Source organism: Pyxidicoccus caerfyrddinensis (assembly GCF_010894405.1).
In the GTDB taxonomy this organism is placed as follows: domain Bacteria; phylum Myxococcota; class Myxococcia; order Myxococcales; family Myxococcaceae; genus Myxococcus; species Myxococcus caerfyrddinensis.
Map to the genome: position 1 here is coordinate 1 of NZ_JAAIYA010000029.1, position 57,671 is coordinate 57,671.

At 71.0% G+C, this 57,671-nt stretch carries 14 protein-coding genes and 2 tRNA genes (1 of these 16 running past the window's edge); 10 read left to right on the forward strand and 6 right to left on the reverse strand.

Translation table 11 applies throughout. The annotated features are described in order from the left end of the window. Positions 1-111 precede the first annotated feature (111 nt). A complete protein-coding gene (locus G4D86_RS43495) occupies positions 112-402 on the forward strand; it encodes a VOC family protein (protein WP_164000754.1) in 291 nt (96 codons plus the stop codon). Between the two features lie 66 nt (positions 403-468). Further along, positions 469-882, forward strand: a complete 414-nt coding sequence (locus G4D86_RS43500) for an MAPEG family protein (RefSeq protein ID WP_164000756.1) — start codon at positions 469-471, stop codon at positions 880-882. Positions 883-903: 21 nt separating this feature from the next. Here G4D86_RS43500 and G4D86_RS43505 read toward each other — a convergent pair. Both G4D86_RS43505 and G4D86_RS43510 read right to left on the reverse strand, forming a co-directional pair. After that, a tRNA-Sec gene (locus tag G4D86_RS43505) sits at positions 904-986 on the reverse strand. Between the two features lie 189 nt (positions 987-1,175). Then, the gene (locus tag G4D86_RS43510; RefSeq protein WP_164000759.1) at positions 1,176-2,159 is read right to left on the reverse strand and encodes a peptidylprolyl isomerase; all 984 of its coding nucleotides are present in this window, start codon (positions 2,157-2,159) and stop codon (positions 1,176-1,178) included. 192 nt (positions 2,160-2,351) lie between these two features. Here G4D86_RS43510 and G4D86_RS43515 point away from each other — a divergent pair, with 192 nt between their 5' ends. Genes G4D86_RS43515 through G4D86_RS43535 form a run of 5 tightly spaced genes read left to right on the forward strand, consistent with a single transcriptional unit; the run spans position 2,352 to position 51,970 of the window. Beyond that, positions 2,352-3,260, forward strand: a complete 909-nt coding sequence (locus tag G4D86_RS43515) for a peptidylprolyl isomerase (protein WP_164000761.1) — start codon at positions 2,352-2,354, stop codon at positions 3,258-3,260. A gap of 35 nt (positions 3,261-3,295) precedes the next feature. Beyond that, positions 3,296-35,398: an Ig-like domain-containing protein gene (locus G4D86_RS43520; protein ID WP_164000763.1), complete on the forward strand. Its 32,103-nt coding sequence runs from the start codon at positions 3,296-3,298 to the stop codon at positions 35,396-35,398. Beyond that, the gene (locus G4D86_RS43525; protein WP_164000765.1) at positions 35,395-36,348 is read left to right on the forward strand and encodes a peptidylprolyl isomerase; all 954 of its coding nucleotides are present in this window, start codon (positions 35,395-35,397) and stop codon (positions 36,346-36,348) included. The genes G4D86_RS43520 and G4D86_RS43525 overlap by 4 nt, the downstream gene beginning before the upstream one ends. Next, entirely contained in the window at positions 36,345-51,473 is a 15,129-nt protein-coding gene (locus G4D86_RS54035; RefSeq protein ID WP_164000767.1) for an RHS repeat-associated core domain-containing protein, read from the forward strand. The genes G4D86_RS43525 and G4D86_RS54035 overlap by 4 nt, the downstream gene beginning before the upstream one ends. Beyond that, positions 51,470-51,970 carry an SUKH-3 domain-containing protein gene (locus G4D86_RS43535; RefSeq protein ID WP_164000769.1) on the forward strand — a complete coding sequence of 167 codons (501 nt, stop codon included), beginning with the start codon at positions 51,470-51,472 and terminating at the stop codon, positions 51,968-51,970. The genes G4D86_RS54035 and G4D86_RS43535 overlap by 4 nt, the downstream gene beginning before the upstream one ends. A gap of 329 nt (positions 51,971-52,299) precedes the next feature. Here G4D86_RS43535 and G4D86_RS43540 read toward each other — a convergent pair whose 3' ends face one another. From G4D86_RS43540 to G4D86_RS43550, 3 genes are all read right to left on the reverse strand, one after another. Further along, a complete protein-coding gene (locus tag G4D86_RS43540; protein WP_164000771.1) occupies positions 52,300-53,757 on the reverse strand; it encodes a Kelch repeat-containing protein in 1,458 nt (485 codons plus the stop codon). A 190-nt stretch (positions 53,758-53,947) separates the two neighbouring features. After that, positions 53,948-54,046, reverse strand: a tRNA-Sec gene (locus G4D86_RS43545). Positions 54,047-54,100: 54 nt separating this feature from the next. Then, a complete protein-coding gene (locus tag G4D86_RS43550; protein ID WP_164000773.1) occupies positions 54,101-54,739 on the reverse strand; it encodes a TetR/AcrR family transcriptional regulator in 639 nt (212 codons plus the stop codon). A 106-nt stretch (positions 54,740-54,845) separates the two neighbouring features. Between G4D86_RS43550 and G4D86_RS43555 the strand changes: the two genes are divergently transcribed. Continuing rightward, positions 54,846-55,838, forward strand: coding sequence for an NAD-dependent epimerase/dehydratase family protein (locus G4D86_RS43555; protein WP_164000774.1), 993 nt, complete (start codon positions 54,846-54,848; stop codon positions 55,836-55,838). Here the strand turns inward: G4D86_RS43555 and G4D86_RS43560 are convergent. Further along, on the reverse strand, positions 55,792-56,865 hold the full coding sequence (locus G4D86_RS43560; RefSeq protein ID WP_240360814.1) for a metallopeptidase family protein: 1,074 nt from the start codon (positions 56,863-56,865) through the stop codon (positions 55,792-55,794). The two genes, G4D86_RS43555 and G4D86_RS43560, sit on opposite strands and share 47 nt — an antisense overlap. 91 nt (positions 56,866-56,956) lie before the next feature. Between G4D86_RS43560 and G4D86_RS43565 the strand changes: the two genes are divergently transcribed. Both G4D86_RS43565 and groL read left to right on the forward strand, forming a co-directional pair. Continuing rightward, positions 56,957-57,313: a response regulator gene (locus G4D86_RS43565; RefSeq protein WP_164000776.1), complete on the forward strand. Its 357-nt coding sequence runs from the start codon at positions 56,957-56,959 to the stop codon at positions 57,311-57,313. Between the two features lie 180 nt (positions 57,314-57,493). After that, positions 57,494-57,671, forward strand: the start of a protein-coding gene (groL, locus tag G4D86_RS43570; protein ID WP_164000778.1) for a chaperonin GroEL. The gene runs 1,472 nt beyond the window's last position; 178 of the gene's 1,650 nt are visible here — the first part of the coding sequence; the start codon lies at positions 57,494-57,496; its stop codon lies beyond the right edge, outside the window.

Sequence of the window (57,671 nt, forward strand, 5' to 3'; positions counted from 1 at the left end):
CTCATGGCCGAGGTGGATGCCTACCTGGAAGCTCGCAACGCGCAGCAGACCGCGAGCCCGCTGCTGCGCGCCGGCCCCGCTCGACGCGCAGCATGAGACCGTTCGAGAATCGTGATCGGTCGTTTAGGCTTCACGGTGAACTGGGAAGGGCAGGGGCTCGCGGAGCTCCAGCTCGGTGCGGCGGTCTTCCTCCTCCAGGACTTCCACAACCCCACCGTGCAGGAGAACTTGATGATGTTCGTCCGGGTGGATGACCTGGATGCGTGGTGGCGACACCTTCAGGAATGCGGCGTGCTGGAGCGCTACCCGGGCGTCCGCGCCAAGGCGCCGACGCTGTATCCGTGGGGCATGCGCGAGGTGCACCTGATCGACCCAGCCGGGGTGTGCTGGCACTTCGCCTAGAAATCCGTGGGCGGACTGCGGTCTGGCGGATACGGTCCCCGGCCTCTCGCAGCTGGAGGAACACCCTTGACCGACACCTTGCTCGGGACGACGTTGCTCGCGGTCCCCGTGACGGCACTCTACGCAGCGCTCAACGCATTCCTCACGGTAGGGCTCGGCGTCAACGTCAGCCGAGTGCGCGGCAAGCACAACGTGTTCCGGGGCGACGGAGGACACGCCGACCTGATTGCCGCCATCCGCGCGCACGGGAACAACGCGGAGCACGTTCCGCTGGCGCTCATCCTGCTGCTGGTGGCCGAGCTGTGCGGCGGAAGCTCGATGGCGCTCCATGCCTTCGGTGGCGCGCTGCTCGTGGCGCGGCTGGCCCATGCGTTCGGGCTGATCAAGGCCAGTCGCGTGCAGGTGGTGGGCGCACTGCTGACCCTGGCCGTGCAGCTGGGGCTCGCCGGGTACCTGCTCTGGCTGCGGCCCTGGGGCTGAGCGTCTCCCGTTGAGGGCAGGTGGCGGTATGGCACGGGAATCGAACTCGCCAGGGACGTCTCTCAGCGCCCCTCACCGGTTTTGAAGCCCCGCCACCCCGATCCGCGAGGTGCCCGGCGGGACAGAAGGTCTGGGGCGGTCCCCACATCCACATCCAGAATTGAGTGGAAGGTCGGGGCCGGTTGCGTCCGTGAACTTCGCGCCGGTGATGCCGGCGCGCTCATGGCCTCCTTCATCTCGTCGGACACGCGTCCCGGAGCCGTCCCGGGACTGGCGCGCCGCGCACGAGGGCGCTACGGCTGCCGCGCGTCAGAGGTGGGAGGCAGGGCAGGCGCACCCTCGGCGTCCACCTTGACCTGGGCCAGCACGTCGTCGCGCACCTCGATCTTCGCCTTGGACTTCAATCCGGCGATGAAGTCGTCGAGCGCGCGCGCCCGGCGCTCGGAGAGGAGGCGGCTCTCGATGCGCGCCTTCACGGAGTCGAAGTCCTGATTGGTGCCGAGCTGCCGCCCCAGCAGCTTCACCAGGTGGAAGCCCTTGCTCGTCTCCACCACCGGGCCCACGCCCGAGTCCGCCGTGATGGCGAAGGCCGCAGCCGCCAGCGGAGCTTCCCAGGCCTGGGTCAGCTCCTCGCGGGAGAGGAAGCCCAGGTCCCCACCGGCGGACTTCGTGGCTTTGTCCCAGGAGTGCTCCGCCGCCGCCAGCTCGAAGGCGCTCGTATTGGCCCCCGCGGACTTCGCCTTCACGTCCGCCAGCAACTTCGTGGCCGCCGCGCGGGCCTGGTTGCGCTTCGCGGTGTCACCCTCGACGGCGGGCAGGAAGATGTGGCTGACGCGCACGCGCTCCGGACGGACGAACTCGGACAGGTGCTCGTCGTAGTACTTGCGCAGCTCGGTCTCCGACAGCGTGCCGGTGGCCTCCTGCTGCTGGCGAAGCAGCTTCTGCACCATCACCTTCTGGAGAGTGGCCTGGATCTCCGGATCCTTGTCCAGCCCTGCCCGTTGCGCCTCCTGCGCCAGCAGCTCGAAACGGATGAGGTTGTCCAGGAACTCCTTCTTCTTCTCGGGCGTGGCGTAGCGAGCGCGGATGAACGCCGGCTGCTCCCGCAGCTTCGCCTCCACCTCCTCCGCCGTCACGGGTTGGCCATTCACCAGCGCCACCACAGGGCCCTGCTTGCCGTTGGCAGCCTCCGAACCGGAGCTCTTGTCGCCCGAGCATCCCAGGAGGACGAGCGAGGCCAGAAGGGGGAGTCGAAGGGAAGGGGAAAGCATACGCATGACAGGGATTCCGAGCGGTTGGGCAGGCTCGCAGCCCCCAGACCTGATGCGTCGGGGCCGGGAAGACGTGCGGCGAGTTGAAAGAGATTCTTGCATAATAGCCCCGGAATCGTGGATCGTGCGCTCGCGAACAGCAGCCATCGGGACGGGGCCGACCCGGTGAACATCCACCCAAGCAGTGAGCGCCCCTCCATGAGGCCGTTCCATTTCATTACAGGGCTGACCCTTGCCTTTTTTGCCGTGGCCTGTACGCCGCCGGCCCGGGAGCCGTCCGCCCAGGGCCAGGCGAGCCTGCCGGATGGCGGCAGGGTGGTAGGGCGCTACGACGGGGGCGTCGTCACGGAGGAGGAGCTGCTCGCAGAGTCCTCCCGGCTCCCCTCGCCGCTGCGCGAGCAGTTCGAAGGGCCCAACGGACGGCACGAGTTTGTAAGGTCGATGATCGACAAGCGTCTACTGGCCCAGGAAGCCAGCGCGCGTGGGCTGCACGAAAAGCCTGAAATCCAGAAGCAGGTCCGGGCACTGGAAGAGCGCCTGATGCTCCAGGCGTTGTTGGCCGAGGAGGAGCGCGCGGCAGGGGCGCCCTCGGAGGCGGAGCTGCACGCCTGGTACGAGGGGCACCTCTCGGAGCTGACACAGCCAGAGCGGGTGCGGGTGGTGCGCATCTTCGCGGCCATGCCGGCCGGGGCGTCGGCGACCCAGCGGACCCAGGCGCGGCAGCGCGCGGAGCGCTTCGCGCAGCAACTCCAGGCGGGCCAGCCGAGGGCGAAGGTGGCTGCGGGCGGGGATGGGCCGGAGAGGGCACAGGGCGGTGAGCTGGGATTGCTCGCGCGCGGGGACTGGCGTGGGGATGCGGCGGTGGAGAAGGCGGCCTTTGCCCTGAAGAAGGTGGGCGAGGTGAGCCCGGTGGTGACGGAAATGGGAGGCTTCTTGGTGCTCCAGCTCCTGGAGCGCCGCGAGGCGCGAGTCCCGCCGTTCGAGGAGGTCCGCGCGGAGGTGGAGGCGCGGATGCTCCCGCAGCGCAAGCGCAAGGTATTCGAAGACCTGCTCGAGCGGCTGCGGCGGGCGGGAGCGATTGAGATCGACGTGGCAGGGCGTCCCTAGTCTCAGCGGGAATGGGACCGTATGGAGGGGGCTTTGTGAATCGGTTCGTTACGAACGGTGGGCGCGCCGTGCTGGCGATTCTCTGCCTGGGTCTTGCCCTGTCCGCGAGCGCGCAGCAGCCGCCTCCGGAGCCTGTCGTCACCGCCGCCTACCCGCTGGCCCCGCTGCGCCCGGGCGCGACGAGCGCGGAGATTGGCTTCGACATCGCGGAGCAGCCGTCGCGGCTGCGGGTGTCCGTGACGAGCGACTCCGCGACGAAGGGCAGCTTCGTCACCCTGAACGACCTGCTCGTGGAGCGTGACTTCGCGGGCGCGGTGCCCTTCCACCTGCTCATCCCCCTGAAGGCCCCCTTCCCGGATGACGGTGTGCTCACCGTCATCGCCACGCCGCTGGCCGCCGATGGCACCTCGGGCGACCCGCTCCCCGTGACGTTCAGCGCGAAGTCGAGCCCCCCGGCTTTCGGGGCCACGCCCATCGCCGTGCGCGCGAACGAGGCCCGGAGCCACATCACCCTGGAGGTGAACTACACGGGAGACGTGTCCTCCGCGGAGGTGTCCGTCCTGGGCGCCTCGGCGATCGCGCTGAACCTGGTGCACGGTGACCTGGGTGAGGTGGAGCCACGGGCCTTCATGGTGGCCCGCGGGCTGGTAGGCCGTCCCCGTGCCAGCGCCCCCGGCCGCATCAGCTTCACCATTCCCACCCTGGAGGGGATTTCCATTCCTCCGGATGGCGTGGTCATCGCGGACGTCGCGCTGCGCGATGCGTTCGGCCGCACGGTGCACACCTCGGCCGTCGAGTTCGCCAGCTCCACCACCTTTGATCCGCTGGTGGACCTGGTGGTGTCTCCCTCGTCCCTGCTGTTGGAGCAGATTGGCCAGGCAGTGCGGCTGCAGGTCACCGGCCGCTTCGCGGTGGCGGGGGACGTGGACCTGTCGGGCGCACGGCACGGGGTGACCTATGCGTCCGGGAACCCCGACGTCGTCTCCGTCGCGCAGGACGGCATGGCCGTGGCGCTGCTCCCGGGCGAGACGACGCTCCAGGTGACGTATGCGAACCGGACGGTGGATGTGCCCGTCCTCGTCACCCAGCAGGCGCAGTTCGAGCGGGTGGAGATCCACCGGGACCTGGACCCCCGGACGCTGATCGAACCGCTGGAGTTCGTCATCGACCGCGTGGGGGGCACCCTGCCTCTCAAGCTCGTGGGCGTCCTGAGGGTGGATGGGGCCGAGCGGTACGTGGACCTCACCTCCTTCACGTCGAAGGTCCAGTGGACCTCCTCCGACACCAGCGTGGAGGTGTCGGCCCAGGGCCGGCTGACCGCGAAGCGTCCGGGCTTCGCCTCCATCCAGGCCACCTACCGGGTGAACGACAGCACCACGCTCACCGCCTCCGCGCGCCAGGTGGAGGCGAAGAACGCCGCGCCGGAGATCCGCCTGGCCTCGCCCACCACCGTGACGGCCGGCACCTCCTTCGAGGTGAAGGCGCTCGCCACGGACGACATGGGCATCAAGGAGGTCCGGTTCTTCCTGGGCAAGGCCCGGGTCCCCGTGGCCGTGGACACCCAGGCGCCCTACGTGCTCCAGGTGCAGGCCCCGACGCAGTCGGGGGCGACGCTGGAGGTGGCCGCGGAGGTCGAGGATATCGGCGGGGCCATGACTCCCGCCGCGGCGGTGAAGGTGAAGGTCACCCCCGTTCCCGGTCCGAGCGCGAAGCAGATCGTCTACGAGGTGCCCTCGCCGGGCGCCCACCTCATCGAGGGGCTGCCGCAGGTCATCCGGGTGACGAGCGGCAACTGGATGTCGGGCAACCTGTCCCCCTCGGACTTCCAGACGGTGCGGTTCACCGTGGATGGGGCTCCGCTGGGCGCCTCGCAGACGCCACGCATGGAGATCCGCGCGCTCCCGAACACGGACCCGGAAGAGCTCGTGGCCGTGCCCCTGTGGGAGATCACCTACGTTCCCCCGCCGGGCAGCGCGGGCACCACCGCGATGGTGCGGGCGGTGGGCGTGGACCGGGGAGGCGCCAGCGCCGAGGGCGCGGCGATGCTCGTGCGCATCGTGCGGAACGAGCCGCCGCTGGTCTCCATCCGCCAGCCGATGGGCTCGTCGGTGGAGGCCCGGGCCGGGCTGCCGCTCACCGTCAGCGGAACCATCGGTGACGACGCGCTGTCCTTCGGCGTGCGGGTGGCGCTGCTGGTGGACGGCAACGCCGTGGCCACCCAGCAGCTCTCCGCCGAGGGACTGGCGGGCACGTCCACCGCTTCCAAGGACTTCTCCTTCACCTGGACGCCCCCGTCCGGGAGCGTGGGCCGGCGGCACCAGGTGGAGGTGCAGGCCATCGACAACGCCGGGCAGGAGCGGCGGGCGCGCTTCGAACTGGTCGTCCAGGCGGACGCGGCGCCCACCATCGCCATCTCCACCCCCACGGACGGGGCCAACGTGGTGGCCGGCACCACGCTGCGCCTCACGGCGAACGTCGTGGACGACAAGGCCGACACCGTCAACGTCGCCTGGTACGTCAACGACGCGGGCGTGGGCCAGTCCAGCGCGCCGCCGTACCTGGTGCGCTTCGCGACGCCCGGCCAGGCCGGGGACCTGTCGGTGACGGCCGTGGCCCGGGATGCCCGTGGCCAGACGGGCACGCCCCTGCACGGGGTGACGGTGCACGTGGAGCCGGATACGACCGCCCCCACCGTTGCCTTCCAGGCGCCGAGACCCGGCATCAAGGTTCCCGTGTCCCAGCCCCTGCTCGTCACCGTGACGGGCGGCGACAACGTGGACACCGTCAAGGTGCGCCTCTTCACCCAGCGCCCGGGCGGCGAGCGCGTGCTGCTCGTCCAGGACGCCTCTCCGCTGGAGGACGAGGGACGCCTGGGCTCCTTCATCACCCATGCCGTCGTGCCGAAGGCGCAGCTCGTCGAGGGGCTGAAGCTCATCGCCGAGGCCGAGGATGCGGCGGGCAGGGTGGGCGTCCAGGAGCGCGTGCTCGCTCTGAACACGCAGGATGCGCTTCCCACCGTGGCGTTCGTCACCCCGTCCGCGGAGGACACCGTCCCCGTGGGGACGGTGCTGACGGTGCTGTTGAGCGCGGAGGACGACGTCGCCATCGCGAGCGTGGAGCTGTACCAGGGCGCGACGCGCGTCGGCGACCCGCTGGCCGCTCCTCCGTACCGGTTCCTCGTGAGCCTGCCCGACTCGCCCCAGGCCGTGCAGCTCCGGGCTCGCGCGACGGACTCCGCCGGGCAGCAGTCCGGCGACACGCTCCTCACCATCCATGTCGTCCCGGACGACGAGAAGCCGATGGTGGCCTTCCGCACGCCCGTCGAGGGTGGCCGGCTCTTCACCGGTGATTCCGTCCCCATCGAGGTGGTGTCGGCGGACAACGTGGGCGTCACGAAGGCCACCCTCTTCGTGAACGACGTGGAGGCCGGCACGTCGACCAGCGGCACTCAGGAGAACCTGTACCAGGTCTTCCGGTTCAACGGCGTTAGGGCCACCCCGGCGGCGCCGGACAAGCCCATGTCGCTGCTGGCCCGGGTGGAGGACGCCGCGGGCAACAAGGCCGAGCGGCGCATCGAGCTGCAGGTGGGAGCGAACACCCGTCCCGAGGTGACGCTCTACACGCCCGCGCCGCGCACCCCGGTGAAGGAGGGCGAGGACGTCGACATCACCTTCACCGTGGCCAATGACGACGGCAACGTGACCTGGGCGGGCCGCTCCGGCGGCGTGCTGCAGGACGGTGGCTTCCCGCCCATTCCCACGAACGGAAAGCAGGACCTGTCCAAGCTCCAGCGCCTCGTGGTCCGCGCGCCCCTGGTCCAGGACGGCGGCCCTCCGCCCACCGTGGGCGTGGCGGCCGTCGACCTGCACGATGCGGGGACCTACACCGACGTGGTGCTGGACGTGGCGGAGGACACGGAGAGCCCCACGGTGGTGCTGGTCTCGCCGCAGCCCGCCCGCGAGGGCGTGCTGGAGGTGCCCCAGAACGGCAGCCTGAGCATGCGCGTGGACGTCTCCGACGACGTGCGCGTCACCCGCGTGGGCGTGGTCGTGGACGCCGACTACGAGCTGGCCGAGAGCTCCTCGGGGGCTCGCATCCGCGAGGCGGAGTGGAGGTTCGAGGAGGAGCGCACGCCCAACCCGCTCGGGCCGGGGGACATCCTCCTCAGCCGGCGCTATGCGGGCTCGTGGGCTGGCGCGGTCGGCTTCCCCGCCAGTGACATGAGCCTGGCGCCCGGCCTCCACACGCTCCGGGCGAAGGTGTACGACGCCGCGGGCAACTTCGAGCTGAGCTCGTCCGTCCAGTTCCGCATCGTCGCGCGCGAGGACAAGCTGCCTCCCGTGGTGCGCATCTCCCTGGACGGCACGCCCGATGCGCGCACGTGCGTGGCGGGCTCGACGCCCGTCCTGCGCGTCCACGCGACGGACGATGGCGAGCTGTCGTCGCTGTCCGTGCTGTTCGATGGGGACCCCGTGGAGCCGGGGGGCGGGCTCGAGCTCACGAGCAGCCCCAGCAACATCACACTGTCCGGTCCCTTCCCGCTGCTCCCGCTGGATGCGGATGGCCCCCGCACGGTGGTCTTCGAGGCGCGGGCCGTCGACGCGGCCAACCGGGCCACCGTCACCAGCTTCTCCTGCCAGCTCGTGGCGGACACCGCGCCGGTCGTGGTCTGGACCATGCCGGACCCCGGGAGCCGGCTCACCGAGGAGCAGCTCACGCCCGCGACGCTGGAGCTCCAGGACGACGTGAAGCTGCGCTCGGCGTGGCTCGTCGCGCCCTCCGTGAGCCTGTCCGCCGTGGGAGAGAGCTCCTTCCAGCTCAGCTTCCCCTCCGAAATCTCCCCGGGTGATCGCCCCGTCTCCAGCGCGACGCTCTCCTTCGGCCGGGAGAGGACCACGGCCCTGCCAGCGCGCTTCACCGCCACCGTGGGGAGCAAGGGCGTCACCGTGTCGCCCCAGGCGCTCCTTGCCGATGACAATGCCCCCGGCGCGCTGGTGCTGGAGCTTCCCCGCTGGGAGTCCACGAATGCCGCCGTGGCGAACGTCACCTACGTCTACCGCCCGCATGCGAACGCCACGAGCCCCTTCTTCGCGGCGCACCCGCCCTCGCAGGCGCGCGCCCTCACGCTGACTCCGGACGGCACCGGCACGCTCCTCACCGCCGATCTCGGCTTCCCGGCGAGCCTCGTGGACATGGAGGAGGTCGTCGTCACCTTCTCCGCCGGCGCCAGCAACGAGGCGCCGCTCGTCTCCCGCCTGTCCATCCGCTACCTCGGCCACACGGCACCCCAGGTGCGCGTGGTCGCGGAGGGGATGAAGGCGGCGGTGGAGGCCATCAACCCGGCGCTCGCGGGCGCCGGCCGGCCCACCGCGCGTCCGGTGTCGCTGCGCATCCCCGAAGCGTGGGGCGCGGCCCAGGTGCTGTACACCGCCCTCGTCGTGGACTCGCGTGGCGCGACTGCGCGCGCGGAGCGGACCTTCTCCGTCCAGGCGGACGGGCAGCCTCCGGCCGTCTCGGTGACGAGCGCCGGCAACCAGGGCGTGGTGGTGGAGGGGCGGGACTTCAAGGCGACGGTGCGCGTCACCGACAACGCGAGCACCGCGAGGGTGCGGCTCTACGCGCGGGGCACGCAGGTGGGCGAGGAGCTCCTGGTGGGCCCTCGCCAGGACGTGGAGTTCACCATCCCGGGCGCCCTGGCCACCGCCGGCACCCTGGAGCTGTCCGCCACGGCGTGGGACCGCGCGGGCAACACCGCGACGTCGAGCCCGCTCTTCGCGCAGGTCCGCGCGGACACGGCCCCCGTCGTGGAGTGGGTGAGCTTGACGTCGGCGGGAGAGCAGGTCACCCAGCGGGAGCTGCAGAGTGGCTTCGTCCGCCTCATCCAGAACACGAACGCGGAGCTGCGCTTCCGCGTCCGCGATGACGTGGTCGTCACGGACTTCCAGGTGGACTACGACGGCGAGGACCCGTCGGGAGGGCCGCTGTCCTGGGTCGCGGTCAACGCGGCGAGCCGGGAGCAGACGCTCTCCTTCAAACCGCCCGTCGGGCTGAACGGCGCGCCCTCGGTGCTCACCATCACCGCGCGCGACGACCAGGGCCACGAGGGCAGGACGCGGCTCATCATCGAGTCGCGGCAGCCCCGCGCGCCGGACCTGGCCATCCTGGAGCCCGCGGTGGACGGGTACCTGGTGGAGGGCAGCATCCAGCTCCAGCTGCGCGCGCTCTCCGGGGACGACCTCGGAGTCAAGCGGGTGGAGCTCTACGTCAACGGCGGCACCACGCCCGCCGTGACGCTGGGGGAGATGGACGGCCGTGCAGTCGAGACGTTCCGCGACGGCGACGGCATCCCCACGCCCTCGGATCCGCTCGTCCGCATGGCCCTGGCCGCGATGCGCGTGCCCACCGAGGAGATGGGCCGGTTCAAGACGTACCGCACCACGCTGAGCCTGCCGCCGGGCTTCGTGAAGCTGGACCCGAGCCGCACCGAGGCCTTCATCCGCCTGCGCGTGGATGCCGTGGACCGCGAGGACCACCGGGCCTCGTTGGAGCGGCGCGTGCGCATCGTCCAGGACACGAGCCTGCCGGTGGCCAGCATCCTGCGCCCCACGCTCGGCAGCGACATCGTCGAGGGTACGCCGGTGCTCATCCAGGTCCAGGCGCGCGACAACGCGTTCGTGGACCGGATTGAAATCTACGCCGGGCCGAGCGCCGAGGAGATGAAGCCGGTCTACACGGCCGGGGACTTCCCGCCGGTGAACGCGCTGCCCGGCTCCGCCTTCGACGTCTACACGCCCTTCGTCACGTACCAGCACATCGTCCCGAAGCTGGAGTCGCGGGCCGCCCTGGACGTGGTGCCGTACTTCGTGGCCACGCGCGCGCGGGACGTGTCCGGCCAGTGGAGCGAGCTGGAGTACCAGCAGATCGACGTGGTGCGGGACCGGGAGCCGGCGCTGGCCATCGTGTCCCCGGCGGACGGCACCCAGGTGGTCCGTGGCAACCCGGTGACGGTGGTGCTCGCGGCCGAGGACGACGTCGCCGTCACCAGCGTGCAGCTCTTCCGCGTCATGCAGGTCGACGGCGTGATGACGAAGGTGCCGTACGGGCTCGCGCTCGAGCGGCCTCCCTTCACGTTCGCCTACGTGCCTCCGGCGGACCTGCCGAAGGGGACGACCGTCATCCTCGAGGGCAAGGCGGTGGACAGCTTCGGCCACTTCGTCTTCTCGCAGGCGGTGACGCTGATTGCCGAGGAGGACCAGCCGCCCACGGTCGCCATTGCCCAGCCGGGCGACAACGCGACGGTGGTGGAGGGCCGTGACTTCTCCGTGCTGGTGGCCGCCCAGGACGACGTCCGCGTGGAGGCGGTGGAGGTCACGGTGGAGGGCGGTGTGGATGGGCCGCTGCACTTCGTGGGCACGTCGCGCCCGTATACCTTCCGGGTGCCGCTGCCGTATGGCTCCGACGGTCGGACGCTGACGGTGCGCGCGAAGGCGCGTGACTCGGCGGGGAAGACGGTGACGGCGCCGGAGCGGCGCGTGCGCGCCATCCGCGACACCCAGAAGCCCACCGTGGCCTTCGCCTCGCCCGCCCACAACTCCCGCATGGTGGAGGGGCTGCGCCTGGACGTGGAGGCACGCGCCGAGGACAACGTCGGCGTGGCCGCCGTCACCGTGCACGTGAAGGTGGGGAGTGCCGCGCCGAAGGAGGTGGCCCGCTTCGCCGCGCCGCCGTTCCGCTTCTCGTACCCCATCGCCAAGGACCTGGTGGCCGAGAACGGGACGCCGGTGCCCCTGGAGTTCACCGCGGAGGCGCTCGACACGAGCGGCAACTCCGCCACGACCCTGGTGCGCGTGGAGGCCATTGGCGACGCGAAGCCGACCGTCACGGTGAGCACGGCCTCGCAAGCGGTGGCCGGACGGCCCACCACGTTCTTCGCCAACGCCAGTGACGACGTGTCGGTCGCCCATGTCACCTTCCTGGTGGGACCGAGCGAGGACTTGGTCTCCGAGGTGGGCCGGCACTTCCTGCTGCCCTTCGAGCACCGCTACGTGGCGGACCCCGCCCAGGTGGGACAGACGCTGTGGCTGCGGGCCCGGGTGGTGGACTCGGCGGGCCAGGAGAGCCTGTCGCGGGCGGTGTCCTTCAAGGTGGTGGAGGACCGTCCGCCGCGCGTGGTGCTGGTGCGGCCCTCGGACGGGGCCACCCTCCTGGAGGGCGGCCGCGTACGCATGGAGGCCGAGGTGGAGGATGCTGAGGGCGCGGTGTCCTCGGTGACGTTCTTCGTGGACGGGCGCAAGGTGGCCACCGCCACCGCTCCAGCGGGAATTCCCGGCCGGCCCACGGCCTACGTGGCCAGCTACGTGGTGCCCGTCAACAACCCCCGGGCCTACCTGGACTTCCAGGCCGTGGCCGTCGACTCCGCGGGCCACGAGGTGGCGTCGCAGACGCAGAGCGTCCTCATCATTCGCGACGAGGTCCCCCCGAACGTGGAGCTGGTGGACCCGCCGGACCTGGACGTCGTCACCGAGGCGGAGCCGCTCGTGCTGGCGGCCGCCGCCGAGGACAACGGCATCGTGGACGCCGTCTCGTTCTACGTGGATGGCACCCGGGTGGGCACGTCCATGGTGCCCGTGCTGGGGTCCGCGGGCCGTCCGCTGTACCCCTTCACCTGGCTGGTGCCCAACTCCGCGGCCAGCGCGGAGGAGCTGCTCGTCATCAAGGCGGACGCGAAGGACCTGTCCGGCAAGGTGGGCCAGTCCGCGAACGTCAGCGTGGAGGTCGGCATGCGGCCGGCCCGGACGCCCGCGTACTTCTTCGGCATGAGCGGCCCGGGTGACTACCGGCTGGGCGCGCTCGCGCTGGACGCGAAGACCCGCAAGGGCATCGTAGGCGGCTGGGACCTGCCCGAGGGCGTGCCCGTGCGGCCCCAGGGTGCCCACGTCTTCACCCTCACGGCGGAAGGGGTGCAGCCGGGCGGCACCGTGAAGCTGCCGGGCATTCCGGTGGCGGCCACCTTCCACGGCAACCTGGCGCTGGTGGCGGTGCAGGGGCTGAACGAAGAGCCGAGCGAGCTGGTGGTCATCGACACCACCACCTTGTCGATGCCGGTGCTGCGGGGCTCCATCGACCTGCCCGGCCCGGAGGTGTACGCGGTCAAGGCCGAGGGGAACCTGGCCTTCGTGGCCAATGGCGAGGCCGGCGTGGTGGTGGTGGACCTGAAGCCGGTGGGCCTGGAGGTGCCGGGGCTGCCGCAGCGGCTGAACGTCGTCCCCGTGGTGGGGGATGCGCGGGACGTGGCCGTGGTGGGCAACGACCTGCTGGTGGCCGCGGGCTCGGCTGGCCTGCGCGTGCATGACCTGTTGGACCCGGAGATGGGAGAGCGCGGCTTCACGCCGGTGCCGGGCGGGGCGGAAGAGGTGGAGGTGTCGGGGACCCGCGCGCTCGTGGGCTGCCAGGGTGCCTCGTCGGCGCTCGCGGTGGTGGACCTGGGCTCCAGCCCGCCGCTGGTGGAGGCGCTGCTGTCGCACTCGCCCCGCCGCCGCGACCTGGTGGCCACCGGCCAGCGCTCGTTGGCCATGTCGGGCGGCCTCGCCGTGTCCACCGTGCAGCTGGTGGACCAGGAGTCCCGGCCGGTGAAGGGCCTGCTGTCCGCCTCCGTCGTCCCGCCGGAGGGCTTCCCGAAGACGTTCGTGCGCGCCAACGTCCCGCAGGCGCAGGACGTGAGCATCTTCGAGGGCCAGCCCTTCACCCTGTTCGGCCACCAGGGCCTGGTGGACTTCAACCTGCCTCAGTTCCTGGTGACGGACGTGGTGCCGGCGAACGGCGCGGACCAGGTGGCGCTGTCGGGAACGGCCCCGTCGGTGACGGTGACATTCTCACAGCCCATCGACGCGGCGTTCCTCTCCGCCCATCCCACCCTCGCCGTGCTGCGCGTGGGCACGCCCTTCTCCTCGACGGTGGTGCCCGCGACGGCCTCCGTGGGCGAGAGCCCGCGCCAGCTCGTCTTCACGCTGACGGGCACCGAGCCGAAGCTGCCGCGAAACGCGGACATCTACGTCGTCATCACGGGAGGCGAGAGCGGGCTGAGGAGCGAGGCCGGGACGCTGCAGGCCACCTTCACGTCACGCTTCCGCACCCGCGCGGCCGAGGGTGAGCCTCCGACCGTCGTCCGGGTGGAGCCGCCGGCGGGCCCCGAGGATGGTGGCACGCGCGTGAAGATTCACGGCGTGGGGCTGGTGTCGGGCGCCCGCGTGTTCTTCTCGACCGAGGAGGCCACCGAGGTGGGGCTCGACCCGTCGGGCGCGTTCCTCACGGCCGTGACGCCGCCCCAGGTGAAGGGGCCGGTGCGCGTCACCGTCATCAACCCGGACGGGCTGCAGGGCAGCCTGCTGGGTGGCTTCGTCTACCTGCCCATGCTGGAGGTGAACTTCGCGTCACCGGCCGCGGGCCGCACGCAGGGCGATGACTTGGTAGAGCTGTCCGGCGCGGGCTTCCAGGTGGGCGCGACAGTGACGTTCCGCGGCGTCTCGCGGAGCCGCCCGGCGACGCGCGTCGAGGTGTTGTCGCCCGGACGCGTCCGCCTGAGGACGCCGGAGGGTGACTTCGGCCCGGCGGACATCATCGTGGAGAACCCGGACGGCCAGCGCGTGGAGGCGCTCGGGGCCTTCCTCTATTCGAACCTGCGCACGGCGGACATCGTCAGCCGCTACGACCCGCAGAAGGACGGCTCCGACGGCCGTCCCCAGGAGCGGCTCCCGCAGGGCATGCCCGGACAGCTGGTCCTCTCCGGCAAGCGCGCGTGGGTGCTGTCGGACGGCGCCGTCAGTCAGGGGGCGACGGTGGTGGAGGTGTTGAAGAAGAGCCTCCAGGGCGCGCTGTCGCTGGTGGACGTGAGCGACCCGAAGGACGCCAAGATGATGGGCGGCGTCTCCTTCCCGCCGCCGTACCTGCCGCGCGCCCTGGCGGTGCGTGGCACCACGGCCTACGTCGTCGCGGACGCGCCGGAGCTGCAGGGCGTGGAGCTGGTGGGCGAGGGCGGCCCGTCGCTGCTGGTGGTGGACGCCACCAACCCCACGGCGCCGAAGTTCGCGTACGCGATGCCCTTCGAGGGCAAGGCGCATGGCGTGGACGTGGTGGATGACCTGGCGCTGGTGGCCGCCGGCGAGGGGGGCCTCGCCATCTTCTCGCTGAGGGATCCGCTCAAGCCGATGCTGGTGGGCTCCGTCCGCTCCTTCCTGCAGGGGGGCGCGCTGGGGACTCCGTCCATCACCCGCGTGAAGGCGATGGGGCGCTACGCCGCCGTCACCGCGATGCGCAGCAGCTTCTCCGGCTCCACGCTCGTGGTGGACCTGGCGCGGCCCGGCTTCCCCGTGGTGGGCGAGGTGGCCCCCTCGCTCGGTGACCTGGCGGTGTCCGGCACCCTGGGGCTCGCGGCATCCTCGGATGCGCGGACCGTGTCGCTGGCGCAGCCCACGAAGCCGCGCGTCGTGTCCGCGGTGAAGTCGCTGGTGCCCGTTCAGTTCTTCTCCGCCGACCTCGGTCCCCACCTGGGCGCCACTGCGGGCTCCTCGCTGGTCCAGCTCAACCTCGTGTCGGACCTGGCCGCGCCGCTCTCCGTGGACGCGGTGGACCTGTACCCGGCCACTTCCCTCGCGGACGTGGCCGTCGAGGGCAACCTCGTCGCGGCCACCATCAACGGGGTGGTGCCGCGCTCGGGGGCGACGGACGCGCTGGCGCTCGTCGAGGTGCCGTTCCCCATCGTGGTGGGCAGCACGCCTCGAGCGGGTGCGACGGGCGTACGCGTCTCCGAGCCCATCACGCTGATGCTGAGCGTGCCGCTGCACCACGACAGCAGGGTGCGGGAGCGTTTCTCCGTGCGGCTGCTCAAGCTCAACGGCTCCGCCGACGGCGCGCTCGTGGACGCGACCTGGAGCCTGAACGAGGCCCGCACCGCCATCATCCTCGACCCATCGCAGGACCTGGACGAGCGGACCGCCTACCGCGTCGTGGCCCAGGGCCTCGTCTCGGATGGCGACGCGGTGATGCCCGGCCGCTTCGTGGCCGAGTTCGAGACGTCCACCTCGGCCGATCGCGTCCCCGTGACGCTCATCTGCCCGGCGTCGACCCCGGACGGACTCCGGGACTGTGTCGAGCCCCGCCAGGGGCCCGTGGAGGGTGACACCCTCGTCACGCTGCGCGGCGCGGGCTTCGAGCCCGGCCTGGAGGTCCGCTTCGGAGGAACGGCCGCGAAGGTCGTGGAGGTCGCCTCCGACAGGACGTGGGTCCGGGTGAGGACGCCGGCGGGCGCCGCGGGCGCCGCGAGCCTCGAGGTGCGCAACCCCTCGGGCGGCTCGCTCATGCGCCTGGGCGCGTACCTCTACACGGAGGCGCTGTCGCTGGCCTCCATCACCCCCGACAGGGGCCCGACCTCGGGTGGCACGCGGGTGGTGCTGGAGGGCACCGGCTTCGCCACCGACCGGCCCATGGACGTCTTTTTCGGCACCCAGCGCGCGCTGCGCGTGCGCACGCTCGGCATGGGCCGCCTCGAGGCCTATACGCCCAACGGGCTGAGGGGCCCGGTGGCCGTGACGGTGGTGCGCCCGGCGCCGGACGGGGACACCGTCACGCGCGAGGGCTTCTACACCTTCGACCAGCCCACGGACTCCGCGCTGGCCTTCTCGGGAGAGATCCGCGACGTGCTGGTGATTGGCGACGCCATCTACACCGTGGGCGCGCAGGGCCTGCGGGTGGTGGACCTGTCCAACCTCTACACGCGGGGCCCACTGGCGGGCATTCCCATTCCTCCCGAGCGGCGGACCGAGCTCATCGACGAGGACCGCGACCGCGTCGACGACCGCATCATCGGCCAGTGGGACTCCCAGGGTGGGGAGCTGCTGTCCCTGGCGTATCCCGTCGAGGGCGGAGACCGGCTCTTCGTGGGCGCGGGGCGGCGCAACGCGGCGGGGGAGTACGCCGTGGCGACCGTCATGGAGCTGGACATCTCCAACCCGGCCCAGCCCCGGCTGGTGTCCTCGACGCCGGCTGGCGCGGGTGCCGTGTTCGGGCTCGACGCGCGGGGAGACCGCCTGCTCGCCGCGGCGGGGGCGGGGGGACTGCGGGGCTATGACATCTCCCACGCGCCGTTCCTGCTGAACACGCGCGGGACGCCCATTGCCCCGGACACCCGGTCGACGCAGGCCACCGCGCTGGCGGTGGAGGGCGGCCGCGCGGTGCTCGGCACGGGCGTGTGGACGCAGGGGCATCGCTTCACCCAGGGGCGGCTGCACCTGCTGAACGTGGAGCGCCTCACGGAGGACGCCGAGTCGGCTCCGCTGGTGCTCGGCTCCGTCGAGCTCGACGTGCAGCGCGTGCGCATGCACCGGGGCTGGGCGGTGGTGGCCGCCGGTGACGCCGGGCTCGTCCTGGTACGGCTGACGGGCGAGGGCGCTCCGGCCATCTCCGAGCACAAGGTCGGCAAGGCGGTGCTCGGAGGCTTCGCGTCCGACGTGCGGCTGGTGGGCAGCCTCGCGTACGTGGCCGTGGGCGAGGCGGGCGTCGCGGTGGTGGACCTGAGCAACCTGGAGGCGCCGAAGCTGCTGTACCACGTGACGGGCGCCAGGGGCGGCGCGGCGCGCACGGTGGCGGTGGCGGGGGGCCGCGTCATCAGCGTGCGGCAGCGGTCGTCCACCAGCTGGTCGCTGGAGTTCGGCCCGGCGGCCGAGCTGGTGCTGGTATCTTCCAGCGTGGGCCGTGGTGACCGGGTGCCGCGCGAGCTGCCGTCGCTGCTGCTCACCTTCTCCACCACCATCACCCCGGAGAGCGCGCGTCAGGCGGTGTCCTTCCTGGTGAATGGGGAGGAGTGGCTGAAGACGGCGGAGCCCCAGGTGGACCTGGAGGCTGGGAGCGCGGAGCTGCCGGTGAGCACGGTGGTGCTCCGGTTCCGGCCGCAGACGCCGCTGCCCGCGGTCGCGGGGCAGTGCTTCTCGGGGCTGCGCCTCTCGGTGTCCACCGAGCTGGCCACGCCGGATGGCAAGCGCCTGATGGCGCCCTTCGCGGCGGACTTCGAGTCGGCCGGCGGGCTCTTCCCGCGCCCGCGCATCGCCCAGGTGGTGCCGCGCGTGGGGCCCGTGAGCGGCGGCTCCATCCTCCAGATTCTCGGCGAGGGCTTCACGCAGGATGTGAAGGTGCGCATTGGCGGCGCCGACGCCGTCGTCCTGCCCTCGGCCATCCATGACTCCACGCGGCTGACGGTGAAGACGCCCGAGGGCGTCCCCGGGCTGGCGGACGTGGAGGTCATCAACTACGAGCCGGGTTGCCTGTCGGGCCTGTCCGACCGGCGGCCGGGCGGCTTCCTCTACAAGTCGCCCCTCTGGCTCAGCAGCGCCACCCCGCGCTTCCTCAATGCGCGCGGCGGCAGCCGGATGGAAATCACCGGCGACGGCTTCCTGCCCGCCTGGGCCTATGGCGCCATGGGGGCGCCGGTGGTGAAGGTCGGCGGTGTCGACGCCCTGGCGGTGTCGGTGGCGTCCACGGGCCTGCTGAACGTCGAGGCCCCGCCGGGCTCGTTCGGCGCCAACGGCTTCGCGGATGTCACCGTCAGCACCACGCTGCCGGACAACCGCGGCGGCAACACCGCGGACAGCCTGCCCGAGTCCGCCTCCCTGGTGGAAAAGGTGGGCTACGGCCTGGAGCGCAGCCTCCCCCTGGGCGTGAATCGTCCGGGCCCGGCGAATGCGGGCGAGGAGTACGCCGCGGGCATCTTCCCGAAGACGCTCTTCGTGAGCCCCGAGCACCCGAAGCGGATCTACGCGTCCGCGGGCGCGTCCGGGAACGGCAACCGCACGAGCCGTCCGTACACGGGCCCGCTGACGGGCGGTGGCGTGTTCTACGACTCCATGCGCCTGGCCCACTACGACATGAACAAGCCGGGTGAGCCGGAGGCGACCGACGGCACGGCCGCGGAGCCGGCTGACGCCCAGGTGGACCGGCTGTTCGCGGTGCTGAACCGCTACCTGCCAGCGGGCTCTCCGCTGCCGGACATCGCCCTCACGCCGGACTCGATGGACGTGGCGGCGCTTCCCGGACAGGTGCTCGTGGCCAACGGCGAGGCGGGCCTGGCGGTGCTGAACCCGAGCGACCTGAAGGAGCTGGGCGCCGCGAAGTTCGGCGTCTTCGGCGAAGCGGAGTACGCCACGCGGCTGCTGCCCACGCCGATTGGCAGCTGGGTGGCCTTCAACGGAATGGTGCCCAACCCGCCGCCGGGCGATTCGATGTGCAGGGGGACGCAGCCCGCGGCGGGCGCCGGCGGCAAGGTGCGCCTGCTCGACACGCGCTTCCCGGCGGACCCGTTGCTGGTGCGGACGGTGGACGTGGGGGCGGAGCCCTATGGCATGACCGTTCACGGGGGCCTGCTCTTCGTGGCCGCGGGTCAGCACGAGGGCGTCTACTACTGCTCTTCGAACCCGACCGCGCCGCCTCCGCCCGAGTTCTCGGTGAGCGGCGGTGCGCGCGGTGGGCAGCGCACGACGTACCACGCGCGCGAAGGCGTGGTGGAGAAGCCCGAGGGGCTCTTCTCCATCCATGACCCGTCCAGCCGCGAGAAGCCGAACCGCGGAAGCCTGTCCTACGACGTCAACCTCACGGACGTGGTGGTGGTGCGCGACGTGGCCATCGTCGCGGCGGCCGAGCTGGGGCTGCTCTTCATCGACGTCTCCAACCTCGACAAGCCCGTGGAGCTCGTGGGCAAGCGCATCCTCTTCAGCGAGGCGCTGTCCAACGTGCCGGGCCAGCCGCAGCGGCTCCGGCTGGTGGGCGACATGCTCTTCGTCTCCGCCAACGAGGGCGGCGTGGTGCTGGTGGACGTGGCGGATCCGCGAAACCCCCGCCTCGTGGCCGGCGGCAACACCGAGGCCGCCATGGACTCGGCGGCGGTGGGGGACCGGCTGCTGGTGGCGGGCAAGGACCGCGTCACCGAGCTGCTGGTGCCCTTCTCCTTCGTCACCGGCATGACGCCGGAGCGCGACTCCGTGGTGCCTCCGGAGGGCCCGTCCTTCACGGTGCTCTTCAGCCGACCCATCAACCCGGGCAGCGTCCGGACCTCCGTGGGCGCCTTGGGTGAGCCGATCACCCTGGAGCTGCTCGACGAGAACGACCAGCCCGTCATGCAGGGCCCGGCGCGGATGCCGCTGACGTGGACGTCGCTCACGAACCACGAGCTGCTGCGGTACGGCCTGAGCGTGACGGTGGGCGGGACGCTGGCGGCGAACAAGCCCTACACGCTGCGGATCGCCGGCGTCACCGACGACCGGGGGGGCCGCCTGCTCATCCCGTTCAAGGGTCGGTTCCGCACGGGCGGGGCTTCCAGCAAGCTCCCGGTGGTGGCGTCGGTGACGCCGCGGCTCGTGTCGCTCCAGGGCGGGCACATCACCCTGGTGGGCAGCGGCTTCGGCACCAACGCGCTCGTGCGCATTGGCGGCACCGAGGTGGACTGCGTCATCCCCGCCTCCGAATGCTCCGTGACGGACGGGGACACGCGGCTGACGCTGAAGGCCCCGTCGTCGGACCAGCCGGGCCCGGCGGACGTGGTGGTGCGAGATCCAGGGGGCCCGCGCTCGGAGCTCCCCTCGGGCGTGTTCTACCTGGATGACCTGGTGGGCGCTCACGCGACGCTGTCTCCGGACCACGGGCCCGTGGGCGGCAACACGCGCGTGACGCTGACGCTGGACCGCGCTGCGATTGCCCCGGGCACGCGGGTGCGCGTGGGCACGCGGCTGGCGGGTGAGGTGGACGTCATCGACCTGCGCCAGGTGAAGTTCACCCTGCCCGAGGGCACGGCGGGCCTGGTCCCCGTGGCGCTGGAGCGCGACGCGGAGGACCCCGAGGACGAGCCGGAGTCCTTCGTCGTGGGCACCTTCTCGTATGACCTGCCGTTCGGGTCGCACCTGACGCTGCCGGGGTTCCCGCCGCTGGAGGCCTCGGAAATCAAGCTGGATGGCAGCACCCTGTACGTGGGCGTGTCGGCGAACGCCCCCGGGCTGCAGATCTTCGACGTGCTGCTGGAGGAGCGTCCCATCCGCAAGGGCAGCCTGCGGACGACGGCCCCGGTGCTCGGCCTGGACGTGAGCCATCCGCTGGCGCTGCTGGCGGAGGGGCCGGGCATCACCGCGGTGGACGTCTCCGACCCGGCGCGTCCCTTCACGGTGGGCCGGGTGGCCACCTCTGGCACGGCCACGGGCGTGCGCATCGAGGGAACGCGCGCCTACGTCAGCGTCACCGAGCCGAGCTCCGGCAGCGGGCAGATCCAGGTGCTGGACCTGACGAAGCCGACGCTCGATGTCGTGACGAGCGAGGCGCGCCTGCTCTACCCCGAGGACGGCCTGGCGCTGGACCTGGGGCCGGACCGCTTCTACGTGCTGACGTCGAAGGTCAACGGCGAGTCCGGAGACGGACTGCGGCTGAGCATCTACGACCGCGCCGGCGCGAAGAAGGGCTGGGTGACGGTGGATGCGAGCCTCACCTCGACGTCGGTGCTCCTGCGCAGCCGCGTGGCGGTGCGCGCGGGCCGCGCCTACGTCACGGTGGGGCAGCGGGTGTATGTGTTCGACGTGAGCCCCGAGCGCGAGGCGGCGCCCGTGGCGCTCCAGTCCGCGCAGCTCGCCGCCGAGGGCCGGGGCCTCACCTGGGCGGGTGGCAGCCTCTGGGTGGCCACGCGCGATGCCACGCAGTCCGTCGTGGAGGTGCCTCCCGCGGAGCTACTGGCCGTGGGCTCCTCGCCTGTGAATGACGCCCTCGCGCCCGTGGCTGCGCAGGTGAGCGTGGACTTCAACCTCGCCGTCGCGCCGGCCACCGTGGTGGGGGCCGTGCAGGTCAAGGCGACGGGGGCGGACAACGTCGAGCGCACCGTGGCGGGCACCTGGAAGGTCATCCCGCGGGTGCGCGGGTCGTCGCTCCTCTTCGAGCCGGCCTCGATGACGCAGGAGCCGCCCGTGCCGCCGTTCAACGGTGGCGAGAGGGTGCGCGTCACCATTCCGAAGGGCAGCCTGCGGACCGTGGGGGCCAGCCCCATCGCCCTGGCCACGGCGGTGGACCTGCGCTTCACCGTCGCGGAAGAGGGGGCCCTGCAGCCCACCCTCGCGAGCGTCACGCCGTCCAACGGCCTGCGGACCCAGACGACTGCCGTGGTCATCGAGGGCGCCCACTTCCGTCCGCTGACGGACGGGACGGGGACGAAGGTCCTCGTGGGCGGCCAGGTGCTGCTCCCCAAGACGGGCAGCGACAACTCGAAGCTCCTCGTCGACGTGCCCCCCTCGGCGGCGGCCGGTCCGGTGTCCGTGCAGGTGGTGGACCCGAGCGGGCTGTCGGCGCTGCGGCTGGGCGGCTTCGTCTACCGCGATCCGTTGCTCGTCGAGACGCTCACGCCGGACCGCGCGGATCAGCGCGGCGGGACGGACGTGCTGCTGTCGGGCACGGGCTTCCGGCCCGGCCTGCGGGTGATGTTCGGCGGGACGGAGTCCGCGGACGTGCGGGTGCTGTCGTCCCGGACCGCCCTGGCGAACGCGCCGCCGCATGAGGCCGGCCTGGTGGACGTAGAGGCGCGGGTGGCGGACGACGTGCCGTACACGAAGGCCCGGTCCTTCCTCTACGGGACGGGCGCGGTGTCCCGGCTGGGGACGCCTCCGCTGCGGCACCTGCTGCTGGACCGCGGAGTGGTGTTCGCGGCCATCGGTGGCGAGGTGGAGGTCACCGGCCCGGGCGGCGACCCCGTGTCGGGAGGCGGCCTGCGCGTCTGGTCACCCGGTGGGCTGCTGGTGGCGGACCCCGCCGAGCCCACCGCCATCCGCGAAATCACCCGGCTGACGTTCTCGGACAGCACGCAGGGCGGCGCCTGGCGCCTGGCGCGGCTGGGAGACCGGCTCTACGTGGCGGCGGGCACGGGTGGCCTGAAGGTCGTCGACATCACCCGTCCCGCCGCGCCCTCGCTGGAGTTCTCGCTGGCGGGCCAGGGTCCGACGGTGGACGTCGCCGCGGGCGGCGAGATGGTCTTCACCGCCGACAGCAGCGGTGTGCGGGCGTGGCGGACCACCGAGGACGCGCGGCCGCGGTTGACGGGCCAGCGCGCCATCGAAGGCGGTGTCTCGGCGCTCGCGCTCCATGGCGGGTACCTCCTCGCGGCGGGCGGGAGCGCGGGCAACGCCGTGCTGTACGTGCTGGATGCGCGCCGCGGTGACCTGGCGGTGGTGGGACAGCGGCCGCTCGCCGGCCGTGCGCGCCACATCACCACCGAGGGGCACCGCGCATTCGTCTCGCTTGGCAAGCGCAAGGAAGTGGCCCTCATCGACCTGCGCTACCCGGAGAGCCCCCAGCTGGACGTCGTGCTGCCGTTGCAGGACCCGCTCGGGAGCGGGCATGTCTCCGCGGAGCAGACGCACGTGGCCGCGGGCATCGCCTGGGTCGCGGCGGGCGGCGGCAAGGTGCAGCGCTTCCGGGTGCCGGCGGCGGGCAGCCCCGCGTGGCTGGAGCGGGTGAGCGTCACGGGTGACGCGAACACCCTGGCGTTCCGTGGCAGCCACCTGCTGGTGGGCACGCTGGTGCTCGACGTGGGCGGGCGGGCCGTGGAGCTGCCGGTGCAGCACGCGGAAGAGGCGGCCTCGCCACTGGCGGGGATGATTGCCACCGCGCCGCTGTCGCACCTCGAGGTGCTGGGGACGCGGCCGGGCGAGGGGGAGCGGGTGTCCATCCACACCGCGCCGGAGGTGCTCCTCAGCGAGCTGCCGCGCTCGACGACGCTGCACGAGGTGCGGCTGGAGGTCGCGGACGGTGGCACCACCGTGCCGGTGGAGTGGCTGGCCACCAGTGTCGACGGGGGACCGCGCATCGTGGCGGTGGACCCGGAGCTGAGCGTGTCCACGGACTACGTCCTGCGGATTGGCGCGGGCCTGACGGACCTGCGGGACGGCGGCCTGGGGACGGACACGGAGGTCCGGTTCCAGACGGCCTCGCTGGACACGCCGGCGGCCCCGGTGCTGGGCGAGGTGCTGCCCGCCTACGGCCTGCCGGACGGTGGCGAGATGGTGGCGCTTCGCGGCGAGGGCTTCATGAGCGGCTGCGCGGTGTCCATCGGCGGAGCGCCGGCCCTGGGCTGCCGCCTGGAGAACGATGCCGGCACGCTGGTGACGACGCAGGCGCCCCGCGGTGTTCCGGGCGCGGCCGCGGTGCAGCTCACCAACCCGGACGGCCTGTCCGCCATGCGGCTGGGCGCGTACCGGTACCTGTTGCCGCCGCGCATCACGAAGGTGGAGCCGGCATCCGCTCCGGTCAACAGCCGGGCGGTCATCACCCTCTCCGGCGAAGGCCTCTTCGGGGGCTCCCGCGTCCTCTTCACGCCGGAAGGCGCGCCCCAGCGCGTGCCGGCGCGTGGCGTCGTTGTGGACTCCACCGGCGCGCTCAAGGTGACGGTGCCGGATGGCATCGTCGGACCGGTGGCCCTCACCCTGGAGACGCCGGGGGCGGTGACGCCCGTCTCGCACACGCTGCCCCGGGCCTTCACCTTCACCCTGCCGTCGCGTGACGAGCTCGCCGCCGACGGCCATGTGTCGGCCACGGTGGGGTATGCGCTGCTCGCGGCGAAGGGCGACAAGCTGCTGGCGCTGGACGTGTCCATGCCGGGCAGCACGTCGACGTCGGCGCAGGTGGCCGGCGTGGTGGAGCCGAGCGCCCTCACCGTGGCGGGCGGCCGCGCGGTGCTCGTGGGCACCCACGCGGTGGCTCGCTATGACCTGGGAACCTGTGGCAGCGGTCCGGGCGCCCCATGCTTCCCGCAGGAGCGGGACCGCGTGCTGCTGGCGCCGGGAACGCTGATGACGGCGGCCGCCGCGAACGCGGATGCCACCACCGTCGCGCTGGGCGGCGGCGGTGACCTGGTGCTGTTGAGTGAGCTGCGCGGGGACGGCGGCACGGCCGGGGCGCTGGAGGTCGTGGCGCAGCTCTCCGTGGCGCCGGGCACCATCCGCGGGCTGGGCATGGTGGAGGGCGGCGCGCTCGCCGTGTTGATCGAGGAGGGTGGGGCGTCGCGGCTGGAGCTGCGTGGCACCGAGGACGGTGAGCTCCGCACGCTCAGCGTCATCAACGGACTGCCGGCCGGGGCCCGCGCCCTGGCGGTGGACGGGAGCCGGGTGGCCGTGGCCGTCGGCACGTCCGTCCACGTCTACGAGGCCTTCCATCCAGACGCCCCGCAGCTGCTGGGCTCGTGGACGCCGGCCAATGCCGCGCACGCGCCGCGGTCGGTGGCCCTCTCCGGGCCCTGGGTGCTGGCCGCCGGCCTGAATCGCGCCGCGTGGGTGGACCTCACGGGCGGCTCGGGACCCGTGGAGCGCACCTTCGTCACCTACCCGGACCTCGCGGCCCCCAAGGCGCTGCTGGGCAACGGGATGGCGCTGATTGGTGACGCGTCGAGGACGTACCTCTTCGACACGCTGGCCTATCCGACGGTGGCCCGCGGCACGCCGCCGCCGGGGGGCTCGCTCGCGCCAGGGGAGACGGTATTCCTCTCGCTCGCCAGCGAGCTGCCGCTGTCCGTGGCGGCGCAGAGCGCGTTCACGATGGTGGACGAGCAGGGCGTGGTCGTTCCGCCGGCCACGGCGTCGCCCGTTGCTGGCACCGTCCAGTTCACGCCGGCCTCGCCGCTTACCGTGGGCCATCCGTACACGGCCCGGGTGACGTTCGCTCCCACCGGGGTGCTCGGCGGAACCGTACTCCAGCCGTGGTGGTTCTCCCTGAAGGCCGGCGCCGGGGCTCCGGCCTTCAGTGTCAGCGCCATCGTTCCGGCGTTCGGCTCGATGGAAGGGGGCTACCCCGTGGCCATCCTCGGCACCGGTCTGCCGGCGGGCGCGAAGGTGCTCTTCGGCGGCCTGCTCGCGAGCGATGACCCGGACCACACCGCCACGTCCACGGCGCTCCAGGTGCTGGCGCCGAGGACGACCTCCGCGGGCCCGGTCCGCGTCCGCATCCAGCCCGAGGTCGGCACGCCATTCGACGTGCCGGGTGGGTTCGTCTACCTGTCGAAGCTCCGGTACACGGAGGTCTCGCCCGACCGCGCGGACGTGGGCGGCGAGAAGGTGACCGTCATCGGCGGCGGCTTCACGCGCGGCCTCCAGGTCCTCCTCGACGGGGTGCTGGCCCAGACCTCGAACCTGACGCCGACGAGCGTGGACGTGTTCGTCCCCGCGGGCCCGGCCGGGCCCGTGGCGCTGCGCCTCAAGCAGCAGGGCGAGGAGATTTCCGTCCCCGGGGCCGTGACGCGGGGAGACCGGCGCGCGCCGAAGCTGCTCCGCTGGAACGTGAGCAGCAAGGTCCAGGTGGACCGCCTGCAGAAGGTCTTCACCGCCACGTTCGACGAGCCCCTGGCCGCCGACGGCGGGCCCCGCAGGAGCATCGGCCTGTATGACGCCAATGGGGCGCCGGTGCTTGGAGGCTCCGTGGTGGTGGACCTCGCCGCGAGGACGGTGTCGTACGTGCTGCCGGAGAGCGCGGCGCCGCTGACGGGCATGGCCCGGTACACGGTCCGCGTGGACAAGGTCGCGGACGTGGAGGGGAACGAGTCCGCCCCGGTCGCGGAGCCCTTCGTGGTGAAGGATGACGTTCCGCCGGAGGTGGTCATCACGCTGGTGGGCAGCTCCCAGCCGCTCGGCACCCTGCCGCTGCCGGTGAATGTGGAGCACGCCTTCTCCGTGACGGGCACCGACAACAGCGGCGTGCAGCCGAAGAACCCGCGCCTCACCATCGGGGGCCAGGCCCTCTCGCTGAGCGGAGGCGTCTTCCGCTACCGCTGGCCGTTGGAGGCGGCGCACACGCAGCCCCAGCTCGTCGCCACCATGGAGGACGCGGTGGGCAACGTGGGCACGAAGCCGGTGACCCTCACGCTGACGGATGACCCGCCGCCGACGCTCGTCTTCAAGACGCCCGTGGAGCGGGTGCTCACGAAGGAAGAGGGCGAGTCCATCACCCTGTCGGCGGAAGCCCGGGACAACAGCTGGGTGAGCGCCATCGAGCTGAGCCTGAACGGCTCGCTCTTCAAGCGTGACACCTATACGTCGTCGCAGACGCAGCCCGTGGTCTCGGGGGCGATGCTCCGCATGGAGCCGGTGGCCAGCGGGCCGGAGGTGCGCGACATCGTCGGGCGCTCGGTGGATTCCAATGGCCGCTACTCCGAGCCCCAGGTCATCCAGGTGACGGTGAAGCCGGACGTCACGCCGCCCACCCTGGCGTGGGTGGCGCCGGCCGACGGCAGCGAGGTGGCTTCCGGGACGGCGCTGGAGCTGCGGCTGACCGTCACGGACAACAACCCCGTCACCTCCGTCTCCATCACCCAGGCGATTGGCGCCGAGAGCGCCGTGCCGCTGGCGTCCTTCCAGCGTCCCCCGGCGGGGATTCGCTGGGTGGCGCCGGCCGTGACGGCGCGGACGCCGGTGCGGCTGCGCGTGACGGCGAAGGATGTCCGTGGCAACGAGGCCTGGAAGGACACCGTGGTCACCGTGATGCCGCCGCTCGCGTCCGGGCGTCCCGTCGTGGCCTTCCGTTCGCCCGCTCCCGGGACCTCGATTCCGGAGAGCTTCATGGTGAACGCGCAGGTGGACGCGACCGCGCCCGCGGGTATCGCCTCCGTGCGCCTGTCGTTCGACGGCCAGGAGGTGACCCTCACGCGTCCGCCCTGGACGTACCTGTTCCCAGTGCCGATGACCAACGGGGTTGCGCGCCGCGCCGTGATGCGCGCGGTGGCGGTCGACGTCAACGGCCAGGAGAGCGAGCCCGCGCTCCAGGAAGTCAACATCCTGGAGTACACCAGCTCGACGCCGTCCTTCTCCGTGGCCACGCGCCCGGCGGGGCCGGTGTGGCTCGGTGGCTCCACGCTGCACGTCAATGGCGCGGGGACCGACGGAGGCGTGGCGCTGTCGGCCTCCGTCCGGGCGGCTGACGCCTCCGTGCCCTCCGTGGGTGGGGATGCCTTCGAGCTGCCGCTGTCCCGCGAGCAGGATGCCGTCGTCGCCTCGGTGCAGGCGGATGCGTTCGGCACGGGCAACCTCGTGCGGACGCGGGAGGGCCGCCTGGCGGTGTTCGCCCGCGGGCCCGCCACGGTGCGGTCGACGCCGGGCGCTGACGTGAAGGCGGTGGCGGTGCGCGGCGACACGTGGGCGTTGCTGCGCGACGACGCGGCCGGCCGGAGCCTCGTGGAGCTGCGCTCGCGCGCCACGCTGGACGTCATCGGCTCGCGGACGCTCGTGGGCCGCGCGGTGGGGCTGGCCTTCGTGGAGGACCGGCTCGCGGTGGCCGTGAGCCGCCAGGGGACGGGAGCCCTCGAGCTGCTGTCTCTGCCGGAGCTGTCCACGGCGGCGACGGTGGAGCTGCGCGGGCCGCCCTCGGCGGTCGCCTCGGTGCGTGGCGGCCTGCTCGTGGGCACGAACGAGGGCGTGGAGGCCCGGAACGCGCGCGGCGAGCGCCTCTCGCTCGTGCCGCTGGACCGTGTCGTCGCGCTCGCGGCGAACGGAACGGACGCGGTGGCGCTGCGCGGGGCGGGCCAGGTGGACCTGCTGGACATGACGGCGCTCCATGCGCCAGTGGTCCAGCGGACACACTCGGGCGCGACGGGGGCCACGGCGGTGGCGCTCGTCGGGCCGCTGCCGTGCGCGGTTGGCACGTCGGTGCAGTGCTTCAGCGCGGCGGGCTCCATGGGCACGCTGCCGCTGGACGCGTCCGCGGTGTCGGCCACGGCCTTCGGGCCCTGGCTGGTGGTGGGCACGGCCCGTGGCGCGCGCATCTTCGACGCGGCCTCGATGCAGGTTCCGGATGCGGGCTACCCCCTGGGCTCGGGTGAGTTCCCCGCGGTCGTGGGCCAGGCGGCCATCGCGGGTGGTGACCTCTTCGCCGCGGACTCGCGGGCGGTCTCCCGCCTGGCGCTCGCGCGCGGCCCGGCCCAGCCCGTGGTCACGCTCGGCGCGCCGGATGGTGGTGTGGCCGGCACGCGGCTCGCGCTGTCGCCGACGATGCAGGACGACGAGGGCCTCTCGCTCAACGCGTACACCGCGGAGCTGCGGCTGGACGGGCGGAGCGTCGAGGTGCTCGACAGCCGGCTGCCGGGCGCGGTGGACCTGCCGCGCGACGCCGGGGCCGCGGCCCTGTCGCTGCACGTGCGCGACCACGCTGGCAACCTGGTGAGTGCCTCGGCCACGGTGTCGCTGGGGGCGCCGGATGGCGGGCCCGCGCTGGTGGCCCTCCGGGCGCCTGCCTCGGGCTACGAGAGCACCCACCTGTCGGTGGTGCCCGTCCCGGCCGAGCCGGCCCGCGTGGACCGGGTGGTCGTCGAGCTGGCGACGCCGGGGGCCGGCGGCGCGGTCATCGCCAGCGCCGAGGGTGTCGCGCCGGCGTTCGCCGTGGACCTGGCCGTGCCACCGCTGGGGACCGAGCGCCGCCCGGCGGGGGACTACGTCCTGCGGGCTGTCGCCTACGACGGGAGCACGCCGGGAGCGGTCTGGGAGCAGTCCATCCAGATCCTTGCTGCGCAGCCGGGCCCCTCCTTCTCCCTGTCGTGGATGGGGAATGGGGAGACGCTGGTGCCGGAGGGGACCACCCTGGCGGTGACGGCGGCCTTCGTCGAGGGCGAGTCGACGGTGGCGCAGGTCCGCTTCTTCGTCGAGGGCGAGGAGCGGCAGGTCGTCAGCAGCGCGCCCTTTGTCGCGGCGCTGCGCATGCCGCGGCTGAGCGAGCTGGACGCGGGGCCGGGCCCCGTGGATGTCGAGCTGTCGGCGGTCGCCATCACGCAGGCCGGGCGCGCCTCCAACAGCCTCGCGCCGGTGCGCGTGAAGGTCGTGGCGGACATCGTGCCGCCAGTCATCGGCGCAGCGCAGTTCGTCGTCGAGCCCGCCGGGGAGACGGTCGTCGCCGGCTCCACCGTGCTGGCGCGCCTGTCGGCCAGTGACGAGGTGGGCGTGGAGTCGCTGTCTCTCCAGGCGTTCCTGGGGGGCAGCCTGGTGGCCTCGGGTGGGACGACCCTGTCCTATACGGTGCCGGGCGACACGCTGGTGAATACGTCCTTCCAGGTGGTGGCGAAGGCGAAGGACCGCAACGGCAACGAGGCCACCCAGGTCCGCACGCGCCGGGTGGTGGCGCCCGTGCTGCCTGACTCCGGGAGCGTCTCCGGCGGGTCGTTCGCCCGCGCCAGGAAGCTGACGCTGCGCGGAGACCTCGTCGCCGTCACGACTCCCACGGGCGTGGTGCTGGGACGGCTGTCGCACCGGCCCGTTCCGTCCGTCACGCCGCTGGCCACGCTGCCCTACGCCAGTGAGCCCACGGGCGTCGCCTTCTCCGACAACCTCCTCGTCGTCTCGCGCGGCGCGGCGGGCGTGGACGTGGTGGACATCTCCACGCCGGAGCAGCCCCGCTTCCAGGGCAACCGGGCGGTGACGTCGCCGGCCCTGGCGGTGGCGAGCGCCGGCCTCGTCGTCATGTCCGAGCAGAACTCCGTCAGGGGCGTCGACCTGTCGGACCCCCGGCGTCCCGGTATCGGGAGCAGCTTCCTGGACGAGGGGGTGCTCCTGGCACTGAACCCGGATGCCATCGTCACCGGCCGCACCGGCTCGGTCCACGTCCTGGCCCTGAACGCGGGGGTGACGGGGAACGCCGCCTGGACGGTGCAGGGGTCCCCGCGCGTGGCGCACCTCACCGGCGACGTCCTGATGGTGGGGACCAGCGAGGCGCTGGAGCTGTTGCCGCTGGAGCTGTTGCCGCTGGACATGTCGCTGCCCCGGCAGAAGCTGCTCCTGGGCACCGGCGTCCAGGCCCTGGCCGTGGCCGGCGGAATGGCCTACCTGGCCTGCGACGACGGGTTGCTGCGCATGGTGGACGTGCGTGAGCCCCGGGCGCTCCGGGTGGTGGCCGTGGAGCCGCTGGTGGCCACGTCGCTCACGGTGTCCGGTGGCCTGCTGGTGGCGACGACCGAGTCGGGGCTCGTCCTGCGGGAGCTGCACGTGCCGCAGGTGGCCATGTCACCTGACGCCCTGGGCTCCTTCGACACCAACGCCTCGGGGCTGGTGGCCTCCCGGCGCGGCGTGCTGGTGGCCTCGGGTGATGGCGTGCGCCTGCTGGATTTGGTGGAGCCCGCGGCGCCCGGGGTGGCGCAGACGTTCCACGCGGGAGCGGCCGCGCGCCAGGTGGAGCAGGTGGGGCACGACGTCTTCGTGCTCGGCCAGGACCGGCTCACGGTCTGGGTCGAGAAGGGTGACGGCTCCTTCAGCCAGCCCTTGAACGATGCCGACCGGCGCTCTCGCCTGGACGGCCTGGGCAACGTGGGGCGCGTCCATGCCGCCCAGCGGCGGCTGTGGGCCACCGGCGCGAGCCGGCTGTCCTCGGTGACGCTGCCGCAGGCGCAGGATGCACGGCAGCTGGAGCTGCCGGCCGCGCCCGTGGATGTGTCGGGTGACGAGCGCCGCGCGGTGGTGGCGCTGGGCTCGGCGGGCTTCGCGCTGGTCGAGGTGGACCCGACAGGAGGCCTGGCGTTGCGCGCGACGGTGCCGGGCGCGGCCGTGGACGCGGTCGCCCTGGAGGGGGACCTCGCCGTGACGGGAGACACGACGGGCTTGCGTGTCCATGCCCTGAGCGGTGCCGCGCCCGTGCTCCGTGGCACGGGCACGACGGACGCGCCGGTGCGCCGCATCCGGCTGGCCGGACGGCTGGCCCTGGTCGTCACCGGGGCCGGAGTGGAGGCCTGGGACCTGACGAGCGAGGTGGCTCCGGCGCGGGTGGCGCGGCTGGTGGTGGACGACGCCAGGGACGCGCGGCTCGTGGGCGGGCTCGTGGTGGTGGCGGCCGGTGCGGGCGGCGTGAAGGTCTTCCCGGCGCCGGACGAGCCGGTGGCGCCCTCCGCGCGGCTGGTGCCTCCGACGCCGGTGCTCGACGTCAATCCGGGCCAGCGCATCATGGTCGAGGCGCTCGTGTCGGGCCTGCGCGCCGACGACGCGGAGCTGCTCGTGAACGGCCAGCCCTGGCTGCGGCTGGAGACCGAGGAGCCTCGGGCCTACTGGTTCGTGCCGGGAACGGCCACCCCCGCGACTCCGTTCACGCTGCAGGTGCGCGTGCGGGGCGCGGGTGGCGTCGAGGCGCTGTCTCCGCCGATGACCCTGCGGGTGCTCGGGTCGACGTCGCCTGGGACTCCGTTCGTGAGCTTCGACGGTTCCCCCCCGGACGCGCGCTTCACCCCGGGGCAGTCGCTGAACCTGAGCGTGAGCGTGTCGGGCGGGCTGCCTCCGTACACGGTGACGGCCCGCCTGGATGGAACGGTCCTCGGCTCGCTGTGGCCCTCGTCGCTGCAGTCGAGTTTCGCGGGGACACTGCGCCTGCCAGCCTTCGGCGAACCGCTGCCTACCGGCGTGCTCACCGTCACCGCCGTCGACAGCCTGGGGCAGCAGGCGACCACCAGCCGGTCCCTGCCCCTGAGCGTGGACCTGGGGTCGCCCACCCTGCTGAGCGAGCTGCCGACGGGCCTGCGCATCCTGCCCTTCGTCAACACGTTCAACCTCTACGCGCGGGACGACGGGCCCTCGACGCTGCGCCTGTACCTGGATGGGACGCTCGTGGCGTCCGCGTCCAACCTGGTCGCGAACGGGAATCAGTACATGCTCCCCGTCACGCTCCGGCTCTCTCCGGCCCTGCTGGGTAAGACCGTGCGCCTCAAGGCCGTGGTCGAGGACTTCGCTGGCAACACGCCGCTCGAGGCGACCCGGGACTACGTCGTGCAGCCCGATGGCGCGGCGCCGGAGATTCTCTTGTACGACGGCCCCCCGTACGAGGCCCAGGAGGGCGGCACCTACTCGTACGACTTCCGCGCGAGCGACGTGGAGAACGACCTCAAGAAGATGGAGATCTTCACCGTCATCGGTGGCCGGTGGATCGGCGACGGTCAGGTCGAGGGCGGCACCAGCCAGTTCCTCAATTCCGGGACGAGCCGGGTGACGGGGTCGTACACCCTCCCGCTGCTCAAGGATCTGGGGGGCAGGAACTACATGTGCCTGCTCGCGGTCGCGACCGACCTGGCGGGCCACAAGCGCGAGAAGTCCTACTGCCATTTCGTGCGCGTGAACGCCGGGCCCCTGCTCTCCGCGATGGTCTTGCACGTGGGCGGCCTCACGGGAGTCCCCGCCGGCTATCCGGTGACCATCCAGGCGACGGCGACCGACTCGGAGCACCGGGTGGCCGACCTCCAGATGAGCGTCATCGGGCCGGAAGGGGCACTCTCGGGGTCCGCGAAGACATGCGTGGACGACGGCAAGACGTGCACCAGCCGCGTGGAGAACGTCGTCACGACGGAGGGAGGGGCGCTGCGCGTGGTGGCCACGGCGCGGGACAGCCTGGATGCGGGCACCACCTACGAGGCTCCGGTCCAGGTCGTTCCCAATGTGGCGCCCACGGTCACGCTGGCCTCGTCCACCAACTACGTGCTGGTGGGGTCGTTGGTGAACGTGGAGGCAGAGTTCTACGACGAGTTGCGGCTGTCGACAGCGCAGCTCTCCGTGGAGCAGGTGGACGGCGGCGTCCTCTCCCTCGAGGCATGGTCCGAGTTCGGGGTCGAGAACCGCCAGAGCCACAGCCTTGCGGACAGCTATCTTGCGACCGAGCCGGGGACGCTCCGCTTCCACGCGAGCGCAACGGACTACCCGGGGCTGGACGGCGGAGCGGAGTTCTACGTCCGGGTGCTGCCCGAGGAGGCCGGGAGTACGTGTGAGGCCGCGGTGCCCATGCCCGCCTCCAAGCACTTCATGCCCGTGCTGCAGCCGATGAGCCCGCCGTTCGAGGCCTGCGGCCGGACGTTCACGCAGGGCGCGTGGGTCGAGCTCCCGTTCGATGGGCCGGCGCAGCGGGTCACCTTCTATGCCTCCCACAACGGCCCCTATTACGAGAACTACGACCTGCCGTTGGTGGTCATCCAGGAGATGGAGGAGGGGACCTGCAACCCGGTGGGAGCGCCGAAGTGCTCGCTCAACTGGCAGGGCCAGCCCGAGCTCACCGCGTACACCGCCACCAACGTGTCGAAGAACGCGCGCGTCTTCCTGGGGCCGCTGCTCGACTTCCGGGGCCTGTACATCAACTCCGCGGAGCTGGGGAAGGACGCGAGGTGCGTGCCCGGAGTGTCCAGCTTCACCTGTGCGCACGGGCGCTGCCTGCCGACGGGAGCGTCGCTGCCGGACGGAACACCCGAGCACCGCTGCCACGTGCCCCAGTGTGACGACGGCGTGGACAACGAGACCGGCGCGGGCGCGGACGGCCTGGTGGACTACCCGCATGACCCGGGCTGCTCGTCGGCCGATGACGACAACGAGGACGACCCAATCCCGGCGCCCGAGTGCGCTCCGACCCGCACGGGCGATCCGGATGGAGATGGCCACGGGACCTGGCCGGCCGACCCCGGCTGTGGAAGCGCGAGCGGGACTTCCGAATCTGGCGACGGCGAGAGCTGTGAGACGCCCATCGACTTCAATGAGCTCGCCGTGAATGGCGCCACCAGCGTCCAGCTCGACTTCACCACCGCGACGGATGACGAGCAGCTCGACTGCGGCAATCCTGGCGCCGTCGACCGGGTGGTCGGCATCCGGGTTCCATCGGGAGGCCGGCTGACCATCCGTGGAGGCACCCACATCTCCGCGCTCTCGCTGCGGACGGCCTGCAGCCGCGATACCCGGGACATGGCCTGCAAGCAGCCGAGGAGCGGCTCCTGGGACGGAGGTTCCGGCTCGGCGCCCATCGAGGTCGTCGTGGACCCGATGGGGGCGGAGACCCTCTACGTGGTGGCCGAGGGAAGCGGGGTCGCGACGCTCGAAATCGAGCAGGAGAGGTATCTCGGCGAACCGTGCGATCCCTCGCAGCCCTGGTCGGTCTGCGACCCCTACACGCGGTGCCTGCCCAACCCGGACGCATCCGGGTACTCCTGTGGCATCCCGCAGTGCAGCGACTACGAGAACAACGACGAGGGCGAGGACGACGTCTGGGACTACCCGAACGATCCGGGCTGTACGGACCCGTTCGACAACAGTGAGTCCAACCCGGGCCCCCTCCCCGAGTGCGCCGATACGACGGACAACGATGGCGATGGGCTCAACAACTTCGGCGAAGACCCCGAGTGCCGAAACGCCGCGGACACCAGCGAGCGCTACTGCGGCGAGAACGTCGCCACCAGCGCCAACCCGGTCGTGGTCAACGGGTCGACCGTGGGCTCCAGGGACGTCGAGTGGAGCTGCTCGGATTCGAGCGCACCCAACAAGGTGTACGACTTCATCGCGCCCCTGACTGGGCGCTACCGGGTGACGCTGCAGAGCGACTCGGAGGCCATCCTGAGCGTCCTGAGTGGCGGCTGCGAGGGCGACGTCATTGGCGACGCGTGTGATTGGACGGGCGAGACGGGGACCCTGACGCGGCAGCTGCAACTGGAGCAGGGCCAGCACATCGTCCTCGTGGTCGAGGCCTATCGAAGGGCGGGCCCGTTCACCCTCACCATCCAGGGACCCGCGCAGTGCAGCAACGGGATCAGCGATGACGGCGACGGCCTCGTCGACTACCCCGCCGACCCCGGGTGCGCATCCCCCCAGGACAACGACGAGACGGATCCCCCCACCCTGCCGTGCCGCAACGACAAGGACGACGACGGCGACGGGAAGATCGACAGCGATGACCCAGCCTGCTTCGCCCCAGGGGTGCTGAGCGAGAAGGCGCTGTGTCAGGGCGTGGAGGCCACGGAGCTGCCCTTCGGACCCCTGCCGCTCTACGTCGACGGCGTCACCTCCGGTCCGGGGGTGCTCTCCTCGGACTGCAACTACTACAACACCACCGTGCCTGAGAAGGTGTTCCTCTGGGTGGCGCCAGCCGCGGGCCGCTACGAGCTCAACACCAACAACTCCAGCTTCAACACGACCCTGGCGGTCTACCCGCCTTCCTGCCAGCCAGCGGAGCTCGTGGCGTGCACCGACTACGGCGGCGCCACTCCAGGCGCCAGCCGACTGGTGCTGGACCTCGAGGAGCGCCAGCCCATCCTCATCGTCGTCGACGGCCTGTCGTCACTGGACCAGGGGCCGTTCTCGCTCGCCATCCGCGAGGTGCCGGCCCCATGAGCCCTCCGGTGCCGCTTCTTCTGTCCGAGTCCTTCACCACCATGAATCGCAGCCCGCGTCCCATGTCCCTGATTTCCACCCTCGCGAACGCCGCGCCCCGGCTCGTGCTCACGCTGGCCCTGCTGGCGCTGGCCGCTTGCAACGACCCGAAGGTGGTGGCGGAGGTCGGAAAGCGGAAGGTGACGAAGGCGGACGTGGCCGCGTGGCTCGACTCACGCAGCGTACGGGAGCAGGCCGCGCCCTCCGACGCGCTGGACGCGCTGGTGACGCGCTCGCTGTTGGCGGAGGAGGCTCGCCGATCGGGGCTGCTGGAGGACGATGCGGTGAAGGCCCGCCTGGCGGCCGCGGAGCGCGAGGTGCTGGCGCAGCAACTGCTGGAGCGCCGCCTGGCTTCCGTCACCACGGAGGCGGCGCTGCGCAAGCGGTACGAGGACACGCGGGAAGCGCTGGCCCGGCGCCAGGTGCGGGTGCGGCAGATCTTCGTGAACGTCCCGTCCGGAGAGGCGGACGCGAAGGCCCGGGCGCAGTCGCGGATGAACGCCATCTACGCGCGGCTGGTGGGCGGTGAGGACTTCGAGAAGGTGGCGCGCGAGGCCTCCGAGGATCCGGTGAGCGCCGCGCGGGGCGGGGAGCTGGGGCCGCTGCTGGAGGGGCAGGTGGACGCCAGCTTCTTCGACGAGGCCGCGAAGCTCGGGCGGGGGGAGCGCTCCAAGCCGTTCACCTCCATCTATGGGCTCCACATCGTCGAGGCGGTGGAGGACGTGAAGACGGTGGTGCCCTCCTTCGAGGAGAGCCGGGGGAGGTTGGAGGCGGACGCGCGCCGCGAGGCCCAGACGCGGCTGCTGACCGGGCTCCGGGAGCGCATTGACGTGAAGACCTATCCGGAGCGGTTGGGGACCGCTCCGGCCGCCGGCGAGGCCGGGGGAACGGACGGGGGGATGCGTCCATGATTCGCCATGTCGCGGTAGTGGGAATGCTGTTCGTGGCGCTCGCCGGGTGCGGGCGCTCGCCGGAGCCCGGGAGCGCCGGAGTCGCGCCGGTGGGCCAGCAGCGCGCCGCCGTGGTGACCACGGACGTGACGCCGCCGGCCATCACCTTCGGCACGGCCCAGGACGCGGTCCTGGCACCGCCCGTCACCCTCACCTGGTCCATCTCGGACGAGAACGACACCACGTATGACGCGTGGCTGGACGGCGTGCCCGTGCGGAGCGGAGTGCAGGTCTCGCAGCAGGGCCGGCACGTCCTCGTCGTGCAGGCCACGGATGCCGTCGGCCTGACGTCCTTGGCCACGCTGCGCTTCTTCGCCGATACGGCGCCGCCCGTCGTCATCGTGAGTGGCGTGATCGATGGGCAGGTGGAGAACGCCGCCTCGTTCACTCCCGTCATCAGCGCGTCGGACTACAACGGCGTCATCCTGGCCATGACGCTGAACGGGCAGCCCTACACCAGTGGCACCCCGGTGACGGCGGAGGGCTTGTACACCCTCTACATCCAGGCCACGGACGGCGCGGGACGGGTGACCACCCGGGTGGTGGGCTTCGTGCTGGACCGGACTCCGCCGGCGTTCAGCATCGGCGACAAGCCCTGGGACTACGCGACGAACGTCCCGTTCTTCGCGACGTGGTCCACCTCGGACCTCACCTCGACCCAGACGGAGGCCTGGCTGGATGGCGTGCCGGTGGGGCCGGGCCCCTTCGTGCAGGACGAGGGCTGGCACACGCTGACGCTCCAGGCGACGGATGCCGTCGGCCTCACCACCACGCGGGTCTGGCGCATCTTCATCGACACGCAGCCGCCGGTCATCACGGTGTCGGGCGTCCAGGACGGCGACGTCCTCGACGTGGCGAGCGTGGCGCCGGGCTTCACCGCCACGGACAACGACCTGGCCCTCTATCCGCCAGGGGTGACCGCGACGCTGGATGACGACGCCTTCTCCGGTGGCACGCCGCTGGTGGACGAGAAGGACTACGTGCTCCGCGTCACCGCGACGGACCGCGCCGGCAACGTCGCGACCCATCCGGACGTGCGCTTCGCCATCGACCGGACCGCGCCGCGGTTCGAGGTGACGGGCCTGGAGCTGCTCCGCAGCCGCACGCCCTACGTCATCGTGTACTCCATCGTCGAACCCCACCTGGAGACCTGGACGGCCAGGGTGGACGGCGTGGACTACGTAAGCGGCACGGCGGTGGCTGCTCCGGGAACACACCTGTTCCGCCTCGAGGCCCGGGACAAGGCGGGCCACGTCTCGCTCCTCGAGCGCGCCTTCACGCTCGACCAGACGGCACCGTCGCTGGTGGTGACGGGCGTCCCCTCCCTCACCCGGGCGGAGACCGTCACCCCGGTGTTCAGCGCCACGGATGACGGGCCGGGGCCCATCACCTTCGCCGGACGCCTGGATGGCACCACGGAGGTGCTCAGCGGCGAGCCGGTGGCGGTGAGCGTGGGCGCCCACGAGCTCGTGGTCACCGCGACGGACGACGTCGGGAACGAGGCCCGCGAGGTCATCGCGTTCACGGTCGATCGCACGCCCCCGGAGATCTCCATCTCGGGGGCCACGGCGGGCCAGGTCCGCGGAGGCTCCTTCACCCTCTCGTACACGGTGCAGGACGAGCACCCGGGTCCTCCGGCCAGCGCGAAGCTGGGGACGCAGGACTTCGTGAGCGGGTCCACCGTCTCGGACGAGGGCGCGTACACGCTCGTGGTCACCGCGCTGGACGGCGCGGGCAATGAGGCGCAGGCCTCCGTGTCGTTCACCGTGGACCTCACGGCCCCGGTCGTGGAGCGCGTGAGCCCGGAGGACGACGTCCACGTCAAGGCCGAGTCGGTCGAGGTGGTGCTGGAGGTGACCGACAACCTGAGCCAGGTCACCGTGCGCTCGGGCGCAACGACCTTCGAGCGTGGGGCGGATGGGAAGCACCGCGCGACGTTCCCCCTGGTCGAGGGGGCGAACGTCATCGACGTGGAGGTGATGGACCAGGCCGACCACGTCACGAGCCACCGCGTCACCGTCTTCCGGGACATGACGGCTCCGGAGCTCGTCGTGGCGGAGCCCGAGGAGGGCGAGCGCATCCGCGAGGCGCAGGTGACGGTGTCCGGCACGGCGGCGGACCTGTCTCCGCCAGTGACGGTGACGGTGGGGAGCACCTCCGTCCAGGCGGACAGTCTGGGCAACTACTCGCTCACCGCCCCGCTCGTGCCCGGTGCCAACACCCTCACCGTGACGGCCACGGATGCCTTGGGGAACTCGGTGTCGGTGGCCCGCGGGGTGCGCTCCAACATCGTCCTTCCGACGCTGAGCGTGAGCACGCCGAGCGACGGCGCCACGGTCACCACGGAGCAGGTGACGGTCAGCGGCACCGCGGCGCCCGGCGGCGACAACGACCCGGAGAACGCCGTCATCGTGTCCATAGGCGAGACGGCGGTGCCCCTGGATGGCCAGGCCTTCACCGCGAACATTCCGCTCGACCTGGGCCTGAACACCCTCACCATCACCGCGACGGACCGCTATGGCCTGGTCCGCACACAGACGCGGACCGTCACCCGCGCCGAGCCGCCTCCCGACGCGGGCAGTCCGGACGCGGGCACGGCGGATGCGGGGACGGCGGACGCAGGTACGGCGGATGCCGGTGCTCCGCGCGATGCGGGCACGGCGGATGCCGGTGCTCCGCGCGATGCGGGCACGGGGGGCGGCACGTCCGACGCGGGCCCCGTGGCCAGCGTGGACGCGGGCTCGGGCACGCCCGAGTCGTCGCCCGTGCTGGTGGTGGAGTTGCCGGAGGAACAGGGCGTCTTCGGTGGGAACCACGTCGTGGTGTCCGGCCGGGTGGAGGGAGGCAAGCTCCCGCTCCGCGTCACCGTCGCGGGTGTGAATGTGCCCACCCTCGGCCGTGACTTCACGGGCTCGCTGGTCCTGAACGGAGATGGTGAGCACCGGCTCCAGCTCCAGGTGACGGACGCGCTGGGCCGCACGGCCACCGCGCAGCGCACGGTGGTGATGGACCGCACGGCGCCCATCCTCACCATCACCGACCCCAGCAGCAGCCCGGCGGTCGTCTTCGCGTCGCCCTATCGGATTCGGGGCACCGTGGGTGAGCCGCACCTGGTCTCGCTGACCATCAACGGTGAGCCGGTGCAGCCGCTGGCGGGCCAGTTCAGCCACGCCGTCGAGCTGGCGAAGGGGGAGGGGGCGCAGACGTCCGTCAGCATCGTCGCGCGGGACGTCGTGGGCCATGTCACGGAGCGGACGCTGGTGCTCCAGGCGCAGGCCACGTGGCCTGTCGTCCGCATCATCTCTCCGGTGGAGGGCAGCGAGGCTCCGGGGGCGGACATTCCCGTCGTCGTGGAGGTCGACAGCCTGCGGACCGTGACGGTCCGCGTCGGCACCGGACAGGCCACCCGCATCGGGGAGACGAACCGGTACGAGGTTGCCCACTACGGCCTCGACCTCGGAGACAACACCATCGTCGCGGTCGCGACGGATGACACGGGCATGAGCAGCTCGGCGAGCGTGCGGGTGCGCTACCGCGACGCGCTGAAGGAGCCGCTCGCGGTGACGGGCGTGGTGCCCCGGCCGGGCGAGCAGGACGTGGAGCCGGACGCGCTCATCAGCCTCGCGTTCAACAAGCCCATCCGCGTCGAGGACCTCGACGCGCGAATCAAGGTGAAGGCAGAGGGGCAGTCCGAGCCACTGGCTGGCGGCTTCTCCGTGGCACCGGGGGCGCAGACGGTGACGTTCATCGCCAGGGCCCCGCTGCCCGAGGGGACGCGGCTGCGCGTGGAGGTCTCCGGACTGCAGGCCGCGGGGTCGCCGGATGCCGGAAGCGTGGGCATGACCGCGCCCTTCTCCAGTGACTTCTCCGTGCGCCGGCCCCTCACGCGCGTGCGCGGCATCGTCACGGATGCGGACTTCCGTCCGCTGTCCGGCGTGTCCGTGACGCTGGAGGCCCTGGGGCTGTCCACCGTCACCGGCCCGGACGGCAACTGGGCGCTGTTCGCTCCCCATGGGGGGCAGATGGTGGTGCGCTACGAGGGCGGCATCACGTCGGACGGGCGCACCCTGCCCACGGTGCGCCGCCGGCTCGTCGTCACCGAGGGAGGCGACACGCAGGACCTGCCGCTGCCGCTCACCCCCGTGGACCTGACGTCCGCGCAGCTGGTGGACGCACTGAGCACCTCGACGCTCGACTTCTCGGGGCGGCACCCGGGCCTCTCGGTGGAGCTGACGGAGGCGGGAGGACTGTCCTTCGCGGACGGCCGGACGCACGGGGTGGTCACCGCCACGGAGGTCCCCTCCTACGCGCTGCCCGTCCCCATGGAGGGGCGGGCGGCGCTCGCGGCGCTGTGGCAGGTCGGCCCCGCGGGCCTGCGGCTGGACAAGTCCGCCACGCTGCGGATGCCCAACCTCACGGGACTGCCCCTGGGGCACCATGCGCTGCTGCTCGCCTACGACGCCCATGCGCATGTCCTGGAGCGGGTGGGCTTCGGGCGGGTGGTCCCCGGCGGGCCAGGCCAGACGCTCATCGTGTCCACCCAGCCGTTGGTGATGCGCTCGGTGGAGTTCCTGGGCTACATGCCGCTGACGGACGCGCAGAACGAGGCCGTCGCGGCGGCGCTCGGGACGGGCGGAGGCTCGCCGACGGACGGTGGGCTGGGCCTGCGCACGCCCCCAGGCAGCCGGGGCCCGGCCATTCCGGCCTGGAAGCACCTGCTGTCGGCCTTCACCATCGGAGAGGCGCACGCGCAGCTCGGCGGGACGTTCTACGGCGGGTACTCGGCGCTGGACACGATGCTGAACAACTCCGTGCCGGCCGCGCTGATGGGCTCGGTGCGCGCCCCGCTGGAGCGGCAGCTGGCGCTCCAGTTGCGCCAGCCGGCCGAGACCGACTTCGGCGCGGCGGCGTCGAAGCTCGTGGCGCTGCCGTACACGTTGGCGCTCGACTTCTCCGCCCGCTTCGAGTCCGCGGACCCGTTCGACCAGCAGAACCCGGAGAGGGTGCGGCTGGTGATGGAGGCGAAGGGTCCCGGCGGCGAGGTGCTCACGCCGCCGGAGGGCGAGTCCTGGACGACGGAGGAGCAAGAGGGAGAGGCCGCGCTGGCGCCGAACGTGCGGCTGCCGCTGGGGACGTCGGAGCTCACCCTGACGGCCTACTCGCGCTCCAGCCACCGCGTGCTCAAGCTGGAGGCGGAGCTGAAGCTGGAGGCGGACGGAGGGACTCCGGATGCCGGCCCGTCCACCGGGGACGGAGGCGCGGGCGAGGACGGCGGCACGTCCCAGCCGGACGCCGGCGTCCCGGTGCGGCTGACGCTGCGCAAGACGGTGGACACCTTCAACGAGGCGGATGACGAGGCGGTGCACAGCCCCGTCCGCTTCCGGGGCCTGCGGGTGTCGGTGACGGGGCCGGGCAGCGGCTATGCCGCGGTGACGGGGGACACGGGCGGCTACGGAATGCCCATCGTGTCGCTGGGCGGCGAGTCCATGGGCATCGCCTGCACCGAGGTGCCCACCGGCCCGCGGCTGGTGGAGCGCGTGGGCGCCGACGGGGTGGTGCACTACGAGCCCACCCTCAACCAGTTCCCGGTGTGCTCGCAGACGTTCTGGGTGTACCCGGGCCGCTCCACGCGCGCGGACATCCTGGTGGACGTGCGGATGTTGCACGGCTCGCTGACGTTCATGGGCCGTGACGGCGGGGCGCTCGAGGGCACCTGTGTGGGCTCGGAGGAGCCGGCCGAGGTGGACCCGAAGACGGGCGACTACGTCCGTATCGCCGCGGAGGACGTGAAGAAGACGGAGGTGCACTTCTTCCGCGAGGACGACCTGGTGCACCCCATCGCCACCTTCACCACCGGCAAGCCCAACGAGCCGGCGGAGTGCGCGCAAGGGGGCGTCTTCGAGCAGGGGCTGCCGCATGGGTACTACGCCCGGGTGCGCACGGGGCCGGCCGCGAACATCCGGCGCATGGCGCGCGAGCGCTGCCGTGAGCTGGAGAAGACGCTGGCCACGGACGCGGGCCTGGGAGACGGCGGCTCGGACGACCCGGACTGGGTCTATTACCAGGCCAACTGCCAGGACAACCGGACGAACTATCTCCGGCTGAACCCGGGCGAGCGCCTGGTGGTCTTCGCGGTGAACCATGCCACCGGCTACGCGGGCATGCGGACCATCACCGTGCCGGCCCTCAACCGCGTGCAGCGCCGGGAGGACGGGACGTGCCCGCTGGACGAGGCGTCGGGCCCGCTGAAGGTGGACGAGTACGGCGAGACGCTGACGCTGTCGCGCTGCACCCAGACCGAGCTGGGCATTCCGGCGGACCTGTCGCTGTACCCGCCGGAGCTGGACGTCCGCGTCTCCCGGCGCACGACGCCGGAGGGCGTGTTGGTGGCGCCCACGCCGAGCCTCATCCGCCATGGCGGAGCGGCCACGACGCGCGACGACTTCCTGCAGGTGTCCACGCACTGGCGCGTGCGCCAGACGCTGGAGTCCGACCTGGACGCCGGCACGGACGGGGGCAGTGACGCGGGGACGGACGCGGGAGTGGACGCCGGTCCGCCGCGGCTGGACGCGGGCCTGCCGGATGGTGGCTTCGACGTCGACTTCTGGTGCCAGGACGCGGGGACTCTGCCGGACGGCGGAGCGTGCGCGCCGGGCGCGATTCGCGACTGGGGGACGCCGGGCCAGGCGCTGGAGGTCTTCTGCTCGGAGCTGCCCGAGGGCTCGGCGCAGCGGGTGCTGGGCCAGTGCGCGGCGGGGTCGGCGCGGGTGGTGGACGTGCCGGCGGGCGTGCCGCCCCTGGCGGGCCGCATCGTGCGGGTGACGGGGACGTCGGTGGAGGAGCCGGCGGTGGTGTCGTTCGCGGTGAGGCCGGGCCGTCACACGGCCACGGTGCAGGCCGCGCTCACCTACGAGAACGACGCCGGTCAGCCGGTGGTGGTGGGCGCGCTGCCCCGGGCCAACTACTACCTGCACGTCGTGGGGCACCCGGTGCTGGACCGCGACGAGAACGACGACGGCTTCCTGCAGCCGAGCGAGCAGAGCTCGAAGCCGCCGGACTTCGCGGACGGCGTGCTGCGGCCGGAAGACCCGGTGGTGTCCGGTCTGCCCAGGTTCGCGGTGGGGCTGAAGAACGTCTACCGCAGCCGCGAGGCGGACGGCACGGCGCTGGAGCGCTACGACCTGGCGCGCGAGCACGAGTTCCGCGTGCTGCAGATGGGCCCGGCGACCGTCACGGCGCACACGGGCACGGACCTGCCGGACGCGGGCCTCCCCGGGCGCGTGCTGACGGACGAGGCGCGGCCGAGCGCCTCCGAGGATGACCTCGCGTACGACTTCCTGATGCAGCAGTACGAGGAGCCGGACGAGCCGGGCCGCGCGGGCACCCTGAGCGGCGAATACACGCTGCGGCTGGGCACGGATGACTTCGGCATCGAGTGCCCGGTGAAGGTCGACGAGGCGAACAAGCAGATCAGCGGCACCTGCGCGGGCGAGTACCTGCCCGAGGTGCTGTCCGCCGGGGACATCCTGTACTTCGAGCTGTACCTGAGCGGGAACGCGGACAACGTCCTCTACCGGTTCAACTTCCACGGCATCTCGCCGCGCACGGACTACGTCACGGCGGGCGGCACGGACACCGTCGAGAAGTCGCTGGCCTCGGCACCGGCGCCGACGTCGCTGGCCGCGGCGGATTCCAACCGGCCCATCTCCGAGAAGGCGGTGGCGTACTTCGCCGTCGAGCCCGAGCATCTGACGAAGGGCTGGATCGAGATCTGCGAGACCACGCAGTGCACGGACCAGACGCGGCTGAAGCGGGCACGGCTGGACGTCGAGGAGGTCACCGCGAGAGATCCGAAGGACCCGAGCAAGCTCATCAAGCGGCTTGCCTTCAAGGTCACCGAGGAGTCGGGCCGGGCGGGCGCGCTTTACCAGTTCGACAAGCCCGGGGCGAACAACGCCCGGCGCTTCGCGATGACGCTCCCGAACGACGTCGGCACGATGATGGGGGCCGACCGGCGCGCCAACGTGCTCGTGCTGAAGACGCAGCAGGACGCGTTGTTCTCCTGGATGACGCCCCCCCCGCCCCGGACGAGCGAGCTGGGCGAGCCGGTGGGCCGCTACACGTTCGTCAACGCCCGAGCGGTGGGTCAGACGAAGGTCGACGGCATCAACCTGGCCGGCGGACACCTGGCGCTGTCGTATGAGGACTTCTCCATTCCGCAGTTCGGGGAGCAGGTCCGGTTCGTTCGCACCTACAACAACCAGAGCAACGTCATCGGCCCGACAGGCACGGGCTGGATGCACGAGTATGAGGGCTTCGTCTTCGAGGAGGAGCTCGGGCGATACACCGTCGTGCTGGGCGGGCAGTCCTATGACTTCCCGGGCTGCGCGACCATCGAGCGCGACACGCGGACGGCGTCCGAGTGCCACACGGACAAGTCCCACGGCGGCAAGCTGCGCATCGGCGTGAAGGAGGGGGGTGCTCCGGACGTGGAGTTCACGTCCCAGGAGGGGGTGCGCTACCAGTTCAACCGCCTGTCGAAGATCAGCGCGGACGAGGGGCGCCGGCGCTGGGTGCTCACGCGGTATGCAAGTGGCCAGGAGATGCCGGAGGACCCGCAGAAGCCCGACAAGGGCTGGACGCTCATCTCCCATGTGGGAGACACGGACCGGGTCGAGCGGGTCCAGCGCGAGCCAGGGCTCCTCACCCTCGTCTTCACCTACAAGCCCATCCTGCCGAAGAGGGATGTCCTGGGGAATGCGCAGCCCAGCCTCTATGCGGATCGCCTCAAGCTGAAAGCTCGGACGGAGGAACTGGAGCTGCTGTCGGAGGTCGGCGTGTACTTCCGCCATCAGGTGCCAGGTGACCTGGCGAACCTCGACACCTCCGATGCTCTCCACCGTGTGCGCTTCACCCATGACGCCCAGGGCAACCTGGTGCGCGCGGAGCGTCCCACGGGCCTGCCGCGGCAGGCGTGGGTGTACGAGTACGCGAAGCTGCCGGAGGGAGTTTCGGGCTACGCGCGGTGGCGCATCGCCAACGAGCTGAGGACCGTTCGCTACCAGCTGACGAAGCACCCGTTCCCGGAGCCTGACGAAGACGACGCGCTGGAGTTCTTCGACCAGTGGGTGACCACGTACGCCAGCTCGGGTGCATCGAAGACCTTTGCTCACGTGCAGGAGCGAGAGGTCATCGACTCGGTGGTGCTGTCCGGTCAGGGGCCGGATCCATTGAAGGTGGTCTACGCCCCCGGGACGACCCACCGCACGGTGACGTGGCCGGATGGAGTGAAGGTCGAATACGTGCTGAACGGCTACGGCAGCGTGAAGAGCCGGACGGTGGGCTCGTTGGACCCCGAGACCACGGAGTGGAGGGAGGAGCAGATCTCTCCGAAGACCATCAAGCTTCCGACCTCGCTGAAGCTCGAATATGCCGTCAATGCGTCGCACCACCTGGAGCGGGTGACGGTGAAGGAGCTGCCGCCGCCGAATGGCGCCGATGGGGGCGTGCCCGGCGTCGGGGTGAACACGGCGCTGGTCGAGCGGCAGTACACGGACGACGTCAGCAAGCGGTTCGGCCTGGCGAACGTCAGCACCATCCCGGGGCCGTCGGGAGCCAACACTGTCACGACCCAGCTCACCCCGCAGGGAACCCTGGAAAACGTCACCGTGCGTGACGCGACCCACACGGAAGTCTACGACTCCGGTTCCCGTACCTACGACACGGAAGGCAAGGGCACCCTCCAGAACGCGGTGGATGCGCTCCAGCAGACCGTGGAGTACCTGGAGCCCAGCGCTTTCGGGCTGCCGCAGGTGGTGAAGGTCACCCTCCCGACTGCGAACAGCACGGCGTTGCGGACGCTGACCCGCCGGCTTGTCTTCGACCGGTATGGCCGCGTCATCAGCTCCACCGACGAGGAGACGGGCGCTGTACAGGAGTGGACCTACGACAGCCTGGGTCGTCTCTTGCGCCACAAGGTCAAGGGCGAGCCGGACCAGGAGTGGCTCTACACCTACGAGCCGGCGAACCGGTTCCTGAAGATCACCGAGACGATGCCTGCTGTGCAGCACTCCCGGACCATCGAGACGAAGGAGGAGACTGCGGGAGAGCACGCGGGTGTCACCGTGCTGGAGAAGGTGCGCTTCGGGAAGATGCGGGCCGACGAGAGCTGGCCCGAGGCCCTTCGCGTGACCTACCTGCGGAACGGGCGTCAGGAGAGCACTGTCGACGCGCTCAACGTGAGGCGCGAGTACGAGTATGACGACGCCGGCCGGCTGACGGGCGTGAAGATAACCAACGCGGGAGATACCACCGGGCCAGCCGCGGAGACCTACGAGGTCAAATACGAGGACCTGGACGCGGACGGAAACCCGCGCCGCATCATCGACCACAATGGACTGGTCACGAAGGTGGGGTACGACGCCTTCGGTCGGCCCGTGTACTGGGACTACACGGGAGCGGACGGGATGTCCGCCCGGGAGACCGAGGAGAGCTACCGCGACTTCAGCGGCCAGGTGACCTCCCATGCCTTCGGTGGGTTGACGCTGAAGCATGTGCTGGCGATGCACCCGGATCCGCTCGGTCGCATCACCTCCACCCAGAGCGTGGGCTTGCCGGGGGGCGTCTTCACCAACGCTACCTATGATGCGATGGGGCGCATCACGAGCCGGAGCGACACCGTCATGGGGAGCTCCGAGACGTTCGAGTACAAGGATGCGCTCGGTCGCCTGACCTACTATTCGCGCACGACACAGTCAGGCGCCACGACTCTCAAGTTGGAAGAGACACGCGAGTACCACGACGCGCGCGACACGAATGGCCGCCGCAAGGTCATCATCGTCCGGACGATTCCTGCCGCTGGCTCCCCGACCCGCACCGAGCAGCTCGAACAGGAGATCGACGCCGCGGACCGTGTGATGAAGGAGACCACTCGGGTCCACGGGGTCCAGGCCAGCACCCTGTATGTCTACAACGCGCGCGGCAACGTGACGTCGGTCACCACGCCGACGAACGAGACGACCGTCTTCCACTACGACTCGGCGGGCAACCTCGTGAAGCGGGAGGAGCCCGGCAATGCCGACGCGCCGGCCGCCATCACTGAGTTCGTCGTGGACCCCGGATGGCGAGTGAGCCACACCCAGGGGCCGCGCACGGATGACGTCTGGGAGTTCCAGTACGACGCCTTCGGACAGCTGACGTCCCGGAAGCTGCTGACGACGAGCACGAACACCCTGGGCGCGACCTGGACCCATGAGTATGGCGTCAAGGCGGCGAAGGGCTTCGATGGAACGGTCCCCGACAGCGCCGAGGTCGAGACGGATCCGCTCAACCGCAAGACGTACCGGTTCTTCAATGCGCGTCACCAGCTTCTCAAGGAAGTGCGTGAGGACAAGGGCGTGGCTCCCGAGAGCCAGAACACGCTCACCACCGTGCTCGCGTACGACGGGCCATGGCTGCGCAAGCGCGTGATGACGGAGGCGACGGCGGGCGCTCAGGGAACCGCCTGGGTGACCACCCTGGAACGGGAGGACATCGACGACCGGGGCCGCTCGCGCAAGGTACGTGAGCACTGGACGGGAAGCGTCGCGTCCTCGGCCCACGACTACGAGTACATCACCGAGAGCCCCTGGAATGGACGGACCGTCAACGTCGTCCAGAGGGGCACGACCTCGGTATCCGTGCGGCAGCAGGACTTCACGCTTGAAGTGGACAGCCTCGGCAATCTGATTCGCCGGACGCAGGGCGGCCTGACGGATGAATGGAGTTACGACGCTGATGGCCAGCTCGTGATGGCGGCGCCGGCGGGCACCGCCGAGATGGTCAATACCTACGACGAGGGCCTGCTCGTTCGCCGGACCCTCGGCACGGAGTCCACGGAGTTCGAATATCGGCTGGACGGCCAGCTTCGGAAGGCGACGGAGCCCTCAGGCCGCGTGCTCGAGCTGTTCTACGCGCCACGCGGGCTGGTGGAGCGCGAGACGTACGGCCTGGGCAGCGAAAAGCTGGAGACGAAGTACACCTACGACAGCGGCGGGTTCCTGAAGTCGGTGGCGAAGGGGCACGGTACCGCCGACAGGAAGGAGTGGGCGTTTGACTATGGGCCGCTGGGCGAACTGCGCGGTACGACGGCGCCGGGGCAGGGCACCTTCGCGTATGGGTACGACGCACTCCGGCAGTTGGTGAGCATCCGGCCGCCGGGCAGTGCAGGGGCCCTGGAGGAATTCAAGTACGACTATCTGGGTCGCAAGGTCTCCCGGAAGCGCGGCGCTTCGGTGTGGGAGACGAAGTGGGTCCAGGGGGCCGCGGAGCGCACCAATCCGGACGACGATGTCGTCGTGTCGCTCCCGGATGGCCGGGGTCGTGTCGCGCTGGAGAAGTTCCAGCCGGGGGCCTCGACACAGGCCTACAAGGACCTGTCCGAGGTGGCCTACGCATACGACGGGCAGGATGGGCTGCTGCGCGCGAGAGAGAGCCGGGAGGGCCTGGGGGAGGTCGTCAACACCTACGCGTACGATGGGCGCCATCGTCTGGAGGAGGGCAACCGCGCTGGCGACCTCGTGAAGTACGAGTACATGTCGGGGAGCGACCAGCTCTACCGGCGGACGTCGCGGCGCGGGGCCGAGACGGGGCGGGTCGTGGAGTACGGCTACGACACCCTGTCACGCGTGAGCTCGCTGAAGACGTTCAACGGCTCGCTGCTCCAGTCCTCGCGGCACGTCACCTTCGAGGCGGGTGGCGAGCGTCTGGTCCGGCTCGCGGATGATGGCTCGCAGGGGCAGACGGTGGAGAACCGCTGCTACGACGGCCAGGGTCGGTTGACGTCGGTTCGTGCCACGACGTTGGCCGCCGAGGTGGGTTGCGCGCAGTCGCCTTCAACGGCGGTGACGTGGTTCCAGTACGAGTACGACGGGCGGGGTAACCGCAAGAGCGAGCGCTTCCGCGGCACGGCTACGGCCATGGCGGAGCAGTTGACCGAGTACGGCTACGACGCAGCGGATCGACTCACGGGCGTGCGCTACCCGGCCGACAGCGAGAGCCGGCGGGCCGGAGTGCTGTACCAGCTCTCACCCGAGGGGCTGCGCCTCGGGGAGAAGCGCGTGGCGAACCTGCCGCCGACGGTCAATCTGGACGAGCGAGGCTTCTACGAAGCGGTGCTGCCGGAGGTGGATTGGGCCTATGGCTACAACGCCACCGGTGTGCTTCAGCAGATCGAGCACCCGGGCGGTCTGGTCGCGTCGTACACCACGGATGGCTCGGGGCGCATGACGGGGGAGCAGATCGCGAACGGGCCGGAGACGAAGTACGGCTGGGACGCGGCGGGACGGCTGACACACGTGGAGCAGCCGGCGGGGGGGGGCGGAGGCGGAGCGGGGGTTACCCAGACGAAGTACCGGTACGGCTTCGACGGGCTGCGCCGCTTCAGGCAGGTGGGAAGCAATTCCGCCACGGAGTACCTGTGGGACAGCTCGGGGCTGGTGGAGGAGCGCACGGGGACCAGCCGGTTGCTCTACGAGAGCCTGGGGAGCCAGGTGGTATCCGCCGGTGGTGAGCGCGTACTGCACGACGGGCTGGGCAGCGCGGTGGGGCGGATGACGGCGGGTGGCCTCGTGTCGTATCGGTACGACGCCTGGGGTGGCTACCGCGAGGGGAGTGGGCCTGGAGCGGGTGAGCCGAGCGTTGGCTACACCGGCCATGGTTTCGACGCCGATACGGGCCTGGTCTACGCACAGCAGCGCTGGTACTCGCCGAAGTTGGGGCGCTTCCTGAGCGCGGACCCGGTGGGCCCGGCGGCGTATCTGGACAACCCGACCGGCATTCAGCCCTGGCTGTATGCCAATGCGAACCCGATGCGGTACACGGACCCGACGGGTGAGCTGTTCGTCGAGGGGGGCGCATCGGAAGAGCGCTTCTACGCAGCCAACCGTAAGATCCGGGAGAGCTGTGCCGCGGGAAGTGTGAACGATTGCCGCTTCATGAAGGTGCAGCTCGCCGTTGCGACTGCCCCGCTTGGTGGCATAGGGGTCGAGGCCCTCGCAACGTATGCCGTCGGACGCGCTGTCCTGGCCGGCCTGTTCGCCATCGGAACAGTATCGACGGTCGACAATGCTCTCCAATGCTCGGGAGCCCGGAGCGGGTTGCTCGGGGTGGACGACGACAATCCGGACGCCTGCTTTGATACCGCGCTCGACAGCGCGTTCTTGGTCGGTGGGTTCGTCAAGGCGCGAGGCTCCCGGTGGTTGGGGGGCGCTTTCCGCCCGCGGCAGGGCCTGACCGGCGAGATACTTCCGCCCGAGCCGGGTTTCCGGCCTCACCTGCCGTCCGGGCCGCGCGCTCGGCGCCCGTCGGAAGAAATCCTCGACTTCGTGGAGACGGCACCCGGAGTCTGGGGCCCGGCGCCGATTCGTCCGCTCCTCGCGTCCGGGCAGTCGCCGCGGCTCGAACTGCCAGCGGGTGCTCCGGTGCGGACCGGGCCTCTGGTCACTCCACCCCCCGTTCCTCCACGCGCCTATCTACCGGCTGTCACTCCTGAAACGGCGGCGGCTGAAGAGGAACTGTGGTTCCGGACCTTCCTGCCGGTCTGGCTCAAGTGGAGAGCCGTGGACGCCAAAATCCCGAAGGCCGCGCTGCCGAGCAAGAAGGCTGTCTTTGAAGGAGCACAGAACGATCTGCAGGGGCCCGTCTTCGTCGACCGGAGTCACAATCCACCTGCGGACGCGTGGAGGTTGCCAGCGGTGAACCGGGAGAACGCCCCTCCCGGTGCGTGCGCGATGCCGCATGCCGCCCAGCGTTGCCTGCAGATGTCGGTCGCCCCCAACACGATTCATACGACTCGGGGAGGCTTTGGTTATTGGAAGGACAATATCGACCAGGCGAAGACGGGCTTCTTCTTCAAGTCGACGTGCAGGAACTGCGGTGAGATCTATGCGCTGAATCCGACCCTACGCCCCACGGCGACCCTGCCACCTGGAGTCTCCGATACGCTGGGTCCAAACGTTCACGAGAAGTTCACCGTTCCCCAGCATTGGGAAGCCCGCCTGGAAGCAATCTTCCAGGCGACGCTAGCGTCTGGGAAGGTGCCGCCATGACCGGAGTCATTGGAAACCCGGGTGAGGACGTATTGAAGCTCCTGCGTGAGGCGGGCTGGGCACCCGAACGCGACGTTCCGGCCGAGGAGGCACGAGCGGCTCTGTCGCGGGCGGGTATCACTCTCCACCCAGCCGCCGAACGCGTGCTCAGGTCTCTCGGTGGGTTGACCCTTCGCACCCAGGAGCTCAGGTCGCTCCAGTTTGATGCGTTGAACGCCTTGAACCAGATGGACGAGGAGCTTCTGCCCTATGTCAGGCGGTACTTCACGGAGTCCGCCTGTCCGGTTGCGTTTGGAAATGACATGATCTTCTTCATGTCAGAGGACGGAAGGTGGATGGCACTGCACGACCAGTGGCTTGTGTATTACTTGCTTCCTGGGCTGGATGCGGTGCTGCGGTTCTCTTTATTCGTCGAGAATGAGCTGGGGCAGATGACCTCACTCGAGGGCGACATGGTTCCGCCAGGATATCGGCCTGAATCATGGATCATCGAATGAGGTTGTTGGGCAGCGCCTTCCTGGGGCTGAGCCCTGAACGCATGCCTCACAGGGGACACTCTGACGATGAGGCCCGCGGACGTCTGGTCGGCGCACGTCGAGCGGATTCAGGCGCTATGATGCTGATCTCCGCGACGCTCGCGGGGGCGTTCGGGCCGCCGCACCCGGGAGCCACCATCGCGCTCGTCGTGAAGCTGCTGACGACCCGGCTGGACGACTGTCACGGGTCGCCTGGGCGCTCGCCTTCTTCTTCGTGCCCGTGACACGGGTGAGGTCAGAGCAGGCCCGCCGCGGCGAGTGTTGCCGCGGCGAGGCCTCTCAGCCGGCACTCAGCACATCAAGTTGCACTGCGAATCCTCGTAGCAGCCTCCACAGCAATTGACCTTGCCCAGCGGGCATTGCGTGGGACAGGTGCCGCAGTCGACCGTCGTCGAGCCGCACGTGTCCGCGGGCTGGATGCCACAGCGGCCCTGAGCGCACGGATTGGTCGCGGGGCACTGGGACTGGCACTGGTTCGTCGCCCAATTGCAAATCTCCCCGGAGGCGCAGTTCTCCCCGCAGTCGAGACTGCCGCCGCAGGTGTCGGGGATGTTCCCGCACTGGCCCACGGCGCACACCGTCTTGGCCGCGCAGCCCGAGTAGAGCTCGGGCGCCAGGCGTGCCGGCGTTCCCCCATCGGTCGGCGCCGTCCATCCGCCGCTGGCGAGCATCGGGTCCGAGGTGCCCACCAGGGTCGCCCGGACATCCTGGCGCGGCTGGCCGAGCTGGGGCTCCGTGTACCAGTTGCCGTTCGTGTTGTACCGCTCCACCGTCGCAATCGGCGTGCCCTGGGTGGGATGCACGCCGCCCACGATGCGCACGGCGCCATTGCCCAGCATCACGGCCTGGTGCCCCTTGCGAGCCACGCTCGGGTTGGACATGGTGAACCAGACGTTGTTGCCCGGCAGATACCGGTAGGCAAGGGGAACCGGCCCCCCGTTATTCCAGTTGGCGCCCACCACCACCACTTCGACGTTGGGACTGGCACGCACGGTGGCGGTGTGGCCGGCCGAGAGCGTCACGGGGCTGTTGGCCGTGCGCGCCCAGGTGTTGGTGCTGGGGTTGTACAGCTCATGCTCCTTGCGGTTGCCCAGCACCAGAACCCGACCGTCCGGCAGCAGCGTGGCCGAATGGCTGGAGTAGGCAAAGGAAGGCGCCGCGGTGGCCGTCCACGTCCCGGTCGCCGGGTCGAAGAGCTCAGCCGAGGCGAGCCCCTGCGCCGTGGTGGGGTTATCCCCGCCGATGACCAGCACCTTGCCGTTGGCCAGCAGTGTCTGGGTATGCCGCGCGCGGGCCGTGCCCATCGATGCGACGGGGGTCCACTGCCCGGAGGTGGGGGTGAAGAGCTCCGCGCTCGTCCAGTCGCCATTCGCGGTGATGCCGCCCGACACCAGCACGCGCCCGTCCTGCAGGCGCGTGGCGGCGTGGTCGTAGCGGCCCACGTTCATCTGGCCCGTGGCCGTCCAGGTCGTGCTCGGCGATGCGTAGGTGAACAACTCCGCCTGGCGGGTGCCGCCCGGGCTGCCATGGGTCGTGCCGCCAGCGAGCAGGACACGGCCGTCCGCAAGTGCCGTCTGGGTGGCGCTCGTCCGCACCAGCACCGGAGTCTGCGCCGTGCTGAGTGAGGCCTGCTGTGTTCCCAGCACGTGCTCGCTCTGAGGCGGGGAGGAGGTGGCGGCCTTGGGGGCTTCCTCCTTCGGACCCTGGGTACACGCCACCATCACGGCCGCGAGCAACGCCGCGACCACGTTCCCCCTTGGACTCTGCTGAAGCACACATCCTCCCTATGACCTACGCGAGCGCATAGGCCCCCAGGTGGCATCGCACAGGCATACCGAGACTAGCAGAACATACGGTTGAGAGCGTGATTGTTCCGTGCCTCGCGCAGGGTGACGCGCGCTCCGCCAGTGACTGTGCCGCTCGCAGTGGGAGGGGAAGTGGCGGTAGGGCACGGGAATCGAACTCGCCAGGGACGCCTCTCAGCGCCCCTCACCGGTTTTGAAGACCGGGCCGGCCACCAGGTCCGGAGGCCCTACCGCCGTCGATTACTGCCGCACGCCCCCGGCCCCGTCAACCTACGCGCCGTGGCACTCACCGCGTCTTCTTCGCGCCCTTGCTCGACTTCAACCCGGGCAATCCATTCACCAGGGTGTCCACCAGCAAGCGCGCCAGTTCATCCGCGGGTGAGCCCTTGAAGCCCGTGCACGTGAGCCGCAGGCTCACAATCCCATGCAGCCCCGCCCAGAGCACCTCGGCCAGCTTCGAGGGCTCGGCGTCCTCCGCAATTCGTCCCGCGGCCTTCAGGTCCTCGAACACACGGACCAGCACCGCAAATGAGCGCGGTCCAGCTCCTTCCGCATCGCTGAACAGCTCCGTCGACAGCTTCGGGTCCTCCATGAAGATGAGCCGGTAGGTCTCCGGCTGCTCCAGGCCGAACTTCACGTACGCCTCGGCCATCTTCGCCAGTCGCTCCAGGGGCTCTTCCACCCTGGCCGGCGGCTCCAGCGCGGCCAGCAGGTCCTGGAACCCCCGGACACACAGCTCGCGCGCAATCGCGTCCCGGTTCTCGAAGTGCAGGTACAGCGTCGCCGGTGCGTACTCCACCGCGTCCGCCAGCTTGCGCATCGAGAGGGCTGCGAAGCCCTCGCGCATCACCATGTCCCGCGCCACCCGGACGATCTGCTCGCGCAGCTCCGCCTTCTGTCGCTCCTTCCGTTCCGAAATCCCCATGTTCGCAAGGGTAGGCCTTGACGTTCCGAACGGCCACCAGTAAATGAACGGTGTTCACAGAACGGTGTTCATAAATCACCCGCTGTTCGGAGCAGGGGAGCAAGTCATGGACAAGGTGGCGTTGTTCGGCGCCTCGGGCGTCATTGGTCAGAGCGTGGCGCAGTCCCTCAAGGCCCAGGGGCGGGCGTACCGGGTGGTGGGACGCTCGAAGGCCGGGCTCGAGCGCGAGTTCGGCGCGGACCCGCTCGCAGAGGTCGCCACCTGGAACCCGGAGAACATGGACTCCATCCGCGCCGCGGCCCGGGGCATCCACACGCTCATCTACATGGTCGGGGTGAACTACTGGCAGTTCCACCTGCACCCGCAGCTCATGCGCCGCACGCTCGACGCCGCCATCGCCGAGGGCGTGCAGCAGGTGCTCCTCATCGGCACCGTGTACCTGTACGGCCGCCCCCGCACCACGCCCGTCACCGAGGACCACCCCCGCGAGCCGCATACCTTCAAGGGCCGCATGCGCAAGGAGCAGGAGGACCTCCTCCTCGCCGAGCACGCCGCCGGCCGCATCCGCGGCACCATCCTCCGCCTCCCCGACTTCTACGGCCCGGGCGTGGACAAGAGCTTCCTCTACCGCGCCTTCCTCGCCGCGACTCAGGGCACGCGCGCCCAGCTCATCGGTCCCATCGACTCCCCGCACGAGTTCATCTACGTCCCCGACGTGGGCCCCGTCGTCACCGCGCTCATGGACGAGCCCCGCGCCTACGGCCGCTGGTGGAACCTCGCGGGCGCGGGCGTCACCACCCAGCGCACCCTCGTGAATGAAATCTTCGCCCAGGCCGGCCGGCCGCCGAAGTTCATGACGTCAGGGAAGGGGATGCTCCGGCTGATGGGCCTCTTCAACCCGTTCATGAAGGAGCTGGTGGAGATGCACTACCTGCTCACCGAGCCCGTCCTCATGGACGACTCGGCGCTGCGGGGGCTCTTGGGCACCGTGCACAAGACGCCCTACAGCGAGGGCATCCGCCAGACGCTCGCGGCCACTCGCGCCGCTTCCGTCAGTCCAGCCCCCGCTGCCACAGGTCGTCCTCATCCAGTCCCATGAGGTGACCGACCTCGTGCATCACCGTGATTCCAATCTGCTCGATGAGCTCCTCGCGCGTCTTCGCGAAGCGCTCCAGGTTCTTCTGGTACAGCACGATGGACGCGGGGAAGTGGTCGTACGCGTTCGTCACGCTGCGCTCGCCCACCGGCGTACCCCGGAACACCCCGAGGATGCTCGGGGATAGCGGCGGGTCCTGCCCCAGCAAATCCTCGTCCGAGGGCAGGTCCTCCACGGCAATCGTCACGTTGTCCAGGTACTGCTTCGCGTGGTGGGGCAGGGCCTTCACCGCGTCCTCCACCGCGCGGTCGAACTCCTCCTCCGCCAGCTGCACGGGGGGAGGGAACTCCTCGGGCACCAGCGCCTCGGCCTTGCCGAAGCGCTTCTTCGCCTCCTTCTCGTCCCCGCGCCGCTCCGCCATCAGCCCCAGGTAGTGGTTCGCCCACGCCTCGTCCGGCGTGTCCTTCAGCACCTTCTCGAAGGCGGCCCGGGCCTCCTCGAAGCGGCACAGCTCGAACAGGGCGATGCCTCGCTCCAGCTGCGCGTCCACCGAGCGCGGCAGGTGCCGGAGCGCCTCGTCCAGGCTCGCCAGCGCCGTGGCGCACTCGCCCATCTGATTCAGCCCCATGCCTTCCAGGAGGAGGAATTCGTAGAGCAGCTCCACGTCATCGGCCTTCTGGGCCAGGCGCCGGCCTCGCGCACACAGGGCGAGCCCCTCCGCCACCGCCTCCCGGTCCTCCCCGGTGCGGCACACCAGGCAGTCCGCGGCGCCCAGGAGCACCTCCAGGTCCTCCGGCGCCAGCTTCAGGGCCTGTCCGTAGGCCCGGCCGGCCTCCTCCAGCCGGCCCAGCTCCACCAGGGCCGCCGCGCGGAAGTGGAGGGCCTCGGGGAGCTCGGGCGCGTCCGCCAGCAGTTCCTCCGCGCCGGACAGGGCCGCCTCGAAGTCGCCCGCCTCGAAGGCGTCCGCCACCGCGTCCAGTCGAGCCTCCATCCCCGCCACCCCCTCTCGCTTCGCGGTCCGCTTCACCATGGGCCGGCACATATGAAGGCACACCGAGCGTTGTCAACGACGCGCACGGCTGTTAGGTTCCGGCCCCCGTCCACGAGCGACGGAACGTCCCGTGAACATCCTTGTCGTCGACGACGATCTCGAGCTGTGCACCATGCTCTCTCGCTTCCTGGAGATGCATGGGTACACCGTGTACTCGGCGGCGGATGCCTTGCAGGCGCTCGACATCCTGGAGCGCAACCAGGTGGGCATGGTCATCACCGACTACCTCATGCCCCACCTGGACGGCATCCACTTCACGGAGATGCTCAAGGCGGACCCCCGCTTCCAGGCCGTTCCCGTCCTCCTGATGACGGGCAGCACGGAAGAGGGCATCACCGACCGCGGCCTGCGCAAGGGCGTCGCCCTGACGCTCCGCAAGCCGCTGGACATGGGGCAGCTGCTCACCCTCGTGCGCTTCGCCGAGTAACCCGGCAAGGAGCCCCGCGGTGGCCTGCACCCAGGGCCTCTGGTCGCGTCCGCTCGCCCACAGGTCCGCCCTTCCTGGTTGACATCGTTGGGCTGACCCTTATGTTGGCGCTCGCCATGGCCGAGTGCTAACGGCCTGTGTCGTATCAACAGAATCCCCCAGCAAATTCAGGAGGTTGCGATGGCAGCGAAGGAGATTTTCTTCCACCAGTCCGCGCGTGAGGCCATCCTGCGCGGTGTCCGGACGTTGTCGGACGCTGTCGCGGTGACCCTCGGCCCCAAGGGCCGCAATGTCGTCATCGAGAAGAGCTTCGGCTCGCCCACCATCACCAAGGACGGCGTCACCGTCGCCAAGGAGA

Coding starts and splice junctions, on each gene's coding strand:
- G4D86_RS43515 (WP_164000761.1), top strand. CDS start 2,352: ATGAGGCCGTTCCATTTCATTACAGGGCTGACCCTTGCCTTTTTTGCC.
- G4D86_RS43555 (WP_164000774.1), top strand. CDS start 54,846: ATGGACAAGGTGGCGTTGTTCGGCGCCTCGGGCGTCATTGGTCAGAGC.
- G4D86_RS43510 (WP_164000759.1), bottom strand. CDS start 2,159: ATGCGTATGCTTTCCCCTTCCCTTCGACTCCCCCTTCTGGCCTCGCTC.
- G4D86_RS43550 (WP_164000773.1), bottom strand. CDS start 54,739: ATGGGGATTTCGGAACGGAAGGAGCGACAGAAGGCGGAGCTGCGCGAG.
- G4D86_RS54035 (WP_164000767.1), top strand. CDS start 36,345: ATGATTCGCCATGTCGCGGTAGTGGGAATGCTGTTCGTGGCGCTCGCC.
- G4D86_RS43535 (WP_164000769.1), top strand. CDS start 51,470: ATGACCGGAGTCATTGGAAACCCGGGTGAGGACGTATTGAAGCTCCTG.
- G4D86_RS43525 (WP_164000765.1), top strand. CDS start 35,395: ATGAGCCCTCCGGTGCCGCTTCTTCTGTCCGAGTCCTTCACCACCATG.
- G4D86_RS43560 (WP_240360814.1), bottom strand. CDS start 56,865: ATGGTGAAGCGGACCGCGAAGCGAGAGGGGGTGGCGGGGATGGAGGCT.